General features: G+C 65.9%; 50 protein-coding genes and 2 tRNA genes (2 of these 52 only partly in view). 32 read left to right on the forward strand and 20 right to left on the reverse strand.

The window, feature by feature from the left end; translation table 11 throughout:
* Positions 1-149, reverse strand: partial view of a DUF1993 family protein gene (locus tag LQV39_RS16525; RefSeq protein WP_230027224.1) — the 5' end (the start) only. It extends 361 nt beyond the left edge of the window; 149 of the gene's 510 nt are visible here — the first part of the coding sequence; its start codon is at positions 147-149; its stop codon lies off the left edge, out of view.
* A 203-nt stretch (positions 150-352) separates the two neighbouring features.
* On the opposite strand from LQV39_RS16525, the gene LQV39_RS16530 reads away from it, so the two are divergent.
* Both LQV39_RS16530 and LQV39_RS16535 read left to right on the forward strand, forming a co-directional pair.
* Entirely contained in the window at positions 353-3,529 is a 3,177-nt protein-coding gene (locus tag LQV39_RS16530) for an EAL domain-containing protein (protein ID WP_230027225.1), read from the forward strand.
* Positions 3,492-5,816 (forward strand): molybdopterin cofactor-binding domain-containing protein, encoded by a 2,325-nt coding sequence (locus tag LQV39_RS16535; protein WP_230027226.1) that lies wholly within the window; start codon positions 3,492-3,494, stop codon positions 5,814-5,816. The genes LQV39_RS16530 and LQV39_RS16535 overlap by 38 nt, the downstream gene beginning before the upstream one ends.
* Here the strand turns inward: LQV39_RS16535 and LQV39_RS16540 are convergent, their stop codons facing one another.
* The gene (locus LQV39_RS16540) at positions 5,817-6,242 is read right to left on the reverse strand and encodes a thioredoxin family protein (RefSeq protein ID WP_230027227.1); all 426 of its coding nucleotides are present in this window, start codon (positions 6,240-6,242) and stop codon (positions 5,817-5,819) included.
* A 52-nt stretch (positions 6,243-6,294) separates the two neighbouring features.
* On the opposite strand from LQV39_RS16540, the gene tsaB reads away from it, so the two are divergent.
* Genes tsaB through LQV39_RS16560 form a run of 4 tightly spaced genes read left to right on the forward strand, consistent with a single transcriptional unit; the run spans position 6,295 to position 9,384 of the window.
* Positions 6,295-7,017 (forward strand): tRNA (adenosine(37)-N6)-threonylcarbamoyltransferase complex dimerization subunit type 1 TsaB, encoded by a 723-nt coding sequence (gene tsaB / locus LQV39_RS16545; protein WP_230027228.1) that lies wholly within the window; start codon positions 6,295-6,297, stop codon positions 7,015-7,017.
* The gene (gene rimI / locus LQV39_RS16550) at positions 7,018-7,491 is read left to right on the forward strand and encodes a ribosomal protein S18-alanine N-acetyltransferase (RefSeq protein ID WP_230027229.1); all 474 of its coding nucleotides are present in this window, start codon (positions 7,018-7,020) and stop codon (positions 7,489-7,491) included.
* On the forward strand, positions 7,488-8,444 hold the full coding sequence (locus LQV39_RS16555) for a uracil-DNA glycosylase (RefSeq protein ID WP_230027230.1): 957 nt from the start codon (positions 7,488-7,490) through the stop codon (positions 8,442-8,444). The genes rimI and LQV39_RS16555 overlap by 4 nt, the downstream gene beginning before the upstream one ends.
* Positions 8,425-9,384, forward strand: a complete 960-nt coding sequence (locus tag LQV39_RS16560; RefSeq protein WP_230027231.1) for a DUF1853 family protein — start codon at positions 8,425-8,427, stop codon at positions 9,382-9,384. The genes LQV39_RS16555 and LQV39_RS16560 overlap by 20 nt, the downstream gene beginning before the upstream one ends.
* A gap of 237 nt (positions 9,385-9,621) precedes the next feature.
* Here the strand turns inward: LQV39_RS16560 and lplT are convergent, their stop codons facing one another.
* Positions 9,622-10,884, reverse strand: a complete 1,263-nt coding sequence (lplT, locus tag LQV39_RS16565; protein ID WP_230027232.1) for a lysophospholipid transporter LplT — start codon at positions 10,882-10,884, stop codon at positions 9,622-9,624.
* A gap of 160 nt (positions 10,885-11,044) precedes the next feature.
* Between lplT and alr the strand changes: the two genes are divergently transcribed.
* The 16 genes from alr (at position 11,045) to LQV39_RS16645 (ending at position 28,415) form a co-directional block, all read left to right on the forward strand.
* The gene (gene alr, locus LQV39_RS16570; RefSeq protein ID WP_230027233.1) at positions 11,045-12,151 is read left to right on the forward strand and encodes an alanine racemase; all 1,107 of its coding nucleotides are present in this window, start codon (positions 11,045-11,047) and stop codon (positions 12,149-12,151) included.
* 16 nt (positions 12,152-12,167) lie between these two features.
* A complete protein-coding gene (gene radA, locus LQV39_RS16575) occupies positions 12,168-13,547 on the forward strand; it encodes a DNA repair protein RadA (protein WP_230027234.1) in 1,380 nt (459 codons plus the stop codon).
* A 157-nt stretch (positions 13,548-13,704) separates the two neighbouring features.
* Entirely contained in the window at positions 13,705-14,022 is a 318-nt protein-coding gene (locus tag LQV39_RS16580) for a PilZ domain-containing protein (RefSeq protein WP_290368595.1), read from the forward strand.
* Between the two features lie 475 nt (positions 14,023-14,497).
* A complete protein-coding gene (gene pstS / locus LQV39_RS16585) occupies positions 14,498-15,538 on the forward strand; it encodes a phosphate ABC transporter substrate-binding protein PstS (RefSeq protein ID WP_230027235.1) in 1,041 nt (346 codons plus the stop codon).
* A gap of 193 nt (positions 15,539-15,731) precedes the next feature.
* Entirely contained in the window at positions 15,732-16,664 is a 933-nt protein-coding gene (gene pstC, locus LQV39_RS16590) for a phosphate ABC transporter permease subunit PstC (RefSeq protein ID WP_230027288.1), read from the forward strand.
* The gene (pstA, locus tag LQV39_RS16595) at positions 16,664-17,518 is read left to right on the forward strand and encodes a phosphate ABC transporter permease PstA (protein WP_230027236.1); all 855 of its coding nucleotides are present in this window, start codon (positions 16,664-16,666) and stop codon (positions 17,516-17,518) included. The genes pstC and pstA overlap by 1 nt, the downstream gene beginning before the upstream one ends.
* On the forward strand, positions 17,515-18,276 hold the full coding sequence (gene pstB, locus LQV39_RS16600; RefSeq protein ID WP_230027237.1) for a phosphate ABC transporter ATP-binding protein PstB: 762 nt from the start codon (positions 17,515-17,517) through the stop codon (positions 18,274-18,276). Before pstA ends, pstB begins: the two co-directional genes overlap by 4 nt.
* A gap of 173 nt (positions 18,277-18,449) precedes the next feature.
* Positions 18,450-19,154 carry a phosphate signaling complex protein PhoU gene (gene phoU, locus LQV39_RS16605; RefSeq protein ID WP_230027238.1) on the forward strand — a complete coding sequence of 235 codons (705 nt, stop codon included), beginning with the start codon at positions 18,450-18,452 and terminating at the stop codon, positions 19,152-19,154.
* Between the two features lie 4 nt (positions 19,155-19,158).
* On the forward strand, positions 19,159-19,851 hold the full coding sequence (locus tag LQV39_RS16610) for a response regulator (protein WP_230027239.1): 693 nt from the start codon (positions 19,159-19,161) through the stop codon (positions 19,849-19,851).
* Positions 19,852-19,929: 78 nt separating this feature from the next.
* On the forward strand, positions 19,930-21,222 hold the full coding sequence (gene phoR, locus LQV39_RS16615; protein ID WP_230027289.1) for a phosphate regulon sensor histidine kinase PhoR: 1,293 nt from the start codon (positions 19,930-19,932) through the stop codon (positions 21,220-21,222).
* Between the two features lie 183 nt (positions 21,223-21,405).
* A complete protein-coding gene (locus LQV39_RS16620) occupies positions 21,406-22,335 on the forward strand; it encodes a patatin-like phospholipase family protein (protein ID WP_230027240.1) in 930 nt (309 codons plus the stop codon).
* 26 nt (positions 22,336-22,361) lie between these two features.
* On the forward strand, positions 22,362-22,769 hold the full coding sequence (locus tag LQV39_RS16625; RefSeq protein ID WP_230027241.1) for a heme-binding protein: 408 nt from the start codon (positions 22,362-22,364) through the stop codon (positions 22,767-22,769).
* Positions 22,770-22,992: 223 nt separating this feature from the next.
* Positions 22,993-24,156 (forward strand): glutamine-hydrolyzing carbamoyl-phosphate synthase small subunit, encoded by a 1,164-nt coding sequence (carA, locus tag LQV39_RS16630; RefSeq protein ID WP_230027242.1) that lies wholly within the window; start codon positions 22,993-22,995, stop codon positions 24,154-24,156.
* Entirely contained in the window at positions 24,157-27,387 is a 3,231-nt protein-coding gene (gene carB, locus LQV39_RS16635) for a carbamoyl-phosphate synthase large subunit (RefSeq protein ID WP_230027243.1), read from the forward strand.
* A gap of 105 nt (positions 27,388-27,492) precedes the next feature.
* Entirely contained in the window at positions 27,493-27,966 is a 474-nt protein-coding gene (gene greA, locus LQV39_RS16640) for a transcription elongation factor GreA (RefSeq protein ID WP_230027244.1), read from the forward strand.
* A gap of 8 nt (positions 27,967-27,974) precedes the next feature.
* Positions 27,975-28,415, forward strand: a complete 441-nt coding sequence (locus LQV39_RS16645; protein ID WP_230027245.1) for a DUF4149 domain-containing protein — start codon at positions 27,975-27,977, stop codon at positions 28,413-28,415.
* An 85-nt stretch (positions 28,416-28,500) separates the two neighbouring features.
* Here the strand turns inward: LQV39_RS16645 and yhbY are convergent, their stop codons facing one another.
* Complete coding sequence (gene yhbY / locus LQV39_RS16650; protein ID WP_230027246.1) at positions 28,501-28,971, reverse strand: ribosome assembly RNA-binding protein YhbY; 471 nt, start codon at positions 28,969-28,971, stop codon at positions 28,501-28,503.
* Positions 28,972-29,017: 46 nt separating this feature from the next.
* Between yhbY and LQV39_RS16655 the strand changes: the two genes are divergently transcribed.
* The 7 genes from LQV39_RS16655 (at position 29,018) to LQV39_RS16685 (ending at position 35,425) form a co-directional block, all read left to right on the forward strand.
* Positions 29,018-29,662 carry an RlmE family RNA methyltransferase gene (locus LQV39_RS16655; RefSeq protein WP_230027247.1) on the forward strand — a complete coding sequence of 215 codons (645 nt, stop codon included), beginning with the start codon at positions 29,018-29,020 and terminating at the stop codon, positions 29,660-29,662.
* Positions 29,663-29,892: 230 nt separating this feature from the next.
* The gene (gene ftsH, locus LQV39_RS16660; protein WP_230027248.1) at positions 29,893-31,776 is read left to right on the forward strand and encodes an ATP-dependent zinc metalloprotease FtsH; all 1,884 of its coding nucleotides are present in this window, start codon (positions 29,893-29,895) and stop codon (positions 31,774-31,776) included.
* Between the two features lie 72 nt (positions 31,777-31,848).
* Positions 31,849-32,688, forward strand: coding sequence for a dihydropteroate synthase (gene folP, locus LQV39_RS16665; protein WP_230027249.1), 840 nt, complete (start codon positions 31,849-31,851; stop codon positions 32,686-32,688).
* 26 nt (positions 32,689-32,714) lie between these two features.
* The gene (gene glmM, locus LQV39_RS16670; protein ID WP_230027250.1) at positions 32,715-34,055 is read left to right on the forward strand and encodes a phosphoglucosamine mutase; all 1,341 of its coding nucleotides are present in this window, start codon (positions 32,715-32,717) and stop codon (positions 34,053-34,055) included.
* A gap of 66 nt (positions 34,056-34,121) precedes the next feature.
* Positions 34,122-34,198 (forward strand) — tRNA-Pro (locus LQV39_RS16675).
* A gap of 69 nt (positions 34,199-34,267) precedes the next feature.
* Positions 34,268-34,344: transfer RNA gene (locus LQV39_RS16680), tRNA-Arg, on the forward strand.
* A gap of 157 nt (positions 34,345-34,501) precedes the next feature.
* On the forward strand, positions 34,502-35,425 hold the full coding sequence (locus LQV39_RS16685) for an MBL fold metallo-hydrolase (RefSeq protein WP_230027251.1): 924 nt from the start codon (positions 34,502-34,504) through the stop codon (positions 35,423-35,425).
* Here the strand turns inward: LQV39_RS16685 and LQV39_RS16690 are convergent, their stop codons facing one another.
* Positions 35,426-36,790: a family 1 glycosylhydrolase gene (locus LQV39_RS16690; RefSeq protein WP_230027252.1), complete on the reverse strand. Its 1,365-nt coding sequence runs from the start codon at positions 36,788-36,790 to the stop codon at positions 35,426-35,428.
* A 143-nt stretch (positions 36,791-36,933) separates the two neighbouring features.
* On the opposite strand from LQV39_RS16690, the gene LQV39_RS16695 reads away from it, so the two are divergent.
* The 3 genes from LQV39_RS16695 to LQV39_RS16705 all read left to right on the forward strand — a co-directional run bounded on the left by LQV39_RS16695 (position 36,934) and on the right by LQV39_RS16705 (position 42,521).
* Complete coding sequence (locus LQV39_RS16695) at positions 36,934-38,952, forward strand: TonB C-terminal domain-containing protein (RefSeq protein ID WP_230027253.1); 2,019 nt, start codon at positions 36,934-36,936, stop codon at positions 38,950-38,952.
* Positions 38,953-39,088: 136 nt separating this feature from the next.
* A complete protein-coding gene (locus LQV39_RS16700; protein ID WP_230027254.1) occupies positions 39,089-40,213 on the forward strand; it encodes a polysaccharide biosynthesis/export family protein in 1,125 nt (374 codons plus the stop codon).
* 19 nt (positions 40,214-40,232) lie between these two features.
* Positions 40,233-42,521: a polysaccharide biosynthesis tyrosine autokinase gene (locus tag LQV39_RS16705; protein ID WP_230027255.1), complete on the forward strand. Its 2,289-nt coding sequence runs from the start codon at positions 40,233-40,235 to the stop codon at positions 42,519-42,521.
* A gap of 204 nt (positions 42,522-42,725) precedes the next feature.
* Here the strand turns inward: LQV39_RS16705 and LQV39_RS16710 are convergent, their stop codons facing one another.
* The 15 genes in view from LQV39_RS16710 to LQV39_RS16780 are tightly spaced (at most 34 nt apart) and all read right to left on the reverse strand, a layout consistent with a single transcriptional unit that may run on beyond the window.
* A complete protein-coding gene (locus LQV39_RS16710; RefSeq protein ID WP_230027256.1) occupies positions 42,726-43,922 on the reverse strand; it encodes an acyltransferase in 1,197 nt (398 codons plus the stop codon).
* A gap of 34 nt (positions 43,923-43,956) precedes the next feature.
* Positions 43,957-44,559 (reverse strand): hypothetical protein, encoded by a 603-nt coding sequence (locus LQV39_RS16715; RefSeq protein WP_230027257.1) that lies wholly within the window; start codon positions 44,557-44,559, stop codon positions 43,957-43,959.
* 7 nt (positions 44,560-44,566) lie between these two features.
* A complete protein-coding gene (locus LQV39_RS16720; protein ID WP_230027290.1) occupies positions 44,567-45,157 on the reverse strand; it encodes a sugar transferase in 591 nt (196 codons plus the stop codon).
* Between the two features lie 8 nt (positions 45,158-45,165).
* Positions 45,166-46,389 carry a DegT/DnrJ/EryC1/StrS aminotransferase family protein gene (locus LQV39_RS16725; protein WP_230027258.1) on the reverse strand — a complete coding sequence of 408 codons (1,224 nt, stop codon included), beginning with the start codon at positions 46,387-46,389 and terminating at the stop codon, positions 45,166-45,168.
* Complete coding sequence (locus LQV39_RS16730; protein ID WP_230027291.1) at positions 46,382-47,629, reverse strand: glycosyltransferase family 4 protein; 1,248 nt, start codon at positions 47,627-47,629, stop codon at positions 46,382-46,384. Before LQV39_RS16730 ends, LQV39_RS16725 begins: the two co-directional genes overlap by 8 nt.
* Positions 47,626-48,408 carry a hypothetical protein gene (locus LQV39_RS16735; RefSeq protein WP_230027259.1) on the reverse strand — a complete coding sequence of 261 codons (783 nt, stop codon included), beginning with the start codon at positions 48,406-48,408 and terminating at the stop codon, positions 47,626-47,628. The genes LQV39_RS16730 and LQV39_RS16735 overlap by 4 nt, the downstream gene beginning before the upstream one ends.
* Positions 48,405-49,109, reverse strand: coding sequence for a hypothetical protein (locus LQV39_RS16740; RefSeq protein WP_230027260.1), 705 nt, complete (start codon positions 49,107-49,109; stop codon positions 48,405-48,407). Before LQV39_RS16740 ends, LQV39_RS16735 begins: the two co-directional genes overlap by 4 nt.
* A 2-nt stretch (positions 49,110-49,111) precedes the next feature.
* On the reverse strand, positions 49,112-50,236 hold the full coding sequence (locus tag LQV39_RS16745; protein WP_230027261.1) for a glycosyltransferase family 4 protein: 1,125 nt from the start codon (positions 50,234-50,236) through the stop codon (positions 49,112-49,114).
* Positions 50,142-51,416 carry a hypothetical protein gene (locus LQV39_RS16750; RefSeq protein WP_230027262.1) on the reverse strand — a complete coding sequence of 425 codons (1,275 nt, stop codon included), beginning with the start codon at positions 51,414-51,416 and terminating at the stop codon, positions 50,142-50,144. Before LQV39_RS16750 ends, LQV39_RS16745 begins: the two co-directional genes overlap by 95 nt.
* A 16-nt stretch (positions 51,417-51,432) precedes the next feature.
* Positions 51,433-52,677, reverse strand: a complete 1,245-nt coding sequence (locus tag LQV39_RS16755; RefSeq protein ID WP_230027263.1) for a lipopolysaccharide biosynthesis protein — start codon at positions 52,675-52,677, stop codon at positions 51,433-51,435.
* Positions 52,674-53,807 carry a DegT/DnrJ/EryC1/StrS aminotransferase family protein gene (locus tag LQV39_RS16760; protein WP_230027264.1) on the reverse strand — a complete coding sequence of 378 codons (1,134 nt, stop codon included), beginning with the start codon at positions 53,805-53,807 and terminating at the stop codon, positions 52,674-52,676. The genes LQV39_RS16755 and LQV39_RS16760 overlap by 4 nt, the downstream gene beginning before the upstream one ends.
* Positions 53,808-53,825: 18 nt before the next feature.
* Complete coding sequence (locus tag LQV39_RS16765) at positions 53,826-54,434, reverse strand: acyltransferase (RefSeq protein WP_230027265.1); 609 nt, start codon at positions 54,432-54,434, stop codon at positions 53,826-53,828.
* Between the two features lie 2 nt (positions 54,435-54,436).
* Entirely contained in the window at positions 54,437-55,498 is a 1,062-nt protein-coding gene (locus LQV39_RS16770) for a Gfo/Idh/MocA family protein (RefSeq protein WP_230027266.1), read from the reverse strand.
* A gap of 11 nt (positions 55,499-55,509) precedes the next feature.
* Positions 55,510-56,838 (reverse strand): nucleotide sugar dehydrogenase, encoded by a 1,329-nt coding sequence (locus LQV39_RS16775; RefSeq protein ID WP_230027267.1) that lies wholly within the window; start codon positions 56,836-56,838, stop codon positions 55,510-55,512.
* 19 nt (positions 56,839-56,857) lie between these two features.
* Positions 56,858-57,348 carry the end of a nucleoside-diphosphate sugar epimerase/dehydratase gene (locus LQV39_RS16780; RefSeq protein ID WP_307727856.1) on the reverse strand. Its footprint extends 1,480 nt past the window's final position, so only the last 491 of its 1,971 coding nucleotides appear in the window; the start codon falls outside the window, past its right edge; the stop codon is at positions 56,858-56,860.

A 57,348-nucleotide genomic window follows, 5' to 3' on the forward strand; every position in this document is an offset into this window, starting at 1 on the left:
ATGTCCGGGAACAGGCGCGCCTTCAGCAGGGCGTCCGGTTCGATCTTCTTCAGGTCGGCGTGGGATTCGGCCTTGTCCAGGATCGCGGAAAGGCTGCCCAGGATCTGCCGGAAGACCGGCACCGAAGCGGTGTACATCGACAAGCTCATCGTTCCTTACTCCCATCCATATAATAGAGACACCCATCATAACAACACTGAAACGTGGCTGCACGGTCACGCTTCGCGTCCATGCGCTTGCCGGCGGCGACTAATTGCTGACTTGCGGCAACTTTGTGTGCATAATCTGGCAACACACGCTAACCAATATTCACAAAAAAGCTAGCGCCTGCCGGTGCTTCGCCCTGCCTGCCATGTTTGCTCCAAGCTTCCTGTCCAGCCTTGCCAAGCGCGTGCTCCCGATGCGCCTGCTGCGCTTCTACGGGCGCTCGCTGTATGGGGCGCTGCTGCTGGTGGTGTTCGGCGGCCTGGTGGTGCCGGCGCTGGTGGGCAGTTATTTCCTGATGGGCGTGCAGGAGCGCCAGGCCGCGCGCACGGTGCTGGACGAGACCCTGCAGCGCGACGCCGACATTCTCGCCCTCGGCATGCAGGAATCCCTGTGGAACATGAACGCCGACGCCGCCCGCTCGCTGGTCGAATCGGTGATGCGCGACCCGGCCGTGCTGCGCGTGCAGGTGCGCGCCCAGGCCGACGGCGACTTCATCGACCGCCACGCCGCCGCCGCGCCCGAAGGCCGCGTGTTCCGCGCCGAGCGCACCGTGGTCGTGCATGGCCAGCCGATCGGCCGCGTGCTGGTCGAGATGGACGACAGCCGCAGCCAGCACGAGCTGCGCGCCAAGCAGTGGCGCTACGCCGGCGTGCTGGCGGTGCAGCTGGCCGTGTCGCTGCTGCTGATCGCGCTGCTGATCAAGCGCCGCCTGCTGGCGCCGCTGAGCGGCCTGACCGGCTTTTCCGACCGCCTCTCGCGCGGCGACTTCGATACCCCGCTGGTGCTGTCCTCGAAGGACGAACTGGGGCGCCTGGGCGCGCAGATGGACAGCATGCGGGTCGCGATCCGCGAGCTGTTCGACGACATCGGCCGGCGCGAGGAGCGCTTCCGCACCATCGTGACCCAGGTCCCGGGCGCCGTGTTCCGCGCCCGCCCCGGCGGCAGCATCGATTTCGTCAGCGACGCCATCGAGGGCATCTGCGGCTACCCGGCGCGCATGTTCATGAGCACCACCACCGACCGCTGGGCCGACATCATCGATCCCGAGGACCGCCGCATGCGTCGCCGGCTGGCGAAGGAAGCGCTGCAGGCCGCGCGCGCCTACGAGATCGAGTACCGCATCGTCGATGCCGACGGCGTCGAGCGCTGGGTGCTGGAAAGCGGCCAGCCGGTGGCGCAGAGCGGCGATGCCGCCTTCTGGGTCGACGGCATCATCTCCGACATCAGCGAGCGCAAGCACAACGAAATGCGCATCGAGGCGCTGCTGGCCGAGCAGGGCGCGGTGCTGGACAACGTGGTGTTCGGCATCGCCCAGGAACGCGAGCTGCGCATCGTCTCGAGCAACCGCCGCTTCGATGAACTGTTCGGCTATGCGGAAGGGGAGCTGGTCGGCGAGTCGATCGCGGCGCTGTTCCCGACCTGGGAGGCCTACGAGCAGGGTATCGCGGCCAGCGGCCCGCTCCTGCTGAGCGGCGCCGATTACAGCACCGAGCGCCCTTACCGCCGCCGCGACGGCAGCCTGTTCATGTGCCAGGTGAGCGGCCGCCTGCTCGACCCCGAACGGCCGGAGGCCGGCAGCATCTGGGTGTATGCCGACGTGACGGAGCGCCGCCAGGCCGAGGAAAAACTGCGCCTGTCCGCCACGGTGCTGGAGCATATCGCCGACGGCGTGATGGTGATCGACGTGCACGGCCGCATCGTCGCCACCAATCCGGCCTATACCCAGATCACCGGCTGGACCGAGATCGAGGCGATCGGCACCGCATCGAACCTGACCCGCGGCGCCAGCCAGGATCATGAGTTACTCGATACGATGTGGCGCGACCTCGCCGAAACCGGCTTCTGGCGCGGGGAGATCTGGAGCACCCGCAAGAACGGCGAGGGCTATCTCGAGTGGCTGACGGTGTCCGCGGTGCGCGACGACGCCGACACGGTCACGCACTACGTCTGCGTGTTCGGCGACATCACCAAGCTGAAGGAATCGCAGGAAAAGCTCGACCACATGGCGCACCACGATCCGCTTACCGGCCTGCCGAACCGCCTGCTGTTCCACGACCGCCTGCAGCACGCGATGGTACGCGCGGCGCGCGCCGGCGAGCAGCTGGCCGTGATCTTCATCGACCTGGACCGCTTCAAGAACGTCAACGACACCCTCGGCCACCACGTCGGCGACGAGCTGCTCAAGCAGGTCGCGACCTCGCTGTCCGGCTGCCTGCGCGACGGCGACACCCTGGCGCGCCTGGGCGGCGACGAATTCATCGTGCTGCTCGAAGACGTCGACGGCGAGCGCGGTGCGCGCCTGGTGGCGGAAAAGCTGATGCGCCTGTTCGAGCAGCCGGCGCTGGTGTCCGGCTACGAGCTGTTCGTCACCGGCAGCGTCGGCATCAGCCTGTTCCCGCAGGATGCCAGCGACCTGAATGTCCTGGTCCGCAACGCCGACGTCGCCATGTACCAGGCCAAGGCGCGCGGCCGCAACGGCTATGCCTTCTACGCACCCTCGATGGACGGCGAGGGCGTCGAGCGCCTGCGCCTGGAAGCGCTGCTGCGGCGCGCGATCGAGAAGAACGAGATCTGGCTGGCCTACCAGCCGCAGGTCGAAATCGACAGCGGGCTGCTGATCGGGGTCGAGGCCCTGGTGCGCTGGAACAGCCCGGAACTGGGCGCGGTCGGGCCGGACCGCTTCATCCCGCTAGCCGAGGACATCGGCTTCATCAACCAGCTGGGCGGCTGGGTGCTGGAGGAAGCCTGCCGCCAGATGAAGTGCTGGGACCTGGCCGGCCTGTATGTGCCGAAGATCGCGGTCAACCTGTCGGCGCGCCAGTTCGACCGCGGCGGCCTGGCCGCGACGGTGGAACGGGTGCTGCGCGAGACCAATCTGCCGGCGCACCGCCTGCAGCTCGAGGTGACTGAATCGGTGATCATGAATACCGGCGATGCGATGCAGTATATTAACGATTTGCACGCGATCGGCGTCGAACTGGCGATCGACGATTTCGGCACCGGTTATTCCTCGCTGGCCTACTTGAAGCAGCTGCCGGTGCAGACCCTGAAGATCGACCGCAGCTTCATCAAGGACATCTCGACCGACGCCAACGACGAGGCGATCGCCATCGCCATCATCCAGCTCGGCAAGAGCATGAACCTGGCGGTGATCGCGGAGGGCGTCGAGACGGTGGAGCAGGCGGCCTTCCTGCTGCGGCACGGCTGCCGTCGCGCGCAAGGATACTTATATGCCCGGCCTTTGCCGCCGGAGCAGGTGCTGGCACAGTGGGGACACAACAATAATGCGCGACTCGAATATTCAGGCGCCGGAAAAGGCTAGTAAACAACCGGCGCGCGGACGGCGCCGCTTCCTGCTGGGCGGCCTGGCCGCGAGCGGGGTGCTGGTGGTCGGCTGGGGCCTCGCGCCGCCGCGCCAGCGCCTGCGCGGCGCCAGCCCGCTGGCCGTGGAAGCGGGCGCCGTCGCCCTGAATGGCTGGGTGGCGATCGCGCGCGACGGCACCGTGTCCGTCGTGGTCCCGCGCAGCGAGATGGGGCAGGGCGTGAACACCGCGCTGCCGATGCTGCTGGCCGAGGAGCTCGACGCGCCGCTTTCCAATGTGCGCATCTCGCAGGCGCCGATCGACAAAATCTTCGGCAACCTGACGGTGCTGCGCGAGAACCTGCCTTTCCACCCCGACGACCGCGGCAGCATCAAGCAGGGCGTGCAATGGGTGATGGCCAAGGTCGGGCGCGAGCTCGGGCTGATGTTTACCGGCGGTTCGACCAGCGTGAAGGATGCCTGGGTGCCGATGCGCGAGGCGGGCGCGGTGGCGCGCGCGATGCTGGTGCGCGCGGCGGCCGAACAGTGGAAGACTGACGCCTCGCGCCTGTCCACCCGCGACGGTTTCGTGCTGCATCCTGACGGGCGGCGCCTCCCCTACGGCGAACTGGCCGAGCGCGCGGCGGTGGTCGGCGCCGATATCGAGCCGGGCGACGTGCACCTGAAATCGCCTTCCGAATTCCGCCTGATCGGCCAGCCGGTGCCGCGCCGCGACAGCCCGGCCAAGGTGAACGGCAGCGCGCTGTTCGGCATCGATGCGCGCGTGCCCGGAATGCTGTATGCGGCCGTGCGCATGGCGCCCGTGGTGGGGGCGGGCGTTGCCTCCTTCGATGCGTCCAGGGTCATGGCGATGCCGGGCGTGCTCAAGGTGGTCGAAGTGTCCGCGCTGCCCCGGTATTCGGGGGCGGGCGCCGGCGTGGCGGTGGTGGCGAAGTCCTGGTGGCAGGCGAAGCAGGCCGCGGCCGCGCTGCCGGTGAGCTGGAGCGCCAGCCCGCACGCTGGACTGTCCAGTGAGGCGATCTTCGCCGATTTCGCGAAGCTGCTCGACAGCGAATCGGGATTCACCTATTTCGAGAGCGGCAGCCAGGATGTGCAGGGTGCGCGTTCGATCACCGCCGAATACCGGGCGCCCTTCCTGGCCCACGCCACCATGGAGCCGATCAACTGCACCGCCCAGCTCAAGGACGGCAAGCTGAAACTGTGGACTTCGACTCAGGTGCCGAGCGTGGCGGTGGAAGTCGCGGCCAAGGTCGCCGGCGTCGATCGCAGTGAGGTCTCGCTGGACGTGATGCTGCTGGGCGGCGGCTTCGGGCGGCGCCTGGAAACCGACATGGTGGCGCAGGCGGTGGCGATCGCGAAAGCGCTCAGTGGCCCACTCAGCGGCCAGCCGGTGCAGCTGATCTGGACCCGCGAAGACGACATCCAGCATGACGCCTACCGCCCGCAGGCACTGGCGCGCTTCTCGGCAAAGCTGGATGCGAACGGCAAGGTGCTCGCCTGGGATAACAAATCGGTCAGCGGCGCCATCGGCCACCAGTATTTCCCGCGCAACCTGGGCCTGCCCGGCATCGGCCCGGACAAGACCACGGCCGAAGGCGAGTACGACATGCAGTACGCGATCCCGAACCGCCGCATCGCCCACGTGATCGCGGACAGCCCGGTGGCGATCGGCTACTGGCGCGCGGTCGGCCATTCGCACAATGCCTTCTTCAAGGAGGGCTTCCTGGACGAGGTCGCGCACGCGGCCGGCAAGGATGGCGTGGCCTTGCGCCGCGAACTGCTGCGCGACCATCCGCGCCACCTGGCGGTGCTGGAGGCCGCGCTGGCCCGGGCGGGATCGGCGCCGGAAGGGCGGGCGCACGGCGTCGCGGTGCACCAGTCCTTCGGCACCATCGTGGCGCAGGTGGCCGAGGTGTCGGTGGCGGGAGCAGGTAAAGATGCGCAGATCCGCGTGCACCGCGTGGTGTGCGCGGTCGATTGCGGCATCGTCGTGAACCCGAATATCGTGGCGCAGCAGGTGGAGTCGGCGGTGGTGTTCGGGCTGTCGGCGGCGCTGGGCGGCGAGATCACGCTGAAGGACGGGCAGGTCCAGCAGAGCAATTTCGGGGATTATCCGGTGCTGCGCATGCATGAGGCGCCGCTGGTCGAGACCATCATCATTCCGAGCATGGAGCCGCCGGAAGGGATGGGGGAGCCGGCCGTGCCGCCGGTGGCGCCGGCGGTGGCGTCTGCCGTGTTCAAGTTGACGGGGCAGCGACTGCGCAGCCTGCCGCTGCGGCTGGCCTGATTAGTCGGCGTTGGCCAACAACACCCGCAAATTCGCCTCCCGCTGCCAGCCGCGCCGCTCCTCGCTGGACGCAGCCAGGCGCGCCAGCTCTTCGTCGGCCAGCGCGGCCTGCGCCTGCACCAGGCGGTCGGCCAGCAGCGGATCCGGCAGCATGGTGCCGAAGAAGGCGACCTTGCCGCGCCGCTGCAGCAGCAGGGTAGGGAAGTTCTCGACGTCGAGGTCGCCGACCACGTCGGCCTGGTCTTCGATGTCGATCCAGACGAAGGTCTTGTCCGGATGGCGCGCGGCCAGTCCTTCGAAGGCGGCGCGGTAGGACGAGCAAGTGCCGCACCAGGCGGCGCACAGGCAGGCGACGACCCATCCTTCGCCATCCAGGGCGGCGGCGAGCTGGTCGCGGTTGTCGGACTCGAGTAACAAGCTGGGCATGGGGCGGATTTTACGGCTTTTGGCCGGCAGGCGCCACGGGTTAAAATACGGCATGCCTATCATCCTTGCCATCGAAACCTCGTCCGAGCTGGCGTCTTGCGCGCTGTTCAATAGCGACACGACACCGGCCGCTGTCAATTCCCGCCAAACCGCCGGCGTGCGCACCCATTCGCAATCCGTGCTGCCGATGGTGCAGGAACTGCTGCGCGAGGCCGGCGTCAAGCTGGCCGATTGCGATGCGGTCGCCTTCGGCGCCGGTCCCGGTTCCTTCACTGGCGTGCGCACCGCCTGCGGCGTGGCCCAGGGCCTGGCCTTCGGCGCCGGGCTGCCGGTGTTGCCCATGGTGACCCTGGAAGCGCTGGCCGAAGCCTGCCGCGCACGCAGCGGCGCCACCGAGGTGCTGGCCGTGCTGGATGCGCGCATGAACGAAGTCTATTGGGCGCAATACCGTTACGCGGACGGCGCCTGGACGGCGGTCCGCGAGCCGGCCCTGAGCGCGCCGCAGGACGTGTCGCCGCAGCTCGTTCCCGGCCTGGCCGCTTGCGGCAACGGCTTCGCGGCCTATCCGGAAGCGTTTGCCGGCAAGGACTTCGCCGTGCACGCCATTGGCGACATGCTGCCGCACGCGCGCGACATGGCCGTGCTGGGCGTGGCCGCACTGGCCGCCGGCCTTGCGGTCCCGGCCGACCAGGCCCAGCCCCTCTACCTGCGCAACAAGGTCGCCTACACGAGCGCCGAGCGCCAGGCCATCAACGCGGCCAAGGCGGGCGGCTGAATGGCGACATCGCTGGAACAGGTGGGGCTGGCGCTGCGAACTATGGTGGTTGCCGACATCGACGAGGTCTACGCGCTCGAGCAGAGCGTGTTCCCGCATCCGTGGAGCCGCGCCAATTTCGTCGATTCGCTGGCCAGCGGCTACGACGCCTGGGTGCTGCGCGAGCCCGGCGAGGGCGCGCTGGCCGGCTACTTCCTGCTCATGCATGCGGTCGACGAGACGCACCTGCTGGACGTCGCCGTCAGCGGCGCGCGCCAGGGCAGCGGGCTGGGACGCTTCCTGCTGGACCGCATCGCGGCGCGTTCGAGGGCGATGGGCATGGAGTCGATCCTGCTGGAGGTGCGGCCGTCGAACGAACGCGCGCTGCAGGTCTACGAGCGCTATGGTTACACGCAGATCGGGCGCCGCAAGGGGTATTATCCAGCCCATGAGGGCAAGCGCGAGGATGCGATCGTGATGAGGTATGTACTATGAACGGATTCGCCGAACGCGATGCCGTCTTCCTGGCGGAGATGGGGATTACGCCGCTGTGGACTTTGCGGGATGCGCCGGCTGTGGGTTCCGCTCCGGTGCCGGCTTTGGCAGAAGTGGTTGAGGATGTCGCGGAGGTGCCGGCGTTTGCCGTGACCGGGGATGCCTTCGCCGAGGCTGCGGTGCCGGCACCGCCAGCGCCCGCACCCGCACCCGCACTCGCCGCCCCGGGCCCGCGCCCGCTGCAGCGGGTCGCCCAGTCGGTATCGGCCCTTGCGCCGGTCCCGCCCGAAGACCTGGCCTGGGACGACGCCGCGCTTCCGCTTGATGCCACGCCGGAAGAGATCGCGCAGATGGACTGGGACCAGCTGGGCCTGGCCATCGCCGCCTGCCGCCGCTGCAGCGCCTGCCGCGACGGCCGCGCGCCGGTGCCGGGCACGGGATCGAAGACCGCGCGCTGGCTGGTGGCGGCCGGCGCCTCGACCGCCGCCGACGAGAAGGTCCGCATCCCGCTGGCCGGCGATTCCGGCAAGCTGCTGGACAACATGCTGGCCGCGGTGGAGCTGTCGCGCGAGCGCGATGTCTACATCACCAACCTGATCAAGTGCCGTCCGACCACGCCGGCCGGCGGCGAACGCGCGCCGACGGCGGCGGAAGCGGCGGCCTGCCGCCCCTATCTCGAACGCGAGCTGGCGCTGACCGGGGCCGGCACCGTGCTGACCCTGGGCCAGATCGCCGCCAACACCCTGCTGGGACGCCCGCTGGCGGAGCCGCTGGCCAGCGTGCGCGGCAAGGCTTATCCGCTGCAAAGCGCCCCGGCGACGCTGGTCGCGACCCTGCATCCGGGCGAACTGCTGCGGCGCGGCGCTGACAAAGCGCTGGCCTGGGCCGACTTGTGCCGGGCCCGCGCAGCGGGCGGATCCGCAGCTGGAACGCATGGTGCGGGACGCGGCTGACAACTACCAGGCTTGCTTCGAGCGCCGCTGGGGCCACCTGCGGCGCGCCCGGGTGCGGGCCCTGGCCTGGCTGCTGGACGCGCCCGACCTGCTCGACATCCACGATCCGCATTGGGAAGGACGCATCGCCACGCTGGGGCCGATGAGGCCCGAGACCGAGCGCTGGCTGGCGGCGCTGGACCAGGATCCGTCCGCGCTCGACGCTGCACTGGGCGCCAAGGTGACTACGCGTCTCGGCCTGTATGCCGAAAAGCTGATGGCCTTTTATTTCGCCGAGCAGGGCAGGCTGGTCGCCCATGGCCTGCAGGTGCGGGCCGCGCGCGACGACACCATCGGCGAATTCGACTTCCTGCTCGATGCCGGCCAGGAGGGGCTCGAGCACATCGAGTTCGCGACCAAGTTCTATCTGCTGCAGGGCGAAGTTCATGGCGACATCGCAGCCAGCTTCGATCAGTTCGTCGGCCCCAACCTGGCCGACAGCCTGGGCCGCAAGATGCGCAAGGTGTTCGAGCGCCAGCTGAAGCTCGGCTCGCATCCGGCCGCCCAGGCGGTGCTGCCGCGGCCCGTCACGGTCGCCCGCGCCCTGGTGAAAGGCTGGCTGTTCTACCCGGCCGGGACCTATTTTGCGATGGACGGCATCACGGCCGGCCACTGCCGCGGCTTCTGGTGCACGCTGTCCGAGCTCGCGCAGATGGAGGAAGACCGCTTCCTGATCCTGCCGCGCCTGCAATGGCTGCCGCCTTTCCGCGCCTCCTCCGCCACCTGGATGCTGGACCGCGCCCAGTTGCTGGCCGAGCTGGACGACCACTTCGCCGCCTCGAGCACGCCAGTCCTGATCGCGGTCGTACGCGAAGAGCCCGGCAGCATCGTCGAAACCGAGCGCGGCTTCATCGTCCCCGACGACTGGCGCGAACGCGCCGACGCCCGCCTGCACCCCTGAATTCGGGGTCAGAGCACTTTTTCCCGATAATTCGGGGTCAGACCACTTTTTGAAGAAATAGCCGCGCAGTAGAGACCGCGCGGTCGTAGCTACGCGTTCTGACAGATTCTGTCAAAACGATGCAGAAAATGAAATAAAATTTCGAGAGTTGTCGAGCGAGCACTTCACCGGGCAATTGCCCAGAAAAGTGCTCTGACCCCGAATTTAAGCGGAAATGTGCTCTGACCCCGAATTAAGTCAGTGCTTGTGCTCGCCAATCAGCGCCAGCGAGTCGTGCTCGCGCTGGTTGGCGGCGTGGCGGCGGCCGATCAGGTACATCAGGCCGGCGAGAGCGAAGCCGAACAGGATGATGATGACGTTCATGTCCAGGTGCAGGGTGAGCATGATGGCGTACACGGCCATCATGGTCAGGATCGACAGGTTCTCGTTGAAATTCTGCACAGCGATCGAGTGGCCGGCGCTCATCAGCACGTGGCCGCGGTGCTGGAGCAGGGCATTCATCGGCACCACGAAGAAGCCCGACAGCAGGCCGATGAGCAGCAGCAGCGGCGTGGCGATGGTCACCGAATACACCAGGGTCATGCTCATCACGACGATGCCCATGATGATGCCGAGCGGGATCACGGTCAGCGATTTCCTCAGCGGGATCATCTTGGCGGCCATCGCGGCGCCCACCGCCACGCCCACCGCCAGCACGCCGATCAGGGTGGTGGCTTTGTCGAGCGGCATGTGCAGCGAGCGCTTGGCCCACTCCAGCAAGATGAGTTGCAGCGACGCGCCGGCGCCCCAGAACAGGGTCGTTACCGCCAGCGAGATCTGGCCCAGCTTGTCCTTCCACAGCGTGGCCGAACACTCGGCAAAGTCGGCGATCAGCTTGACCGGATTGCGTTCCTGGTGCTCGTAGCGGGCGCCGGTGTCCGGAATGCGCAGGTTGAACACGGCGGCCACCGCATACACGGCAATCAGCACCGCCAGCGAAGCCTTGACCGGGGTGTCGATGCCGGTCTCCAGGACCGGGAAGTCGAGCGTCATCAGCCAGGCGCCGCCATGGACGCTGACCAGGGCGCCGCCCATCACGGTGCCGAGGATGATGGACATGACGGTCAGGCCCTCGATCCAGCCGTTGGCCGCCACCAGCTTCTCGGCCGGCAGCAGTTCGGTGAGGATGCCGTATTTGGCCGGCGAATACACGGCCGCGCCGAAGCCGACCACGGCGCAGGCGATCAGCGGGTGCACGCCAAAGAAGATGAGCGAGCAGCCGAACACCTTGATCAGGTTGGCGATGAACATCACGCGGCCCTTCGGCATCGAATCGGCGAACGCGCCGACGAAAGCAGCCAGCAGGACGTAGAACAGCACGAACGACAGCTTCAGCAGGGGCGTCAGGGAGGGCGGGGCTTTCATCGCCGTCAGCAGACCGATCGCCACAAAAATCAGTGCGTTATCTGCAAGCGACGAGAAAAACTGCGCCGCCATGATGGTATAAAAACCACGATTCATTCGAGACGTTCTAAAAACAGTGTGGGTTGCTTTATACCATGAAAGGCCGCCAGTCCAAAGAAATCGACAATGCCCCGTTTCAACAGCGGACGCCAAGTTGGCGCTAACTTGGCGCTAAAATAGCACTTCTGTTCGACAGTCGCGCCCCCATCTTACTCCCATGCCACGTCCCCTCCACGCCATCATCCATCTCGACGCCATGCAGCACAACCTGGCACGGGCGCGCGCCTGCGCGCCGACAGCCAGGGCCTGGGCGGTGGTCAAGGCGAATGCCTACGGCCACGGCCTGGAACGCGGCATGCGCGGCTTCGCGCAGGCCGATGGCCTGGCCCTGATCGAGACCGAGAACGCCCTGCGCCTGCGCGAACTGGGCTGGGTCAAGCCGATCCTCTTATTAGAGGGAATCTTCGACGCGGCCGACGTGCCGCTGCTGGCCGAGCACGATATCAACAGCACCGTGCACTGCATCGAGCAGATCAAGATCCTGGAATACACCCAGCTCTACCGCCCGATCGACGTCCACCTCAAAATGAACACGGGCATGAACCGGCTCGGCTTCCGCCCGGACGAGTACGCGGCCGCCTACAAGCGCCTGCGCGCGATCCCGGGCATCCGCAACATCACCCTGATGACGCACTTCGCCAATGCTGACGAGCTCCAGAACCCGCGCCTGTCGATCGCCGAGCAGGTGCGCCGCTTCCGCGAGGGCGCCGAGGGCCTGGAAGGGCAGCGCAGCCTGTCGAATTCGGGCGGGGTGCTGCACCAGGCAGCACTGTCCAAGGAACTGCACAACGACTGGGTGCGTCCCGGCGTGATGCTGTACGGCGGCACCCCGGGCGGCGGCGTCACGGCGCGCGAATACGGCCTGTTGCCAACCATGACCCTGAAATCCGAGATCATCGGCATCCAGCAGTTGCAAAAGGGCGATACGGTCGGCTATGGCAGCCGCTTCGAGGCGCCGGGCCCGATGACGGTGGGCGTGGTGGCCTGCGGCTATGCCGACGGCTACCCGCGCCACGCCGAGCACGGTACCCCGGTGCTGGTCGACGGCGTGAAGACCCGCCTGGTCGGCCGCGTCTCGATGGACATGATGACCGTCGACCTGACGCCCATCGCCAACGCCCGCGTGGGCAGCAAGGTCACCCTGTGGGGCGACGGGCTGCCGATCGACGAGGTGGCGAACAGCGCCGGCACGATCGGCTATGAATTGATGTGCGCCCTGGCGCCGCGCGTCCGCGTGGCAGAGGGCCGCGTAGGCACCGACTAAACCATATATATAAGCAATGGCAAAATCCCGAACCAGTTTCGTCTGTAACGATTGCGGCAGCGTGGCCAGCCGCTGGACCGGCCAGTGCGGCGACTGCAAGGCATGGAACACCATGACCGAGCAGGTCGAGACCGCCGGCCTGAACCGGATGTCGCAGACGCCCGGCATGCACAAGAGCCTGGCGCAGACCGCGCCGGTGCTGTCGCTCGCCGACATCGAAGCGATCGACGTGCCGCGTTTCGGCACCGGCATCGAGGAATTCGACCGCGTGCTGGGCGGCGGCCTGGTCGCCGGCGGCGTGGTGCTGATCGGCGGCGACCCCGGCATCGGCAAATCGACCCTGCTGCTGCAGGCGCTGGCGAATCTCGCCACCACCCGCAATACCTTGTATGTGTCGGGCGAGGAATCCGGCGCCCAGATCGCGCTGCGCGCGCGCCGCCTGCAGGTCGAGGCGAAGGACCTCAAGCTCCAGGCCGAGATCCAGCTGGAGAAGATCCTGGGCACCATCGCCGACGTCAAGCCCGACGTGTGCGTGATCGACTCGATCCAGACCCTGTATTCGGATGCGCTGACCTCGGCGCCCGGTTCGGTCTCCCAGGTGCGCGAATGCGCGGCCCAGCTGACCCGCGTCGCCAAGCAGACCGGCGTGACCATCATCCTGGTCGGCCACGTGACCAAGGAGGGTTCGCTGGCCGGCCCGCGCGTGCTCGAGCACATCGTCGATACCGTGCTGTATTTCGAAGGCGATACGCAATCCAGCTTCCGCCTTGTACGGGCGATCAAGAACCGCTTCGGCGCCGTCAACGAGCTGGGCGTATTCGCGATGACGGAAAAGGGTTTGAAGGGCGTGTCGAACCCGTCGGCCTTGTTCTTGTCGCAACACGACAGCCAGGTACCGGGTTCCTGCGTGATGGTGACCCAGGAGGGCACGCGCCCGCTGCTGGTCGAAATCCAGGCGCTGGTCGACACCAGCCACCTGCCGAATGCGCGCCGCCTGTCCGTCGGCCTGGAACAGAACCGCCTGGCCATGCTGCTGGCGGTGCTGCACCGCCATGCCGGCATTGCCGCCTTCGACCAGGACGTGTTCATCAACGCGGTCGGCGGCGTCAAGATCACCGAGCCGGCCGCCGACCTTGCGGTCCTGCTTGCGATTAATTCTTCGATGCGCAGCAAGCCGCTGCCGCGCGGCCTGGTGGTATTCGGCGAAGTCGGCCTGGCCGGCGAGATCCGCCCGGCGCCGCGCGGCCAGGAACGCCTGCGCGAAGCCGCCAAGCTGGGCTTCTCGATGGCAGTCATCCCGAAATCGAATGTGCCGAAGCAGCCGATCGAGGGCATGACCATCGTTGCCGTCGAACGCATCGACGAAGCCTTCAACAAGCTGCGGGAACTCGACTGAGAGAGCGCCTGAAAAAGCCTCAGGGCAAGGCGCATCGTCGAAGACAGTACATAAGTACGGCGAGACGATGCAACGCCGCCATGAGGCTTTTATCAGGCGCTCTCAGGCTTTATAATTTGTGGTTTGTTCCATATTAGCACCACAAGGTTAAAGCGTAATGACAGATCAAAGGCAATCGGCTCGCAAGATTGTGAAAGTGAAGGCGGTTCTTGCGATGGAGGGCCGGGCGCCCTTGCTCGCGAAAACCTCGGATGTGGGCGCCAACGGCGTCAGCGTAGCGGTGCAGCATCCCCTGCAGGTAGGGCAGACGGGGCAGGTGAGCTTCGATTTGCTGGTCGAGGGCAAGCTGACCCCGATTGCGGCGCGCGCCAGGGTGATCTACTGTATTTTCAGCGGCGGCGAATTCAAGGTCGGGTTCCAGTTCCTGAATCTCGATCTCACGGCAATGACCCAGCTTTCACGCTTCCTGCGTTAATCAAGTTATCCGAATCGGAATCCGAAAACGAAAGCGGCGAGCGCCCTGAGGGCCTCGCCGCTTTTTCAATTTGGCCAATTGGCCATATACGCTATTCGTGATAGCGGTCGCGCAGTTTTCCCGAACAGCCCCGGCCTTCGCAAACGGCTTCGAAGAGCACGAGCCCGGCAATACCTGCAATCACACCTGTAACAATCAAAACAAACATCGACTTCAAACGCCGTTTGGCGAGTCCCCGATCGATTCCGCACGCTCTGCAAGCGCGGCATGCACACGCTGAATAAATCCTCCAATCCGCCTCCACATCTTCAAGCTAGCAGACGGGCCGGTATTTACAAGAGACTTTTTCCGGCGCCCCGTGACATGGGGTTTGGCTTCATGACAGGCATGTCATAAAGCCGTCATATTTGCTCACTACACTGCGCAGCATTAACACCGCGTCACCACCCTTAACCAAGCACAACAAGGACTTGATATGCGCATGAAGCAACTGCTGGCAACCCTGATCATCGGCATCTCGGCCGCCTTCGCAAGCAACGCGATGGCCGCGGACATCACCGGTGCGGGCGCGACCTTCCCGTACCCGATCTACGCCAAGTGGGCCGAGATGTACAAGAAGGCATCCGGCAACGGCCTCAACTACCAATCGGTCGGCTCGGGCGCCGGCATCAAGCAGATCAAGGCCAGGACGGTCGATTTCGGCGCATCCGACATGCCGCTGCCGGCTGACGAACTGAACCAGGCAGGCCTGTTCCAGTTCCCGGCCATCATGGGCGGCGTGGTCACCGTCGTCAACCTGGACGGCATCGCACCGGGCCAGCTGAAGCTGACCGGCGCCGTCGTCGCCGACATCTACCTGGGCAAGATCACCAAGTGGAACGACCAGGCGATCGTCGCCCTGAACCCGGGCGTCAAGCTGCCGGCCGAAGACATCACCGTCGTGCACCGCGCCGACAGCTCGGGCACCTCCTTCCTGTTCACCGACTACCTGTCGAAGACCAACCCGGAATTCAAGTCGAAGATCGGCGCCGGCACCGCGGTGAAGTGGGCCACCGGCGTGGGCGGCAAGGGCAATGACGGCGTCGCCGCCAACGTCCAGCGCATCAAGGGCTCGATCGGCTACGTCGAGTGGGCCTACGCCAAGAAGAACAAGATGAGCCACACCCAGCTGAAGAACCGCGACGGTGCTTTCCTGCAGCCGGACGACGACGCCTTCAAGGCCGCCGCCGCCAACGCCGACTGGGCCAAGACCCCGGGCTTCTCGGTGGTCCTGACCGACCAGCCGGGCAAGGCGGCATGGCCGATCACCGGCGCCTCCTACATCCTGGTCTACAAGCAGCAGGCGGACGCCGCCAAGGGCAAGGAAGTCCTGAAGTTCTTCGACTACGCCTTCAAGAGCGGCGATGCCGCCGCGGCCGAGCTGGACTACGTGCCGATGCCGGACAGCGTTGCCAAGCTGGTGCAGGACGCCTGGAAGGCGAACATGAAGGACGCTTCGGGCAAGGCGATCTGGTAAGAAGTGACTCGTCATTCCCGCGGAAGCGGGAATCCATGCTGAACCGGATATGGACGCTCAGTATGGGTTCCCGCCTTCGCGGGAACGACGTGCTAACGTGAATAAACAAATGAGCGCACAAGACGCCGCAGTTACCCAAGAGGCCAGCCAGGCCGCGCTGGACGACGCCAGCCACGCCCGGCTGCGCAACACCATGCGCACCCAGCGCATCCAGGATTTCTTCTTCCACAAGATCACGCTGCTGTTTGCCGCCTCCGTGCTGGTGGTGCTGCTCGGGATCATCGTCTCGCTGGCGATCGGCGCCGCGCCGGCCTTCAAGGAATTCGGCGCGCATTTCATCGCCAGGGCCGAGTGGGATCCCGTCAACGACCAGTTCGGCGCCCTGATCGCCATCACCGGCACCCTGGCGACCTCGCTGATCGCGCTGCTGGTGGCGGTGCCGATCAGCTTCGGCATCGCGCTGTTCCTGACCGAGATCTGCCCGGCCTGGCTGCGCCGCCCGATGGGCACCGCGGTCGAGCTGCTGGCCGGCGTCCCCTCCATCATCTACGGCATGTGGGGCCTGTTCGTGTTCGCGCCCATGTTCGGCGACCATGTCCAGCCGCTGCTGAAAAAGACGCTCGGCGCGCTGCCGCTCATCGGCCCGGTGTTCCAGGGGCCGACCATGGGCCTGGGCATCCTGACCGCCGGCCTGATCCTGGCCGTGATGATCATTCCCTTCATCGCTTCCGTGATGCGCGACGTGTTCGAGATCGTCCCCGCGGTGCTGAAGGAATCGGCCTATGGCCTCGGCTGCACCAAATGGGAAGTGGTGCGCAAGATCGTGCTGCCTTACACCCGCACCGGCGTGGTCGGCGGCGTCATGCTGGGCCTGGGGCGCGCGCTCGGCGAGACCATGGCCGTCACCTTCGTGATCGGCAACGCCAACGAGATCTCCTGGTCGCTGTTCGCCGCCGGTAATTCGATTTCCTCGACTTTGGCGAACGAGTTCGCCGAAGCCAGCTCGTCGCTGCACGTGTCCTCGCTGTTCGCGCTGGGCCTGATCCTGTTCGCGATCACCTTCATCGTGCTATCGGCCGCCAAACTGATGTTGCTGGGGATGTCCCGCAAAGAAGGAGCAAAATAATGGAAGGCGCCGTGAATTCCGTCTATCGCCGCCGCCTGCTGAGTCATCGCATCGGCATCGCATTGTCCGTGCTGGCGATGGCGATCGGCCTGGGCTTCCTGGCCTGGATCCTGTTCACCCTGCTGGTGCATGGCTTCGGCGCGCTCTCGCACACCCTGTTTTCGCTGGATACGCCGGCGCCGGGCAGCGAGGGCGGCATCCGCAACGCCATCGTCGGCAGCCTGCTGATGGTGGGCCTGTCGACCGCCGTGTCGACCCCGATCGGCATCCTGGCCGGCATGTACCTGGCCGAGTACGGCCAGAACAACAAGTTCGCCGCCGTCACGCGCTTCGTCACCGACATCATGCTGTCCGCGCCTTCGATCGTGGTCGGCCTGTTCGTCTACGCGCTGCTGGTGCCGCGCATGGGCCACTTCTCGGGCTATGCCGGCACGCTGGCGCTGTCGCTGATCGCGATCCCGGTGGTGGTGCGCACCACCGACAACATGCTGCACCTCGTTCCCAATAGCCTGCTCGAAGCCGCCTTCGCCCTCGGCGCGCCGCGCTGGAAAGTGGCGATGACGGTGCGCCTGCGCGCCGTGAAGGCAGGCGTCGTCACCGGCGTGCTGCTGGCGGTGGCCCGCATCTCGGGCGAGACCGCGCCGCTGCTGTTCACCGCCCTGAACAACCAGTTCTTCACCGCCGACATGAACCAGCCGATGGCCAACCTGCCGGTGGTGATCTACCGCTTCGCCATGAGCCCTTATGAAGACTGGCAGTCGCTCGCCTGGGGCGCCGCGCTGCTGGTGACCTTCAGCGTGCTGCTCCTGAATATCCTGTCGCGTACCCTGTTCCGCCAAAAGAATCCGCAATGACCACGACCAAAACCATCGAAGTGCAGGGCCTGAATTTCTTCTACGGGAAGACCCAGAGCCTGAAGAACGTGAACCTCGACATCCACGACAAGCAGGTCACGGCCTTCATCGGCCCCTCGGGCTGCGGCAAGTCGACCCTGCTGCGTACCCTGAACCGCATGTACGACCTGTATCCGGGCCAGCGCGCCGAGGGTTCCATCCTCTACCGCGGCCGCAATATCCTGGAGCAGGGCGTGGACGTCAACATGCTGCGCGCCAAGGTCGGCATGGTGTTCCAGAAGCCGACGCCGTTCCCGATGTCGGTCTACGACAACATCGCCTTCGGGGTGCGCCTGTACGAGAACCTGTCGAAGGGCGAGATGGACGAGCGTGTCGAATGGGCGCTCAAGAAAGCGGCCCTGTGGACCGAGGTCAAGGACAAGCTGAACAAGAGCGGGCTGTCGCTGTCGGGCGGCCAGCAGCAGCGCCTGTGCATCGCGCGCGGCGTCGCCGTCAAGCCGGACGTGCTGCTGCTGGACGAGCCGACTTCGGCGCTGGACCCGATCTCGACCGCCAAGATCGAAGAACTGATCAGCGAGCTGAAGCAGGACTACACCATCGCCATCGTGACCCACAACATGCAGCAGGCCGCGCGCTGCTCGGACTACACCGCCTACATGTACCTGGGCGAGCTGGTCGAGTTCGGCGAGACGGACCAGCTGTTCATGAACCCGGCCCGCAAGGAAACCCAGGACTACATCACCGGCCGCTTTGGGTAGGGGACTCGGCAACCTACTGCGCGGCCGCTGGGCCGGCCTGCGATGCTCGCCATACCGTAAGTATGGCTGCGCTTCTCGGCCACCCCAGCAGCCGCTCGCTACGGTTGTCGAGCCCCTCGTGGCGCTAGCGCCGTGCTAACACGTTAAAATACTGACATTCGACAGGAAAAATTATGGTAGGCGATCACTCTTCTAAACAGTACGACCAGGAGCTCGAGGCCATCCGCTCGAAGGTGCTGCTCATGGGCGGCATGGTGGAAACCCAGTTCGACGAGGCGCTGGATGCTTTCCGCGTCGGTAATGCCGACATGGCAGAGAAGGTGATGGCGGACGACCAGGCCGTCAACCAGCTCGAAGTCCAGCTGGACGACGCCTGCAGCCACCTGATCGTGCGCCGCCAGCCGGCCGCGAACGACCTGCGCACCGTGATGGCGACCATCAAGGTGATCACCGACCTCGAACGCATCGGCGACGAGGCCGCGAAGATCGCGCGCACCGCCAAGAGCCTGCACGAGCGCGGCATGGTCAGCTTCAATCACTACGACATCGTGCGCACCATCTCGCGCAACACCGCCGACATGCTGCACGACGCGCTGGACGCTTTCGCGCGCCTGGACGGCAAGACCGCGCTGCAGATCATCGCGCGCGACGACGAAGTCGACTTCGAATTCCGCACCATCCTGCGCAACATGATCACCTTCATGATGGAAGATCCGCGCACCATCTCGTCCGCGCTGGACACGCTGTGGGTGGCCAAGGCCATCGAGCGCATCGGCGACCACGCCAAGAACATCGCGGAATACGTGATCTACGTGGCCGAAGGCCGCGACATCCGCCACTCCAAGCCGGCGGCGCTGGCCGGCCAGGCGGAAGGCTGAGCCGATGGCGTCCAACACGAGCGTCCTGATCGTCGAAGATGAACCGGCCATCGTCGAACTGGTGAGCTATTCGCTGCGCGAGACCGGCTGGGAGATCCGCACCGCCGCCAACGTGGCCTCGGCCTGGGACTCGATCGTGAAAGCGCGGCCCGACCTGCTGCTGCTGGACTGGATGCTGCCCGACCAGAGCGGGCTGCGGCTGCTGTCGCGCCTGCGCGGCGACCGCGACTTCCAGGACATCCCGGTGATCATGCTGACCGCGAAGAGCATGGAAGAGGACAAGATCGCCGGCCTGAACACGGGCGCCGACGACTACGTCACCAAGCCTTTTTCGCCGAAGGAGCTGCTGGCGCGCGCCAAGGCCCTGTTGCGGCGCAAGAGTCCGCACCTGGCCGAGGCGCCGCTGAACGCCGGTCCGGTGGTGCTCGACCCAAGCAGCTGCACCGTCACCCTGGAAGGCCGCCAGCTCGACATGGGCAACGCCGAATACCGCCTGCTCAAATTCCTGATGGCCCACCGCGAGCGGGTGTTCTCGCGGAGTCAGTTGCTGGATAAAGTCTGGGGCGACGCCTCGGCGGTCGAGGAGCGCACCGTCGACGTCCACGTGCTGCGCCTGCGCAAAGCCCTGAAGGAAGCCGAGAAGCTGATCAAGACGGTGCGCAGCGTGGGCTACATGCTGACCGAGAAAGAGCTGTAAGTGCAAGCCGCTCCCGACGCCACGCCGGATTCCCCGCCAGAGCCGACGCCCGTTCCCGAAGCGCCGGTGCATGCGGGCATGCATCCGCGCCTGCTGTTCTGGGTGCCGGCGCTGCTGCGCCTGAGCCTCGTCTTCGCGGCCGCCGGCGTCGCCTGGTGGCTGTTCGGCCTGGTGGCCGGGCTGTCGCTGGCGCTGGCGATCACCGTGGCGCTGCTGGTGGTGCAGCTGTCCTACCTGCACCAGCTGGGCGAGTGGCTGCACCATCCGCACAGCAGCCGCCTGCCGGACGGCTGGGGTTCCTGGACCGACGTCTTCGCCCGTTTATACAGGCTGCGCCGCGACGACGAGCGCAACCAGGAAGAGCTGGCCGAATGGCTGGCGCGCTTCCGCCAGGCCATGCATCTGCTGCCGGAAGGCGTGGCGATCATGGACGACGTGCTCTTCCTCGAATGGTGCAACCCGACCGCCGAGCGCCACCTGGGCCTGACCCTGGACAAGGACAAGGGCCGCCGCGTCACGAACCTGATCCGCCACCCGGAATTCATCGACTACATCATCCTCGGCCGCTACGAGCAGCCGCTGACGCTGGCGATCCGCAACCGCAAGCTGGTGGTGCAGATCATCCCCTTCGAGAACCGGCGCCAGATCCTGGTGACGCATGACGCCACCGAGACCGAGCGCATCGAAGCCATGCGCCGCGACTTCATCGCCAACGCCTCGCACGAGCTGCGCACGCCGCTGACGGTGATCGTCGGCTTCCTCGAGATCGCGATGATGGACCCGGGCATGGACGAGCGCACCCGCGTCGCCCACCTGAAGCTGATGACGGAGCAGGGCGAGCGCATGCAGCGCCTGATCGAGGACATGCTGACCCTGTCGCGCCTGGAGTCCGACGAATATCCGCTCAAGCGCGAGCGGGTCGACATGCACGCGCTGGTCGAGCAGGTGACGCTGGATGCGCGCGCCCTGTCGAACGGCCGCCACGACATCGAGTTCTCCTTCGAGGGGCCGGACGTGATGGGCAGCTGGGACGAATTGCGCAGCGCTTTCGGCAACCTGGCGACCAATGCGGTGCGCTACACGCCCGAGGGCGGTCGCATCCTGCTGTCCTGGACGCGCGGTCCGAACGACCTGCGCTTCGCGGTGGCCGACACCGGCATCGGCATCGACGAGCAGCACATCTCGCGCCTGACCGAGCGCTTCTACCGCGTCGACAAGAGCCGCTCGCGCGAAACCCAGGGGACCGGGCTGGGACTGGCGATCGTCAAGCATGTGCTGCTGCGGCATGGGGGCAAGCTGGCGATCCGGTCGGAGGCGGGGAAGGGGAGTGTGTTTACGGCTTCTTTGCCGAATACGTCCTTGCCGGGTTAATTTTCCGGCTGTTCGGCGTGGGTATGGATTCCCGCTTTCGCGGGAATGACGGTGGTAGCCCGTCATTCCCGCGAAAGCGGGAATCCATACTGAGCACGCAGCCACGCAGCTTAAGCCTCCCCTATGCCAGCAGCCGGCGGACTCAGGTTACAATCGACCCTTTACCGACTGAACCCCGGATCCATGCCGTCCAGACGCTCCCTCCTGCTCGCCCCCGCCGCGGCCCTGCTGCTCGCCGCCTGCGGCTCCACGCCCACCCAGCCGCCCACCCAGATTCCCGCCGCCCCCGCTGTGGCGCCGCAGCCGCGCCACGTCAAGATCGGCCTCGCCCTCGGCGGCGGCGCCGCGCGCGGCTTCGCCCACATCGGCGTCATCAAGGCCTTGGAAGCCCAGGGCATCGTGCCCGACTTCGTGGTCGGCACCAGCGCCGGCTCGGTGGTGGGCGCCATGTACGCCTATGGCTACAACGGCTTCACGCTGCAGAAGATGGCGATGGAGATGGACGAGGCGTCGATTTCGGACTGGGCCCTGCCTTTCTTCAGCAAGTCCTCGGGCGTGCTGAAAGGGGAGGCGCTGCAGGCCTATGTCAACAAGGCCGTGCACAACCAGCCCATCGAAAAGCTCAAGATCCCCTTCGGCGCGGTGGCCACCGATTTGAAGACCGGCCAGCCGATCCTGTTCCGGCGCGGGAATACCGGCATGGCGGTGCGCGCCTCGTCCGCCGTGCCCAGCGTGTTCCAGCCCGTCAGCATCGCCGGCAAGACCTATGTCGACGGCGGCCTGGTGGCGCCGGTGCCGGTGCGCTTTGCGAAAGAGATGGGCGCCGAGTTCATCATCGCCGTCAACATCTCCAGCGCCACCGAGGCCCAGGCAACGGCCAGTTCGCTTGACGTCCTGATGCAGACCTTTACCATCATGGGACAGCGCCTCAACCAGCACGAGCTGAAGGATGCCGACGTCGTCATCACGCCGGCCCTGGGCGCCATGGGCAGCGCCGATTTCAACGGCCGCAACCTGGCGGTGCTGGCCGGCGAGCAGGCGGCGGCGTCCGTGATGTCGCAGCTGAAGGCCCAGCTCAAGGCCAAGCAGCTGAGCCCGGCGCCTACCCGATAACAACGACCACAACAAGGAAGAAGAAAATGCAAACCAAGCCCGTACTGACTCTCGAAGAGGTCAAGAAGATCGCCGCCGCCGCCGAAAACGAAGCGATGGCCAACCAGTGGAAGGTCGCGATCGCCATCGTCGACGACGGCGGCCACCTGCTGTGGCTGCAGCGCCTGGACGGCGTCGCCCCGATCTCGTCCCAGCTGGCGCCGGCCAAGGCCAGGACCGCCGCGCTGGGCCGCCGCGAATCGAAGATCTACGAAGACATGATCAACAACGGCCGCTACTCCTTCCTGCGCGCGCCGGAACTGGACGGCATGCTGGAAGGCGGCGTGCCCATCGTGGTCGATGGCCATACCGTCGGCGCGGTCGGCGTTTCCGGTGTGAAATCGGCTGAGGATGCGCAGATCGCCAAGGCCGGCATCGCCGCCCTCGGCCTGTAATTTCCGGGTGGAACGGCAGGGGAATGTAAGGACCATGGATTGCCGGATAGGCGGATTCGCGCTATAATTCGGAAGTTTATCCATCACTCACCTGCCGTAGCGCATACCCACTTACATCATCATTCTGTAGACCTCGCGCACACGGTAGAAAAGTATCGTCGCGGCGTACCCGAAGGTCAGTCTGACGTGGCGCAGCTACGGCAACCTTATTGGAGAGTTGCCCTTGCCGCCATTTTTTTCTGGCCCAGCCGTTCCAGCCATCCTGGCCCTCGCAGACGGAACCATTTTCAAAGGTTATTCGATTGGAGCCATCGGTCACACGACCGGTGAAGTGGTGTTCAACACCGCGATCACGGGCTACCAGGAAATCCTTACCGACCCCAGCTATTCGCGTCAGATCGTCACCCTGACGTACCCGCACATCGGCAACCAGGGCGTGAACCCGGCCGACGTGGAGGCATCGAAAGTGCATGCCGCCGGCCTCATCATCCGCGACCTGCCGCTGCTGGCGTCGAACTTCCGCTCGACCCAGTCGCTGTCGGACTACCTGAGGCAGGAAAACGTGGTTGCCATCGCCGGCATCGACACGCGCAAGCTGACCCGCATCCTGCGCGAGAAGGGCGCCCAGAACGGCGCGATCCTGACCGCCCAGCAGGGCGCAGAGCCGCTTGAGGCGCAGGCGCTGGAACTGGCGCGCTCCTTCCCGGGCCTGAACGGCATGGACCTGGCCAAGGTCGTGTCGGTCAAGGAACCCTACGAATTCAACGAGACCGAGTGGAAGCTGGGCCAGGGCTTCGGCAAGCAGGACAAGCCGCAATTCCACGTGGTCGCCTTCGACTACGGCGTCAAGCGCAACATCCTGCGCATGCTGGCCGAGCGCGGCTGCAGGATCACCGTGCTGCCGGCGCAAGCCACCGCCGCCGAGGCGCTGGCCCTGAACCCGGACGGCATCTTCCTGGCCAACGGTCCCGGCGACCCGGCCGCCTGTGACTACGCGATCGAAGCGACCAGGCAGGTGATCGATTCGGGCATCCCGACCTTCGGCATCTGCCTCGGCCACCAGATCATGGCCCTGGCTTCCGGCGCGAAGACCGTCAAGATGAAGTTCGGCCACCACGGCGCCAACCACCCGGTGCAGGACCTGGATTCGAAGAAGGTCCTGATCACTTCGCAGAACCACGGCTTCGCAGTGGATCAGGAAACCCTGCCGGCCAACTGCCGCGTCACCCACGTCTCCCTGTTCGACAACTCGCTGCAGGGTTTCGAGCGCACCGACAAGCCGGCGTTCTGCTTCCAGGGCCACCCGGAAGCCTCGCCCGGCCCGACCGACGTTTCGTATCTGTTCGACCGTTTCATCAGCCTCATGCAAGCTCAGGAGAAAAAATAAATGCCAAAGCGTTCCGACATTAAAAGTATCCTGATCATTGGCGCCGGTCCGATCGTGATCGGCCAGGCGGTGGAATTCGACTACTCGGGCGCCCAGGCCTGCAAGGCCCTGCGCGAAGAAGGCTACAAGGTCATCCTGGTTAACTCGAACCCGGCGACCATCATGACCGACCCGGAAACGGCGGACGTCACCTACATCGAGCCGATCACCTGGAAGGCGGTCGAGCGCATCATCGAGAAAGAGCGTCCGGATGCGATCCTGCCGACCATGGGCGGCCAGACCGCGCTGAACTGCGCGCTGGACCTGCACCGCAACGGCGTGCTGGACAAGTACAAGGTCGAGCTGATCGGCGCCTCGCCGGAAGCGATCGACAAGGCCGAGGACCGCGCCAAGTTCAAGGACGCGATGACCAAGATCGGCCTGGGCTCCGCCCGTTCCTACATCGCGCACTCGATGGACGAGTCGCGCGCGGCGCAGCGCGAGCTGGGCTTCCCGGTCATCATCCGTCCGTCCTTCACCATGGGCGGCTCGGGTGGCGGCATCGCCTACAACGAAGAAGAATTCGAAGCGATCTGCAAGCGCGGCCTGGAAGCCTCGCCGACCTCGGAACTGCTGATCGAGGAATCGCTGCTGGGCTGGAAAGAGTACGAGATGGAAGTGGTGCGCGACAAGGCGGACAACTGCATCATCGTCTGCTCGATCGAAAACCTGGATCCGATGGGCGTCCACACCGGCGACTCGATCACCGTCGCGCCGGCGCAGACGCTGACCGACAAGGAATACCAGATCATGCGCAACGCGTCGATCAACGTGCTGCGCGAGATCGGCGTCGACACCGGCGGTTCGAACGTGCAGTTCTCGATCAACCCGGCCGACGGCCGCATGATCGTCATCGAGATGAACCCGCGCGTGTCGCGTTCCTCGGCCCTGGCCTCGAAGGCGACCGGCTTCCCGATCGCGAAGATCGCGGCGAAGTTGGCGGTCGGCTTTACGCTGGATGAGCTGCGCAACGACATCACCGGCGGCGCAACCCCGGCGTCCTTCGAGCCTTCGATCGACTACGTGGTCACCAAGATCCCGCGCTTCACCTTCGAAAAATTCCCGGCCGCGGACAAGCACCTGACCACCCAGATGAAATCGGTGGGCGAGGTGATGGCAATCGGCCGCACCTTCCAGGAATCCTTCCAGAAGGCCCTGCGCGGCCTGGAAGTGGGCGTGGACGGCCTGAACGAAAAGACGCGCGACCGCGAGAAGATCGAGGAGGAGCTGGGCGAGCCGGGTCCTGAACGCATCTGGTACGTGGGCGACGCTTTCGCCCAGGGCTTCACGCTGGAAGAAGTGCATGCGCTGACCAAGATCGATCCGTGGTTCCTTATCCAGATCAAGGAAATCGTCGACATCGAGCTGTGGCTGGATCACCAGAAGCTGGAAAGCCTGGACAAGAACGTGTTGTACAAGCTGAAGCAGAAGGGCTTCTCGGACCGTCGCCTGGCCTTCCTGATGCATGTGACGCCGGAAGAGATCCGCAAGCGCCGCCACGAGATGGGCATCCGCCCGGTCTACAAGCGCGTCGATACCTGCGCCGGCGAGTTCGCGACCAACACCGCCTACATGTACTCGACCTATGACGAGGAGTGCGAGTCCGCGCCGACCGACAAGAAGAAGATCATGGTGCTGGGCGGTGGCCCGAACCGCATCGGCCAGGGCATCGAGTTCGACTACTGCTGCGTGCACGCGGCCCTCGCCATGCGCGAAGACGGCTACGAGACCATCATGGTCAACTGCAATCCGGAGACCGTGTCGACCGACTACGATACCTCGGACCGCCTGTACTTCGAATCGCTGACCCTGGAAGACGTGCTGGAAATCGTCGACCTCGAGAAGCCGGAAGGCGTCATCGTCCAGTACGGCGGCCAGACCCCGCTGAAGCTGGCGCTGGACCTGGAAGCCAACGGCGTGCCCATCATCGGCACCTCGCCGGACATGATCGACGCCGCCGAAGACCGCGAGCGCTTCCAGCAGCTGCTGCAGAAGCTGGGCCTGCGCCAGCCGCCGAACCGCACCGCGCGCACCGAAGAAGAAGCGCTAAAGCTGGCCACCGAGATCGGCTACCCGCTGGTGGTGCGCCCGTCCTATGTGCTGGGCGGCCGCGCGATGGAAATCGTCCACGAGCAGCGCGACCTCGAGCGCTACATGCGCGAAGCGGTCAAGGTCTCGAACGATTCGCCGGTGCTGCTGGACCGCTTCCTGAACGACGCCATCGAGTGCGACGTCGACTGCATCTCGGACGGCGAAACCACCTTCATCGGCGGCGTGATGGAGCACATCGAACAGGCCGGCGTGCACTCGGGCGACTCGGCCTGCTCGCTGCCGCCTTACTCGCTGTCGCAGGAGACCATCGATGAGCTGAAGCGCCAGACCTCGCTGATGGCGAAGGCCCTGAACGTGGTCGGCCTGATGAACGTGCAGTTCGCGATCCAGCGCGCGGAAGTGGACGGCAAGGTCCAGGACACCGTGTATGTGCTGGAAGTGAACCCGCGCGCCTCGCGCACCGTGCCGTTCGTGTCGAAGGCGACCGGCCTGCAGCTGGCCAAGATCGCGGCGCGCTGCATGGTCGGCCAGACCCTGGCCCAGCAGGGCATCACCAAAGAGATCGTCCCGCCGTTCTACAGCGTCAAGGAAGCCGTGTTCCCGTTCGTGAAATTCCCGGGCGTGGACACCATCCTCGGCCCGGAAATGAAATCGACCGGCGAAGTGATGGGCGTGGGCATGACCTTCGGCGAAGCCTTCGTCAAGTCGCAGCTGGCGGCCAGCGTCAACCTGCCGACTTCGGGCCGCGTGTTCCTGTCGGTGAAGGGTTCCGACAAGCCGCGCACCGTGCAGGTGGCGCGCGACCTGGTGAACCTGGGCTTCTCGCTGGTGGCGACCAAGGGCACCGCGGCGGTGATCTCCGCCGCCGGCATCCCGGTCGCGCCGGTCAACAAGGTGCTGGAAGGCCGTCCGCACATCGTCGACATGATCAAGAACCACGAGATCGCGATGGTGGTGAACACGGTCGAGGAAAAGCGCAGCGCGATCAACGACTCGCGCACCATCCGTACGTCGGCCCTGCAGTCGCGCGTCGTGACCTACACGACCATCGCCGGCGCCGAAGCGGCGGTGCAGGGCATGCGCCACCTGGACGAGTTGCGGGTCTATGATTTACAAGGCCTTCATAAAACACTAAACTAAGCGTCAGAAGCAGTACAGTAGCAAGCATTACAGACCACACAGCTCGCGCGGCGCGCCGCGAGGACTGTGTGGTTTTACTTTTAGATAGCGACTATAGCGACGACCATGAACACACCTTTGACCAAACACGGCGCCGAACTCCTCAAGGAAGAGCTGCACCAGCTCAAGACCAAGGAGCGCCGCAACGTGATCGATGCGATCGCCGAAGCGCGTTCGCATGGTGACCTGTCCGAAAACGCCGAATACGACGCCGCCAAGGAGCGCCAGGCCTTCGTCGAAGGCCGCATCGCGGAACTGGAATCCAAGCTGTCGACGGCCCAGGTCATCGATCCGAGCACCCTCGACGCCGAAGGCCGCGTGGTGTTCGCCTCCACCGTCGACCTCGAAGACCTGGAAAGCGGCCAGAAAGTGACCTACCAGATCGTCGGCATCGACGAAGCGGACCTGAAGCTGAACAAGGTGTCCGTCACCTCGCCGATCGCGCGCGCCCTGATCGGCAAATACGCCGGCGACGTGGTCGAAGTGCAGGCCCCGTCCGGCCCGCGCGAATACGAGATCCTCGAAGTCCGCTACATCTGAGGCGGGCGATGATCGCCACGCTGCGACTGCTGCTGGCAAGCCTGTGGGCGGGCAGCGTCTGGGCGGTCAGCTACCTGGCCGCGCCGAGCGCCTTCGCGGTGCTCGACAGTACGCAGGCAGGGAACGTGGTCGGCGTCATGCTGACGCGCCTGGCCTGGCTGTCGACCGCGCTGGCGCCGCTGGTGCTGCTGCTGGTGTGGCGCTCGGGCGATCTGGATGCTCGCAGGCGGCGCTGGCTGGTGTGGCTGGCGTGCGGGATGCTGGCCTGCAGCCTGGCCGTCTACCTGGGCCTGCAGCCGATGATGGCGGCGATCCGCGAAGCCGCCGGCCCGGCCGGGGTGAGGGCTTCGCCGCAGTGGGGGACGTTCGCGGCGCTGCACGGGGTGTCGCAGGTGCTGTATCTGGTGGAGTCCGTGCTGGGCGCGATCCTGGTCGTCAAATCTCGGTGATGTTTGGCGTGGGCTCCCGTGCCCACGTGCGACGGTCGAAAAAAAACCGGAGCAAGCCCCGGTTGATTTTTGAAGCAGCGCAGAATTACTTGTTCAGCGCATTTTTCTTGGTGCTGGCCTGGCGCGTTTTGGCGCGCTTGATGTTGCCGCCCTGGGTCACGCGTTCGTTCCCCTTCAGCAAGACCTTGGTGACGCTCGGCTTCTTGGTGCCGCTCGGGCTCGGCTTGACGATGGTGACTTCGCGCATGCCCTTGCCGGCCTTGGCCGTACGTTCCTTGACCGCATCCTTCTTCGGGCGATACAGGACAAGCAGTTTGCCGATATGCTGTACCGGCGCGGCTTCCAGTTCTTCGCAGACCTGTTCGTAGATGGCGATGCGCGCTTCGCGGTCGTCGCCGAACACACGTACCTTGATCAGGCCGTGTGCGTCCAGGCTGGACGCGATTTCTTTTTTGACGGACTCGGTCAGGCCGGCTTCGCCGATCATGACGACGGGGTTGAGCCCGTGAGCTTCCGCACGGAGGGCCGCGCGCTCGGCCGGTGTAAGTTTGATCATAATGGTTCTTTTTTGATGTACCTAATAAAAGCAGTATTTTACGCGAATGGCCAAGAACAAATTCAATAAAAACTGGATACACGACCACATTAACGACCCGTATGTCAAATTGGCACAGAAAGAGGGTTACCGTGCGCGTGCAGCCTACAAGCTGAAAGAGATCGACGAGGCCGAGAAGCTGATCAAGCCGGGCCAGGTCATCGTCGACCTCGGCTGCACCCCGGGCAGCTGGGGCCAGTACACGCGCCGCAAGCTGTCGGGCGGCGAGGAGGGCGGCATCAAGGGCACCATGATCGGCCTCGACATCCTGCCAATGGAGCCGATCGCCGACATGCACTTCATCCAGGGCGACTTCCGCGAGGACGCGGTGCTGGACCAGCTGGCCGACATCCTGGGCGAGCGCCAGGCCGACCTGGTGCTGTCCGACATGGCGCCGAACCTGTCCGGCATTCCGACGGCGGACGCGGCCCGTATGGAGCATTTGATCGAAATCGCTATTGAGTTTTCTCAAGCGCACCTCAAGCCGTCCGGCGCATTGTTAGTAAAATGCTTTAAGGACATGGGGTTTACGCAAATCGTCGAGCTCTTCCGCAAGGAATTCAAGGTGGTCAAGCAGATCAAGCCGAAGGCTAGCCGCGACAAGTCTTCCGAAATTTTCCTGCTGGGCCGCGGTCTCAAGAATCCTGCATAGAGAAAAATGCGGATTATTCACGATCTCGCCCTTGATATTCGGCCGTATAACCGCACATCGCCCAATGGATGGTGTGCATGGGAGTTTATTCGTGCGCGCCGGAAATAAAAAACCGTTATAGTGACGGGACAAAGCTTCACGAGCGGGCGTGCGTGGCACCGCCTGCTTATTGCGGTAAAATCCGCGTTTGAAACAATGGGAAAAGATGCGTCCGCATCAGAGGAGTTTTCGTGAATAATATGTTTTCCAAATCCGCCATCTGGGTGGTCGTTGCGCTGCTGTTGTTCATGCTGTTCAAGCAGTTCGACAACCACAACGTTGCGGGCGGCAGCAAGACGATTGCTTATTCCGAGCTGCTCGATGACGTTCAGGCGAAACGCATCAAGGATGTCGTGATCGAGGGCTCCAACATCACCGCGGTCCGCAACGACGACAGCAAGGTCCGCGCCACCGCGACCATGCTCGACCGTGGCCTGATCAAGGACCTGCGCGACAACAACGTGCGCTTCGACGTCAAGCCGCCGGAAGAACCTTCCTTCCTGCAGCAAGTCTTCATTTCCTGGTTCCCGATGCTGCTGCTGATCGGGGTCTGGGTGTTCTTCATGCGCCAGATGCAAGGCGGCGGCAAGGGCGGGGCTTTCTCGTTCGGCAAGTCGAAGGCGCGCATGATGGACGAAACCAATAACACCGTCACCTTCGCCGATGTCGCCGGCTGCGACGAAGCCAAGGAAGAAGTCGCCGAGATCGTCGACTTCCTGAAGGACCCGACCAAGTTCCAGAAACTGGGCGGCCGTATCCCGCGCGGCGTGCTGATGGTCGGTCCTCCGGGTACCGGTAAGACCCTGCTGGCGCGCGCCATCGCCGGCGAAGCGAAAGTGCCGTTCTTCTCGATCTCCGGTTCCGACTTCGTCGAGATGTTCGTCGGCGTGGGCGCCTCCCGTGTCCGCGACATGTTCGAGAACGCGAAGAAGCATTCGCCCTGCATCATCTTCATCGACGAGATCGACGCCGTCGGCCGCCACCGTGGCGCCGGCATGGGCGGCGGCAACGACGAGCGCGAACAGACCCTGAACCAGTTGCTGGTCGAGATGGACGGCTTCGAAGCCTCCTCGGGCGTGATCGTGATCGCCGCCACCAACCGCGCCGACGTGCTCGATAAAGCGCTGCTGCGCCCGGGCCGTTTCGACCGCCAGGTGATGGTGGGCCTGCCGGACATCCGCGGCCGCGAACAGATCCTGAATGTGCACATGCGCAAAGTGCCGATCGGCACCGACGTGAAGGCCGACATCCTGGCCCGCGGCACCCCGGGCTTCTCCGGCGCCGACCTGGCCAACCTGGTCAACGAAGCCGCCCTGTTCGCCGCGCGCCGCAGCAAGCGCCTGGTCGAAATGAGCGACTTCGAGGACGCCAAGGACAAGATCTTCATGGGCCCGGAACGCAAGTCCATGGTCATGCGCGAGGAAGAGCGCCGCAACACGGCTTACCACGAGTCGGGCCACGCGGTGATCGCCAAGCTGCTGCCGAAGGCCGATCCGGTGCACAAGGTCACGATCATGCCGCGCGGCTATGCGCTGGGCCTGACCTGGCAGCTGCCGGAACATGACAGCCTGTCCGGTTACAAGGACAAGATGCTGGAAGAGATCTCGATCCTGTTCGGCGGCCGCATCGCCGAGGAGATCTTCGTCGGCCAGATGTCGACCGGCGCCTCGAACGACTTCGCCCGCGCCACCAAGCTGGCCCGTTCGATGGTGACCCGCTTCGGCATGTCCGAGAGCATGGGCGTGATGGTCTATGAAGACGATCCGAACGAAGGTTTCTTCGGCGGTTCCGTGAAGACTATCTCCGAGGCGACCCAGCAGAAGGTGGACGCCGAGATCCGCACCATCCTCGACTCGCAGTACGCGCTGGCGCGCCGCCTGCTGGAAGAGAACCGCGACAAGGTCGAAATGATGACCAAGGCCCTGCTCGAGTGGGAAACCATCGACGCCGAGCAGATCAACGACATCATGGCCGGCCGCGAGCCGACCCCGCCGAAGTCGGTCCAGCTGACCAAGCGTCCGTCGAGCGGCGGCGATTCGGGCGGCGTGGCGACCAACGCCCCGGCCCCGGCCTGATCGACGGCTGAGCCCCTATAAAAGACACCCTGCGGGGTGTCTTTTTTTCTTTTTCAAATTACCTTTTTTATCATGCGCCAGTATTTGCAATGCGGCCGCTTCGGCTTTAACCTCGCCCAGCGCCCGCTGGTGATGGGCATCCTCAACGTCACCCCCGATTCCTTCTCCGACGGCGGCCGCTACCAGGCCCTCGAGTTTGCCATGGAGCGGGCCGAGCAGATGATCAAGGATGGCGTCGACATCATCGACATCGGCGGCGAATCGACCCGTCCCGGCTCGCCCAGCGTGCCGGTGCAGGAAGAACTCGACCGGGTCATGCCCGTCATCTACGCTCTGCGCGAGCTCGGCCATGCGCTGTCGATCGACACCTGCAAACCCGAAGTGATGCGCGAAGCCATCATCGCCGGGGCCGACATGATCAATGACATCAATGGTTTTTGCGCGCCGGGGGCGGTCGAGGCGGTGGCCGGCAGCGACGTCGGCCTGTGCATCATGCACATGCAGGGCACGCCCCAAGACATGCAGGCCCAGCCGGTCTATGGCGACGTGCTGGGGGAGGTGACGGCCTTCCTGCGCGTGCGCGCGGATGCCTTGCAGGCTGCCGGTGTTGCGCAGGAGCGCATCACGATTGATCCGGGATTTGGCTTTGGCAAGACTGTCGAGCATAATGTCGCATTGCTTCGTGGTATCAACCAGATGCAGCATGAACTGGGCCTGCCGGTTTTGGCCGGCCTGTCGCGCAAGTCGATGATCGGCGCCTTGACCGGGCGCCCCGTCGACCAGCGCCTGGCGGGCAGCCTCGGCGGCGCGTTGGCTGCGGTAGCACAGGGCGCCCGCATCGTGCGGGTCCATGATGTGGCGGAGACGGTGGACGCGCTGAAGGTGTGGAACGCCGCATCCTCCGGCGCGTGAAGAACAACTGAACATAAGAGAACGATATGGCACGCAAATATTTTGGTACGGACGGCGTACGTGGCCTGGTGGGCGTGGCCCCCATCACCCCTGATTTCGTGATGCGCCTTGGCTATGCCGCCGGCAAGGTGCTGGCCAAGGGCAGCACCGGCGCCAGCGGCCGTCCCACCGTGCTGATCGGTAAAGATACCCGCATCTCCGGCTACCTGCTGGAAGCATCGCTCGAGGCCGGTTTCTCGGCCGCCGGCGTCGACGTCATGCTGGCCGGCCCGATGCCGACCCCGGCCATCGCCTACCTGGTCCGCGCGCTGCGCCTGCAGGCCGGCGTGGTGATCTCGGCCTCGCACAACCCCTTCCAGGACAACGGCATCAAGTTCTTCTCCGAGCACGGCACCAAGCTGCCGGACGCGGTGGAACTGGAGATCGAAGAAGCGATCGACCAGCCGATGGGCTGCGTCTCGTCCGAGAAACTGGGCCGCGCGACCCGCCTGCGCGACGCCCAGGGCCGCTACATCGAATTCTGCAAGAGCACCTTCCCGAACGAGCTGGACCTGCGCGGCATGAAGATCGTGGTCGACTGCGCCCACGGCGCCGCCTATGCCATCGCCCCGCACGTGTTCCACGAACTGGGCGCGGAAGTGATCGAGCTGGGCACCAAGCCGGACGGCTTCAACATCAACGACGGCATCGGCGCCACCGCGCCCAAGGCCATGGCCCAGGCCGTAGTCGAGCACCAGGCCGACCTCGGCATCGCGCTGGACGGCGACGCCGACCGCCTGATCATGTGCGACGCCAACGGCCGCCTGTACAACGGCGACGAGCTGCTCTACGTGATGGTGCGCGCGCGCATGGCCACCGGCAAGGTGGAAGGCGCTGTCGGCACCCTGATGACCAACATGGCCCTCGAAGTCGCGTTCAAGGAAATGGGCGTGGGCTTCGCGCGCGCCAAGGTCGGCGACCGCTACGTGCTGGAAATGATGCAGGAGAAGGGCTGGCTGTTCGGCGGCGAAGGCTCGGGCCACCTGCTGGCCCTGGACAAGCATTCGACCGGCGACGGCATTGTCTCTGCCCTGCAGGTGCTGTCGGCGCTCCGCCGCAGCAACCAGGGCCTGGCCGAGTGCTGCAAGGAACTGGTGCTGTTCCCACAGACCCTGATCAACCTGCGCGTGAAGCCGGGCTTCGACTGGACCAGGAATGAAGCCGTGGTGGCCGAGAAGGAGCTTGTCGAGCGCGAGCTGGGCGAGCGCGGCCGCGTGCTGATCCGCGCATCGGGCACCGAACCGCTGGTGCGCGTCATGGTCGAGGCCAAGGAAGCGGAACTGGCGGAGAGCATGGCCAAGCGCATCGCCGCGCGCTTCGAGCTTTGATGCCGCTTCGCCGGCTGGCGGGCGTTCATTGACGCTTGCGGGCCGGCGGGGTATGATCGTTTCTATCGGAGTGTAGCGCAGCCCGGTAGCGCACCTGGTTTGGGACCAGGGGGTCCAAGGTTCGAATCCTTGTACTCCGACCATTATCTTTGAACGCGGGCTGTCCTCGACGGCCCGTTTTCATTTCCTCTCGACAGCATCGCTGTCGTCTTCTGCCCATAGCTCAGTTGGATAGAGCATCAGCCTTCTAAGCTGAGGGTCGCTGGTTCGAACCCAGCTGGGCAGGCCATCCGCATTCATTTCCTCTTTGCTAGCGAACGCCGTCGCCAAGGCGGGCATGTTACTGTCCATTCCGACAACATCGTCGGATTTGGAGGAAGAATATGCCGTTTTGCCGATTGACACGGTCCGCCGCTGCGGGGAATGCCATTGTGACGCTGGCCGCCTTGACCATCTTGCTCGCTGCGCCCGTCCATGCCCAGCAGCCGGCCACGTCCACATCGACGCCAAATGGCGAGGTGTTCGCGCTCAAGCTGCCAGCCGCCACCACGCCGGCGGCAAACGAGGCCAACGGCACCGTCCAGTTCATCGGCACCGCCACCGTCCTGATCCGCTACCAGGGCTTCACCATCCTCACCGACCCCAACTTCCTGCACAAGGGAGACCACGTGCACCTGGGCTATGGCATCACCGCCGAGCGCCTGACCAATCCGGCGATCGAGCTCGACAAGCTGCCACCGATCGACTTCGTGGTGCTGTCGCACATGCACGAAGACCACTTCGACAAGCTGGTGCAGGAAAAGCTGCCGAAGGACACGCCCATCGTCACCACCAAGGAAGCCGCGGCCTCGCTCGAGAAGCTGGGCTTCACGCGCGGCATCGGGCTGGGGAAATGGGACCAGGTGGAGGTCGAGAAGGGCGAGTCGCGCATGCGCCTCACGGCCGTGCCCGGGCGCCATGGCAAGGCCGGCATGCAGGCGCTGCTGCCCAGCGTGATGGGCTCGGTGCTGGACTTCGGCCCGAACAAGGCGGCGCCGACCTACCGCATGTACATCAGCGGCGATACCCTTGTCTATGACGACCTGAAGAATATCCCACAGCGCTTCCCCGGCATCGACCTGGCCCTGCTGCACCTGGGCGGCACCCGCATCCTGGGCGTGTTCAAGGTCACGATGGACGGCAAGGACGGCGTGCAGCTGCTGCAGATCATCCGCCCGCAGCATGCGATCCCGATCCACTACAACGACTACGACGTGTTCAAGTCGCCGCTGGCGGATTTTGCGCGCGAAGTGAAGGCGGCCGGGCTGGAAGAGCAGGTGAGCTATCTCGCGCACGGCGAGACCTACACCTTCAAGCCCAGAACGCGCTGATCATTCCTGCTCTTCGGTGCGCGGCGCGAGCGTCGCGTCCTTTTCGCCGTGCGGGGGCGGCGGGGCCTTCGCCGGGGCGCGCGTCGCGGCCGGTGCGGCGTCCTCGTCGAAGGGCCAGCCGGTATACGGCGCCACCTCGCGCTGGAATTCGTGCGGCATCACGATCGGCACCTGCAGGCACACGCTCTGGGTCGGCAGGACCTCCATCCAGTCGCGCACCAGTTCCTTGTAGGCGATGCCGACCGGGCGGATCTTGCGGTCCAGGTCGAACAGGCCGAGGGCGTTGACGTTGCCGTTGTTCTCGCGCAGGGCGGTGTCCCAGTCGACCTGGTCGGTGAGCGAATACCAGGTGAAACCGACCAAGGGCACGCCGTTATTGCGCACGCGCAGCACGTTGGCCCATTCCTTGCGCAGCCATTGCACCGCTTCGTCGCCGCGCGGACCCTGGACCAGGTTGGTCTCCGTATGCATCACAGGCAGGCGATAGCGGTTGTAGTACTGGTGGGTGATGACCGCGTAGCCGAAGATCTCGCCGGCCGAGCGCGTCAGGCCGTCGGCCGAGACGTAGTGCTCGTTGGTCTGGTAATAATCGTTGCCCATGATGCAGTGGTGCTTCAGATTATTGTTCAGGAAGAAGTGGTACTCGTCGCGCGTCATGCCGTTGTCCAGCATGTACTCGTACATCTCGGAATCGACGCGCCGGCCGTAGTTGAGGTCGAGCGAGAGGAAGCGCCGCGCATTGTAGAGTTCGGCCGGGCCGATGGCCGCCGGGCTTTCGGCGTGGAAGTATTCGGTCGACTCGCTCTGGATGAACAGGGCATCCGGGCGCACCTGCAGGATCGCGTGCATGGCCAGGATATTCGCCTTGACCAGATGCTTCATCGCGGTGACGAAGGCCCGGTCGGTCGTCATCTGTTCGTTCCACCAGCCGTACAGGGCCGAGAACAGCGCGCAGATCGACATCTCGTTGATCGGCGTGTACAACTGCAGCCAGGGATAGCGCCGTGCGAAGGTGCCGGCATAGTCCGCGAACAGCTCGGGGAAGTCCGGGTTCTGGAAATTGCCGATCCAGTCCGGCACGCCGAAGTGGCAGAGGTCGACGATGGATGCGATATTGCGCTTGCGCAGATCGTTGAACACCATGTCGGCAAATTCCCAGTCGTAGCGCTTGGGGCCGAGCCAGGTCTTGTGCAGTGGCGGACCGTAGCGCAGCACCTTCAGGCCGAGCTCCTCGACCAGGTCGAAGTCGGTCTTCCAGTGCTTGTAGTGGCCGCACTTTTCCAGTTCGTCCATGCGGACGCGCCCATGCTCGATGGTCGGGTTGCTGTTTTCGATACCAGTGGCAAAGATAAATCCGGGCGACATTCACCCTCCTTTCATCTTGAACGCGTCCTTTTCATTGTAGCCCGGTTAAGATTTTCCGTTCCGAACCGTGCGCGCGTCCTTACTGCCGAGTGATAAGCTATGTAACACTTAGACAATATTTCCCACCGCCACCTAATCTCAGCATGTCCACGCTCATCGCGATCCCGACCGCCGGTCCGCGCGCGCCCGCCACGCTTGCGCCTGCCAACCGCCGGCTTGCCTGGGGCCTGCTGGTCTCGCTGTTGCTGCATGCACTGCTTTTGTTGCTGCAGTTTGGCGTTCCCGGATTGCGGGCAGGGGCGGGCGGGCCTTTGACGGTGGTGCTGGCGCCGCCGATGCAGACGCCGCCGGCGCCGGTTTTGCCGCCTGTGCCTTCGCCCGCGCCGCCGCCGCCATTGGTCGCCTCGCCGGCGCCGCCTTTGCCTGGTGTTGCGGTACCGCCGCCCCTACCGGGCAGGGCGGAGCCGGCCGAGGCCGCACCCGCGCCGCCTGTGCCGGTGCTGCACCGCGGTTTTACCCTGCGCGATCCAGTGCCGGCCATGCCGGCGCCACCGGCGCCCAGGCCTGCGCCGCCGACGCGCCGCGTCTTGCGGCGGCGCACCCGCCCGCGGCCCCAGCCGCCAAAGGAAACCCTGCACACCGAAGTGATCGCGCGGCAGATGAGCGAGGATCCCAGCTTCGTGCTGCCGCCGCCCGAACTCCCGGCCCTTGCGGAGATCCCGGAATCGGCTGAAGAGAAGGCCGATCCCGCGCCGCAGCTGGCCCGGCAGGCGGAAGAAGAGGAAGCCGCACGGGCAAGCGCCGAAGCCGAACGCGTGCTGGCGCAGCGGCTTGCGGACGAGGAAGCGAAACGCCTTGTCGAGCAGCAGCGCACCGAAGAGCTTGCGCGCCAACAAATGGCGGCGCAGGCTTTGGCCGAGCAGCAGCGAACTGAGGAACTGGCGCGGCAGCAGCTGGTCGAACAGCAGCGTGCCCAGCAATTGGCCGAGCAGCGCCGTTCGGAAGAGCTAGCCCGTCAGCAGTTTGCCGAACAGGAGCGTGCTCGACAATTGGCAGAGCAGCGCCGTGCGGAAGAGAGCGCGCGCCAGCAATTGGCTGAACAAAGCCGTTCGGAGGAGCTTGCCCGTCAGCAGCTGGCCGAACAGCAGCGTGCCCAAGCTGCCGCTGCGGCGGCGGCCGAGCAGCGCCGCATCGAGGAACAGGCACGCCAGCAGCTGGCCGAGCAGCAGCGTGCGCAGCAGTTGGCCGAGCAACGCCGCGTCGAGGAACAGGCCCGTCAGCAGCTGGCCGAGCAGCAGCGCGCGCAGCAGTTGGCCGAGCAACGCCGCGCCGAAGAGCAGGCCCGGCAGCAACTGGCAGAGCAGCAGCGAGCGCAGCAGCTCGCCGAGCAGCGCCGCGCTGAAGAGCAGGCCCGCCAGCAAATGGCCGAGCAACAGCGGGCCCAACAGCTCGCCGAGCAGCGCCAGGCCGACGAGCGCGCCCGGCAGGCCGCTGCACGCCAGCGCGCCGAGGAACTGGCGCGCCAGCAGGCGGCAGAGGCAGAAGCGGCGCGCCGCCTGGCCCGCCAGGAGGCGGCGCCGGGCTTGCCGGCCGCGGATGGTGGCGGCAGCCTCGCGCGTGCCGACCGCGCAGCGGGATCGGGCGCCGGCCTCGACCTGGGGGGCGGGCAGGGCGCCGGCGCCGGTGCGCGCGGCTTGCCCGGCAAGGATTTCGGTTCGCGCGCGCGCGAGCTGCTGCGCGGCATCGACGTCGCCAGGGCCGTACCGCCGGCCATGCGCGCCGCCGAGCAGGCCCGGCAGGCGGTGCGGCGCGCGCTGGCGGACGCCGCGCGCCGCGACGTCCCGCTGCGCCTCTATCTCGACAGCGTGCGCCAGAAGATCGAGCGTAACGCCATCGTGAGCCAGGCCCAGCTGTCCAGCGGGGCGGTGCATACCGACCCCGTGGTCAGCATCGCCATCCGCAGCGACGGCAGCATCGAGGACGTGACCATACTGCGCTCCAGCGGGCGTCCGGACATCGACGACGTCGTGCGCCGGATTGTCAACCTGAATGCGCGCTACTCGGCCTTCCCGGCCAACGTGGCCGCCAACTACGACGTGATCGAACTGCGCCGCGTCTGGACCTTCGCCGAGGTCCTTCGCCTGGTCGAAGAAGTGCGCTGAGTGCCTGTTGGAAAGCTACCGGGCGCTCACTGCTGACCTGAGCCTGCCGTTTGACGTGCGCCAAAGCCATTCCGGGTAGGGGGCTTACCCTGACTCTGATCGCCAGAGGCTGGCAGCACATTTCGACGGGCAACACATGAACGCTTCCAATACGCAATTTCTGGCACGCGCCTACCGCGCCGTGCTGGCGGCGGGCTTCGCATTTGCACTTGCGGGCTGCGCGTCCTCCATCCATTTCCGCTCGCAGGACGGGGCCGGTACGGACGATCCGCCGCCGCCCACGGAAATGATCACCGAAAAGCTGATCGCGGCCGAGCGCCAGCAGCACCGGGAACAGGCGAACGTGGAACTGGAAAAGCTGCTGGTGCCGAATCCGCCGCCTTATGCCATCGGCAGCGGCGACGTGCTCTCCATCGTGGTGTGGGACCACCCCGAACTGGCCGGCAACGCCATGAACACGGGCTCGCTCGCGCCCGACCCCAGCGGCGCCAATACCGCGCCGCCCGGCTTCGTGGTCGATCACCTGGGGCGCATCCAGTTTCCATTGATCGGCATGGTCAGCGTCGACGGCAAGACCGAGGAGCAGGCGCGCGCGCTGCTGACGACCAGGCTGGCGAAGTACCTGGCCAATCCCAACGTCACCCTGCGCGTGCAGTCCTACCGCAGCAAGCGCGTGTACATCGACGGCGAGGTCAAGTCGCCCGGCCTGCAGGCCATCAACGACATCCCGATGACCCTGGTCGAGGCGATCAACCGTTCCGGCGGACTGCTGCCCAGCGCCGACCAGAGCCGCATCGTGCTCGAACGCGGCCAGCAGCGTTATCTGCTGAGCCTGCGCGACCTGGTACAGAAGGGCATCAACCCCGGCCTCGTGATGCTGGCCCCCGGCGACGTGGTCCGCGTGCATTCGCGCGACGAGAGCAAGGTCTTCGTCTCCGGCGAAGTCCTGACTCCCAAGGCTCTGACCATGCACGACGGCCGCCTGACCCTGAACGAGGCGCTCGGCGAAAGCGGCGGCATCAGCCCCCTGAGCGGCGATGCACGCCAGGTCTACGTGGTGCGCAAGACGCCCGAACGCACGCGCGTGTTCCAGCTCGACGCCCGCGTCGCGGGTTCGCTGGCGATGGCCGAGTCCTTCGAACTGCTGCCCAAGGACATCGTCTACGTGGCCGCATCGCCGCTGGCCAACTGGAACCGCAACCTGAGCCTGCTGATCCCCGGCGCGCTGACCTCGGCGGTGACCGCAACCAACAGGCCGTGAAGTAAACAGGAGCACGAACATGAGTACCCCCGGTGAGCCGCACCCCCTGACCCCTGTCGTCCGTACCCCGCCCATCGTCAGCGTGCCTTTCGATCCGCGCGCAGTCGGCGGGCAGTCCGAAGAACCCGTCTTCGACCTCAAGGGCTATCTCCACACCCTGTTCGACAACCGCTGGCTGATCGGCGGCATCACGGCCTTCATCACCCTGGTGGCGGTGCTCTACGCCCTGGTCGCCATGCCCGTGTTCGAGGCCAACCTGATGATCCACGTCGAGGAGGAGAGCCCGAACGCGTCGAAGAACATCCTCAGCGAGGCGTCCTCGCTGTTCGAGACCAAGAAGGCGGCGATCGCGGAGATGGAGCTGCTTCGTTCGCGCATGGTGGTCTCGCGCGCGGTCGACAACCTGCAGCTCTACATCGACGTCCAGCCCAAGTACTTCCCGATTGCCGGCTTCTGGTTCGCCAACCAGAACGGCAATGCGCTGTCCGAGCCGGGCCTGTTCGGCTACGGCGGCTACGTCTGGGGTGCCGAGAAGGCCGAGGTCTCGGTGTTCGAGGTGCCCGAGGCCTGGCTGGGGCGCGAATTCGCGCTCACCGCGCTCGGCAACGGACGCTACCGCTTTTCCGGCGGCGGCCAGCGCATCGTCTTCGACGGCAACGTCGGCCTGCGCTACCGCGTGCCGACGCCGGACGGCGTGATCGAGCTGAAGGTCGACCGCATGGTGGCGAACGCCGGCGCGCGCTTCCGCCTGCGCCGCATCTCGCGGGTGGCGATGATCCAGGCGATCCAGACGGCGCTCGTCATCACCGAGCAGGGCAAGCAGTCGGGCGTGATCGAGGTCAAGCTGCAGGGCGAAAACGCGCGCCGCACCCACACGCTGCTGAGCGAGATCGGCCGCGAATACATGCGCCAGAACCTGGCCCGCAAGACCGAGGAGGCGGAGAAGTCGCTGGCCTTCCTGAACCAGCAGCTGCCGATCCTGAAGCGCCAGCTCGAGCAGGCCGAGGACCGCTACAACCAGTTCCGTAACGAGCATGGCACCGTGGACCTGCAGGAAGAGGCTCGCATGAGCCTGGCGCAGGCGGCGGCGGCCCGCGCCCGCCGCATCGATCTGGTCCAGAAGAAGACGGAGCTGATGGCGCGCTTTACCGAAGACCACCCGATCGTGCAGGCCATCAACCGCCAGCGCAAGGAGGTCGAGGCCGAGATCGACGAGGTCAACGCCCGCATCAAGTCCCTGCCGGTGCTGGAACAGGACGAGGCGCGCCTGACCCGCGACATCAAGGTCAACACCGACCTCTACACGGCGCTGTCGAACACCGCCCAGCAGCTGCGCCTGATTTCCGTGGGCCGCGTCAGCAATGTGCGCATGGTCGACGCCCCGGTGCCGCCGGAGAAGCCGCTCAAGCCGAACCGGCCGCTGATCGTCGCGCTGGCTGTCGTCACCGGCCTCTTCCTCGGCACCCTGATCGCCTTCGCGCGCAAGGCCATGATGGGCGGGATCGACGATCCGCAGAAGATCGAGCGCCTGCTGCACGCCCGCGTGGTCTACGCCACCATCCCACACAGCAGCAACCAGGACAAGCTGATGCGCAAGGCCAAGGGCGACGGCGGCGCGCTGCCGCTGCTGGCCCGCATCATTCCCGAGGACGCGGCGGTCGAGAGCCTGCGCAGCTTCCGCGCCGCCCTGCAGTTCGCGATGCCGCACTTCCGCAACAATATCGTGATGTTCGCCGGGCCGACCCACGGCCTCGGCAAGTCCTTCGTCTCGGCCAACTTCGCGGCCGTGATGGCGGCCAGCGGCAAGCGCGTCCTGCTGATCGACGCCGACATGCGCAACGGCCAGCTGCACCGCTATTTCAGCGTAAAGCGCGAGCGCGGCCTGTCGGACGCCATCCTGGGCAAGAAGCGCGTCGACGAAGTCATCCGCCACGACGTGGTCGAGAACCTGGACTTCGTGCCGACCGGCGAGCTGCCGGCGAACCGCTCGGAATTCCTGCTGCACCTGAACTTCGGCAGCATGCTCGAGCAGGTCAGCGCCCACTACGACCTGGTGCTGATCGATCCGCCGCCGCTGCTGGTCGTGGCCGATGCCCTGATCATCGGTGCGCATGCCGGCGCCGTCTTCATCGTCGCGCGCTCCGGCCAGACCAACGAGTCGCAAATCCACGAGTCGATCAAGCGCCTTAACCACGCCGGCATTTCGCCGCAGGGCGTGCTGTTCAACGACATGGCGCCGCGGCTCGGCACTTATGGCGCCTACAACCGCTTCGGCGCGGCGGGGCAGATCGGATTCTCGGCAAGCTGAGTTTCCAGCGCAGCAGCGCAGAAGAGAGCCGGCCTGATGTCAGGCCGGCTTTTTACGTCCTGTCGCGACACCCAGAGCAGGGCGCCAAGGGAGGATGCAACGAAAAGGGGCCAGGGGAAAGGCGACTGCACGCCGAGAAGGGGCCGGAAACGAAGCGGCGCGCCCGACCGATGGTGGGGCGCGCCGATAAAGAGTAAAACCGTTTTATTCAGCCGAGGCGGAAACAATGGCTGGACGAACACGCTGCGGCTGCACGGCATTCTTGATCGCGCGGCGCAGGCGGAAGGTATGGGACTCGAACAGCCGGTAGGAGACCCAGGCGGTGCCGAGCAGGGCCAGCAGCATGCCGAAGTAGATCGCGTAGTCCAGCGGCGCGTCGACGGCCAGCTTGCTGCGTCCGAATTCCTGCAGGCCCAGGTAGCGCAGCAGCTTGATGGTGGGGATATGGATCACGTACAGGGTGAAGGAGAACTCGGACAGCAGGTGCACGACCTTCGCCAGCCCCTGGTTGAACGCGGAGCGCAGGATCAGCGGGCGCTGCAGCGAGGCCAGGATGAAGAGCAGCGGCAGGCTGTAGACGAGGTCCTGCAGGAAGGAATCGAAGGTGAGATCGTCGTTGCTGCCGTGGATGCGGAACCAGACCGAGCACCCCAGGCCGACCGCCACCAGGGCCAGCCGCAGGCCGTTGCCGCACTCGATGCGCACGCGCGAGAACAGGGCGCCCACCAGCCACAGGGCGAAGTAGAGGGTGATGGCCTGCGGCAGGGCGCCGGCGATCAGCACCAGGGCGGTGGCGGCGGCCACCTGGCCCACGCGGCTGCGGCTCATGAAGACGAACAGCAGCAGCGGGAACTGGATGTAGTACCAGGTTTCGTTGGCCAGGCTCCACAGCGCGTAATTGCCGCCGAAGTTCCTGACCAGCACGGTTTGCAGGCCCAGCAGGTTGCCGAAGAAGGCTGTGGCCGAGTACTCGTTCGCGGTGGCGAAGTCAGCGCGGCCCGGGTCGGCGTCGGTGATGAAGATGCCCACCGCCAGCATGAAGCACATGGCCGGCACCAGTACCGTCCACAGGCGGGTGGCGCGGTCGATTGCATACGAGAGCAGGGCGCCGGGCTGGCCGATGCGGTTGAGCAGGCTGCCGCCGACCAGCCAGCCGCTGATCAGGAAGAACACGACCACGGCCTGGTGGGCGAATCCGGTGGCGAAGGCCAGCAGCTGGTAATACAGGGGCGGGTCGACCATCCCTTTCAGGCCGGGAAACATCTCGGAGCGCAGGTGGGCGGCTGCGACCTGGAGCGCGGCCAGGCCGCGCATCAGCGAGATCAGCAGGGAGTGGACGGAGTTGCTGTCCAGCTGACTCTGTCGCTGCCAATGGATCTTGGGAAGGATGGTGCTGCTCATAATGTCTCCCGTCGTGAAGGAGTTAAGAAAGGGGCTAGCCGCAGTGGTCCCACGGCGTTGGATAATGATTGCCGGACAGGGCCAGCGCCACCTTGATCATCCAGTAGCCGACCGAGGCCGAGCGGAGAATCCAGGTGACGGCGATCCAGGCGGCGAGGCAGCAGACCAGGGCCCGGCGTGGCGGTGGTGCGGGCACGTCGCCGGTCAGGTGGATCGCGCACACCGAGGCGCCGGCGCCGATGAGCCAGCCGCCGATCGCCTCGGCCGCCGTGTGCTCGCCAGCATGGACCAGGGCGGCAGCCACCATCGCCCCCAGCGCCAGGGCGGCGGCGGTGGCGGTCAGGCGCAGCATCGTGCCTTTGGCGCGCAGCAGCAGGAAGGTCAGCACGGGAAACACCGTGGTGAAGCTGGCGGCATGGCCGCTGATGGCCTTGTAGTCGAGGGCGGGCAGACCGGTCGCCCAGCCGAGGAAGGCGATCTTGGTCGCCGCCACCAGCGCCAGGGCGAGCGCGAACACCAGGCTCCAGCCGAAGGCCGCGCGCCAGGCTTTGGCGGCCAGCAGCCAGGCCGCGATGGCGGCGCCCGCCGGCAGGGTCAGCGACAGGTCGCCCAGGTGCAGGAGCTGGGACCAGGCCATGGTGTCCTCATCGCAGGATCGCCGCCAGGGTGCGGAAGATGATCCGCAGGTCGAGCCAGAACGAGCGCTCGCGCACGTAGCGCTGGTAGTACTCGAGCTTGACCGGCAGGATGGTGTCGACATAGGCGCGCTCGGGATCCTGCGCCTGGCCGAGGATCGCGCTCTCGTCCCTGTACAGAATGGCCGCGAGGTCGGTGACGCCCGGCCTGACCGAGAGCACGGCCTTGCGTACCGCTGGCGGATAGCACTCGACGTAGCGCGGCACTTCCGGGCGCGGGCCGACCAGGCTCATGCTCCCCTCGAGCACGTTCAGCAGCTGCGGCAGCTCGTCGAGCTTGTAATGGCGCAGGAAGCGGCCGGCGCGGGTCACGCGCGGATCCTGCCCGACCGTCAGTTGCCGCCCGCCGTCGGGCCGATCGGCCATGGTGCGGAATTTGTAGATGTCGAAGGGCACGCCGTGGCGCCCGATCCGGACCTGGCGGAACAGCACCGGACCCTTTGAATCGAGCTTCACCCACAGCGCCACCGCCAGCAGCAGCGGCGCCAGCACCAGCAGCCCGGCGCCGGCGGCCAGCAGGTCGAAGGATCGCTTGATCAGTCCGCCCATCATGCGAGCAGCTCGCGCAGGGTGGCGATCACGCGGTCCTGGTCGGCGTCGCTCATCTTGGTGTACAGGGGCAGGCTCAGGATCCGCTCGTAGCAGGCTTCGGCGATCGGGAATTGCGAGGCCGACAGTTCGCAGGAATTGCGCCATACCGGCTGGCGGTGCAGCGGAATGAAGTGGACGCTGGTGCCGATGCCGCGCTGCGACAGCTTCAGGATCAGCTCGTCGCGCCCCATGCCTGCTTCCGGCGCCAGGCGCACCACGTACAGATGCCAGGCGTGGGTGCTGCCGTTCGCCGTATCGGCCAGCGGCGGCAACTGCAGAGGCAGCCCGGCCAGGGCTTCGTGGTAGCGCCGCGCCAGGTGTTCGCGGCGCTGCCAGAAGCGGTCGATCTTGCGCAGCTGCTGGATGCCGATGCTGGAGGCGATGTCGGTCAGGTTGTACTTGAAGCCGGCGGCCACCACCTCGTAATACCAGGCCGGGGTGCGCGAGACATAGCGGTTGAAGGCGTCCTGGCTGATGCCATGCAGGCGCATCAGGCGGATGCGGCGCGCCAGTTCGGCGTCGCGCGTGACCACCATGCCGCCTTCGCCAGTGGTCATGGTCTTGTTCGCGTAGAAGCTGAAGACGGTGATGTCGCTCTCCAGGGTGCCGACCAGACGGCCCTTGTAGCGGGTCGGGAAGGCGTGCGCCGCGTCCTCGACCACGCGCAGGCCGTGGCGCCGGGCCAGGGCCAGCAGGGCGTCCATGTCGCAGGCCAGGCCGGCGTAGTGGACCGGCAGCACGGCGCGGGTGCGCGGCGTGATGGCGGCCTCGACGGCTTCGATGGACAGGTTCATCCGTTCCGGTTCGACGTCGACGAAGACCGGCCTGGCGCCGAGATAGCGCACCACCTCGGCGGTGGCGGTGAAGGTGAGGGTGGGCACGATCACCTCGTCGCCGGGGCCGATGCCTAGGCTCTCCAGGGCCAGGTGCAGGCCGGCGGTGGCGGAATTCACCGAGATCGTCTCGACCTCGCCGCCCAGGTAGGTCTTGAAATCCTGTTCGAACTGGCGCGTGGCCGGTCCCGTCGTCACCCAGCCCGAGCGCAGGCAGGCGACCACGGCCTCGATCTCGGCCTCGTCGATATCCGGCAGGGCGAAGGGCAGGAAGGACGCGGGCTCGGTGACGGCGGCAGCGGCAGCGGCGGCGACAGTTGCGGCTTCGGACTCGTGATGTTCAGCCATGGCTAGGTTCTCCAGCAAATGCGTTCAGGAAGCGGCGTCCGAGGACGGGATAGGTGTGGTTGGCAAGGGCGAAGCGGCGGCCGCGCTGGCCGAGCACGGCGCGGCACTCGGCGCCCATCGCCAGCAGGTTGAGGATGCCGTCGGCCACCGCCTGCGGGTGTTCCGGCGGCACCGTCAGGCCGCAGCCGGCTTCCGCCACCGGGTCGTTGCCGGCCTCGACCGCATGCAGGATGGGACGGGCCGCCATCATGTAGTCGATCAGCTTGTTGGGCGAAATGCCGAAGCGGTACAGGGGCTGGCGCCGCCAGCCGATGTAGGCGAGGTCGAAGCGCGCCAGCAGGGCCGGCACCTGGGCTTTCGGCACCGGGTTGAAGAAATGCACGTTCTCCAGGCCAAGCTCGATTGCCTGCCGCAGCAGGGCCGGCTTGTCGGGGCCGCCGCCGACCAGCACGAAGGCCACCGGCTGGCCGCGCAGCCTGGCCGCCGCGTCGAGCAAGGTTTCGAGGGCATTCGAGATCCCATGGGTGCCGGCATAGCCGACCACGAATTTGCCTTGGCGGTGCAACTCGTCCAGGGTGTCGGCCAGGGCTACCGGCAGCGCCGCCGGGGCGCCTTCCCATTCGGCCGGATCGACGCCGTTCGGCACCAGATGCAGTTTCGAAGGCGCCATGCCGTGCGCTTCCAGGTGCTCGCGCACGCGCGGCAGGATGGACACGATGGCATCCGCGCGGCGGCAGGCGAAATTCTCGGCGGCCTGCAGCAGCATGATGAAGGGGTGCCAGCGCGAGTAGCCGCCCAGCTCCATCGGCGAGAGCGGCCACAGGTCGTGCAGCTCGAACAGCAGGCGCGCGCCGGCCAGGCGGGCGATGCGGTGCGCCGGCCAGATGTCGAGCGGATAGGTGCTGGAGGCGATCACGGCGTCCGGCTTCAGCCTGGCCGCCAGCGCCGCGCCTTCCCGCCGCAGGCGCATGACGAAGGCCGCCATGTTGCGCACCCGGGCCAGGCCGTTGCCGCGGTAGGGCGGCGTCGCCAGCCACAGGTAGTCGATGCCGTCGATTGTTTCCGTCAGCTGCGCGGCGCCGCCCATGCCCGGCGCCAGCGTGCGTACGTGCGACTCGGAGGAGGCGACGATGGTCACTTTATGACCTTGCCGCACCCATTCGCGCGCCAGGTAATAGGGCCGGTACTCCATCCCGTGACGCACGGAGCCGGCGTAATGGTTGATCAGCAGGATGTTCATCGGTGCCACGCCACTTCCTCGGCCAGCCGCTGCAGGTTGCAGCGGGTGCTTTCCAGCCAGTTGGTTTCCCATTGCACGGGGTGGGTCAGGAAGCAGATGCGCTCGTGCTGGCCCAGCGCCGCGAAGGGCGAAATCGGGTAGTAATAGACCGGGTAGGGGCGGTCGCTGATGTAGAGGTCGAAGTGGCGCAGCAGCTCGGTGTCGTAGGACTCGCATTCGATGCCGCAGCGCCGGCGCAATTGTTCGTCCCGCAGCAGCTCGTGGTTGATGACCTTCAGCCGGCGGTTGGCGAAGTCGCCGTGGCTGGCCACGGTCGCCATCTGCATGCCCAGCTGCTCGCGGATGCGGGTGAAATTGCGCACGAACATTTCGCGGATTTCCGGGAAGCGCTCGCGCACCGAGTCGCCGCAGCGCAGGCGATGCCGCTTGGCATAGGTAGCGACTTCCTCGTAGTGGTAGCTGGCCTCGCCCCCGGCCGCCTCGATCTCGCGCATGAAGCCGTAGTCGAGGGTGCTGAGGCGGAAGTAGTAACTGGCCTGGACTCCATGCTTCACTTCCAGGTCGAACATCTTGCGGGCGGTGCGCAGGTCGCTGTCGATGTCGTGGCGGTGCACCAGCACCTTGCCCGGGTCCTCGCCGGCGTGGACCTCGCGGTAGAAGGAGCGCACCGACAGCTGCCGGTAGCCCGCCTGCGCCGCCTTGAGCAGCAGCGCTTCGTATTCCGCCATCCGTGACGGCATCAGGTAGTCCGCGTACAAGCGGTTGAGCAGCTTCTTCATTGCAGGCTGTACTTCACACGATAGGGTTGGTAACCGAGGATGCGTTTGAACTGCTGCAGGCCGGGCTGGGCGCCGAAAAAGGTGTCGTACATGACGTAGCGCACCCGCTTTTCCTCCAGCAGGCGGCTGACGATGTCGACCATCAGCAAATGCATGATGCCGTCGTTGTTGCGAATCCCGATCAGCTGGGAAAAGGCGCTGAAATTGCCGTAGTGGCCGATGTTGGCGTAGGCCACCAGCCTGCCCTCAAGGTCCAGCACGCCGTAGTAGCTGAAGTGGGGCTGGCGCTCGAAGCGCATGACCTTCTCGCGGTACTTGTCGTCCATCGGCCGGCCCTGGCGCTCTTCCAGCGAGGTGTTGATCGCGTGGATGGCGTCGACGTACTCGTTGCGCTCGATCTCGGTGCAGACATAGCCGCGCGATCGGGCCCGCTTGGCGTGCCAGGCGCCCCGGTTCTTGCCCTGGATCTCCTCCAGATAGGCCGGCGGCCCGGTAAAGCGGCCAAGGTCGATCAGGGCCGCGCCCATGGTCTTGTTGCCGATGAGCTTGTAGCGCGGATGCCGCCGCGTGTAGTAGCGGTAGGTCTTCGCGATGTCCTCGGGCTCGATGCGGGAATCGAACTGCAGGCGCGCCACGGGCATGCGCAGCAGCTCGCGCAGGGTGGCGCTCAGGGTGTCGTATCGTCGCAGGAAGGTGTTCATGGTCAGGCGGTACGGGTGGGTGAAAGGGCGAGGCCGTCGTGGAAGGCCAGCAGCTTGTCGGCCTCCCCGCGCCAGTTGTAGCGGGCGTGGACGGCGCGGCGGCCGTTTTCGCCCATCAGGCGGGCCTTTTGCGGGTGGCGGCAGAAATCGTCGATGGCCGCCGCGATCGCGGCCGGATCGAGCGGATCGACGCAGACGCCGCAGCCGTTGCCTTCGACGATCTCCTGCCACAGCGGGAAGCGCGAGGCGATCACCGGCAGTCCGGCCGCCATGTACTCGAACATCTTGACCGGCAGCGCATCCAGGTAATTCACCACCGGATGCAGGGTGACGAGGCCGGCCATGGCGCGGCCCATCGCGCGCTGCACCCCAGCGCGGTCCAGGTGACCGTGGGGGTCGACCCGCTCCCAGCCGGGATAGCCCATGACCTCGCGCTCCAGCGCCGCCTCCGAAAAGCTGCCCACCAGCGACAGGCGCGCGGGCGTGCGCAGCAGTTCGCAGGCGCGCACCAGCTCGCGGATGCCGCGGATCTCGGAGATGCTGCCGACGTAGCAGACTTCCATCGCCTTGTGGTCCCAGTCCGGGGCCGCGTCGAATTCCTGCAGCACCGGATAGTTGTTGACGTCCACCGTGTTCGGATTGATGCCGGCCAGGCGTTCGCGGATGAAGGGCGTGGCCGCGATCAGGCCGTCGAAGCGGCGGCAGGCGCGGCGTTCATAGGCGGCGAAGACGCTCGAGAGCAGGTGCCGCGAGAAGCGGTTCAGGTAGGGCTTGGCCAGCAGCTGGGTTGGCACGTCCTCGTGCGAGTCGAACACGACCTGGCGGCCGCGCCGCTTCAGGCGCAGTCCGGCCGGGATCAGCTCCGGGTCGTGCAGCTGGTAGACGTCGGCGTCGAGGCTGAGCGCGGCGCGCAGCACCCGGCCGGTGGTGCGCAGCACGCGGTGCAGGCGCCCGCCGGGGCGGCCGACGTCGAGGATGCGCACGCCGTCGGCCCGCTCCTCGCCCAGGCCGTCCGCCACGACCAGGGTGACCTCATGCCCGCGAGCTGCCAGGCTGCGGCATTGCTTGACGAAGATCCTCGTGTCGTAGCGGGGATGGGCTGAGGTGAGGTGGACGATATTTGCCATATTTTCTCTCGAACCGGTATTGCGAGTAAGCGCCGAGCGTTGCTCCGATGAGCATGTCGGTGAAGAAGTGCGAAGAAATCAAGAGCAGGACGGTGACGCAGGCCATGGAAAAGCCGAGGATGAATTCCGGGCGCCGGCGGCCCGCCAGGTACTCCTTGAAGAACATCGGGATTGCGGGAACGATGGTGATGGCCAGCACGTAGACGAAGCCGAACAGTCCCAGGTCGACCCAGGCCGACAGCACGTTGTGCGAGTAATAGCCGGGCGCATAGCTGGCGTAGTCACCGAGGATGGGATGGGCGGCGATGGTCTGGCGCGCGTACACGGTCAGGTGGTGGCGCTTGTTGGCCGAGGTCGAATGCGACAGGTCCACCAGTTCGAGGATGCGGCTTTCCGGCAGGGGGGCGATGATGTCGTCGAGGTGGACGTAGATGGCCATGCCGATCACCACCGCCAGGCCGAGGAAGACCAGCTTGTGGCGCGAAAAATAGAATTCGATGATGGGGATCGCGAACAGCAGGGCCGCGAACTCGCTGCGCGCGGTATTCACGAACAGGGTCGCCGCGCCGACCGCGTACAGGGCCAGGCGCAGCGGCATCGAGCGGGTGTAGGCGACCACCGGCAGGAAGGTCATCAGGTAGGAGCGCGCGAAGCCCTGGTAGGTGGCCAGGCTTTCGGCGTCCCGTGCGATGCCGAGGGCGCCCAGGTAGAACACGCCGTTGACGGAAAAGCTGAAGGCGATGGCGGACATCCCGGCCAGGCTGGCGAGGGCCATCAGGCGGAACTGGCGGTGCTCGAAATCGATGAAGGTGAACATGATGAAGGTGTTCACCATGAACAGGATGCAGACCAGGTGGTTGGCGATGATGGCGCGGTTGGCGCCCGCCGCGGCGTTGACGATGATGACGGCCACGAAGTAGGCGTTGAACAGGCCGTAGTGCAGGTCGACCGCGGAGCGGCGCCGGGCGTCCAGCCGCATGCGCCGGTAGTACACGAAGAACAGCGGCAGCATGTAGGCGATCGAGATCGGCGAGAAGTAGCCGCCCAGGAAGGCCCCGGTGGTGCCCGTGCCCAGCAGCGTGTGGTAATAGAAGAAGCCTGGGAACAGCAGAAAGAACGCCGAGTTCAGCAGCAGCTGTTCGCGCGTGTTCGTGCCGGGCCTGTGGGTGCTCGTTTTCATCGTGCTGTCCATCGCTTCATGCCGGCGCCAGCCTGTTCCCGGAGCATTCGTAGGACATGCGCAGGTAGACCAGGTAGAGCATCGAATAGCCGATCGTGTACCACAGCACGTTCTGGCGCAGCGTTCCCGGGGCCAGGAAGGCGCACAGGGTCATCAGGAACAGGGCGACCTGCCACAACAGGTCGACTTTCTGCCGGCCGGTCACGAAGAACACATAGCTGAGCGGGCTGGCGATGAAGTTCAGGAAGCACAGTGGCGCCAGGATCTGCGCCAGCTCGCCGGCCGGGCGCCAGTTGGCGCCGAAGGCAAAGGCGAACAGCTGGGGCGAGAACAGCAGCAGCACCACGGCCGGACCGAGGCCCAGCAGCGACAGGGCCTTGAAGGTGTAGCGGTAGGCGCGGCGGCAGTTGCCGACGGTTTCGAATTCCTGGACGGATTCGCGCTTGAACACTTCCAGTACCGAGGCGGCCAGCAGCGAAACCGGGGCGGCCAGCACGCGGTTGGTCAGGGCGTACAGGCCGGCGGCCAGGGCGCCATGGCGCATGCCGATCAGGAACAGCGGCATCTGGCTGACCAGGGCGTTGAGCAGGTTCGAGGGCAGCGAGAAGCGCCAGAACTTCTGGTGCCGCAGCAGATAGGCCGTCGCCGAATGGTCCAGGCGCAGCGTGAGGCGCGGCGAAGGTGGGCGCAGCAGCAGGTTGGCGGCGAACAGCCCGGCCGTCAGGCCGATCAACTGCCCGGCGAGCAGGCCGAACTCGCCGGCGCCGAAGTACAGCAGGACCAGCTGGCTGAGCGCGATCGTGGCCGCGCCCCAGACCTTGGCGCGGGCGGCCTTGCCGAAAGCCTTGTGCGAGGTGGCGTAGGCCAGCGTGGTCTGGGTGTAGGCGGTCAGCCAGGTACCCAGGCCGATCACCGCCAGCGCCAGCCAGGACTGCTCGCGCAGCGCGGGCAGCCCGAAGGCGTGGGCGCCCATCGCAGCCAGCGACACCAGCACCGCGGTGATCGAGGCCGTGTAGAGCACCACGCTGAAGCAGACCCGCTGCTGCTCCTTCTCGTGGTCGAGGATCATCGCCGTTTCCAGCCGCAGGGTGGCCGCGATGGCGGAGACGGCGACGACCCCGAGCCAGACCGAGAAGGCGCCCATTTCGCTGGGCGTGCACATGCGAGTGATCAGGGGCGCGGCCAGCAGGGGCATGGCCTGGGCCCCGAGCGCACCGCCCAGTACGGTGCCGACATGTTTCCAGAAGCCCGGCAGGCTCATACGCTCAAGACCGCAGCGGTGGCCGCGCCGGTTTCCTGTGCGGCGCGCAGCAGCGTATCGCACACGGTGCGGATCTCGGCGTCCGACAGGTAGGGCCCCATCGGCAGGCTCATCACCTTGCCGGCCAGGGCGTCCGACGCCGGGCAGGCGGCCGCTGGGTCCAGGTGGGCATAGGCCGGCTGGCGGTGGATGGGCACAGGATAGTGCACGGCGGTCGGGATCTTCGCCGCCGCCAGCGCCGCCTGCAGCTCGGCGCGCTGTTCCAGCACCACCGTGTACTGCGCATACACGCTGGTGCGGTCCTCGCGCCGCAGGATGGGGCGTACGCCGGCTTCATTGCCGAGCAGCAGGGCGTCGTAGGTGGCGGCGGCGCGCTGGCGCTGCTGCAGTTCCCAGTCGAACAGTTCGAGCTTGGCCAGCACCACGGCGCACTGCAGGGTGTCCATGCGGCCGCCGACGCCGATGCGGGTGTGCACGTAGCGCTTGGACTGCCCGTGCACGCGGATCTCGCGCATGGCCCTGGCCAGTTCGTCGTCGCTGGTGAACAGGGCGCCGCCGTCGCCGTAGCAGCCCAGCGGCTTGCTGGGGAAGAAGCTGGTGCAGGCGATGCCGGACAGGTTGCAGCTCTGGCGGCCGCGGTAGCTGGCGCCGAAGCTCTGGGCGGCGTCCTCGATGACGGCCAGGCCGTGGCGTTCGGCGATGGCATTGATCTCGTCCATGTCGGCCGGCTGGCCGTACAGCGACACCGGGATGATGGCCCGCGTCCTGGGCGTGATCTTTTCCTCGATCAGGGCCGGGTCGATGTTGCAGGTGAGGGGATCGATGTCGACGAAGACCGGGGTCGCCCCGAGCAGCACGATGGCCTCGGCGGTGGCGATGAAGGTGAACGGCGTCGTGATCACTTCGTCCCCGCGTCCCACGCCCAGGGCCATCAGCGCGACCAGCAGGGCTTCGGTGCCCGAGGCCACGGTGATGCAGTGGCGCGCGCCGGTGTACTCGGCCAGGCGCGCTTCGAGCTCGCCGACTTCGGGGCCCATGATGTACTGGCCATGGTCGAGGACCGCCTGGATGCGGCCGTTGATCAGCTCGCGCGATGCCTGGTATTGGGACTTGAGGTCGATGAATTCCATGATGTCTTGTCGCTCCGGTCAGAGTTGGGAGTGCGAGGGAAGCAGGCTGCAGACGCCGTTGACCAGCTGGTAGACCTCGCCGGTATGCGGGCAGGTGGCCTCGCCGTTGCCGCTGAGGCGCAGCGGCAGGCGTTCGCCGAAGCGGCTGATCCAGCCGACCTGGCGCGCCGGCACGCCGGCCATCAGGGCGAAGTCCGGCACGTCCTGCTTGACCACCGCGCCGGCGCCGATGAAGGCATAGGCGCCGACGGTTACGCCGCAGACGATGGTGGCGTTGGCGCCGATGCTGGCGCCGTGCCGCACCAGGGTGCGCCGGTATTGATCCTTCCTCACGATGCCGGAGCGCGGGTTGTAGACGTTGGTGAACACCATGCTGGGCCCGCAGAACACTTCGTCCTCGAGGGTGACGGCGTCGTAGACCGAGACGTTGTTCTGGATCTTGACCCGGTCGCCGATCACGACGTCGTTGCCGACGAAGACGTTCTGGCCGAGCGAGCAGCCGGCGCCGATGCGCGCGCCGCCGCAGACGTGGGAAAAATGCCAGACCCGGGTGCCGGGGCCGAGCACCGCGCCCTCGTCGACGATGGCGCTGGCGTGCACGGCATGGGATTCGAGAGGCGCGTTCACGATCAGTACTCCAGCGGCAGGGCCACGCGCTTGCCGTCGCGCGCCGATTTATAGGCGGCGATCAGCACCTCGAGCGACTTCAGCCCCTCGCGGCCATCGGTTTCCGGCTCGGCCTCGCCGCGCAGGACCTTGATCACGTTGTCGTAGTAGAGCGGGTGGCCGAAGCCGTAGACCGAGGTGGTCTCGTAGCTGGCGTCGCTCACCTTCTCGTCGTCGGGGTCGGGGGTGGCGAACTCCCATTGCTGGATCTCGTTCACCGCCACGCCGCCGATGCGCACGGTGCCATGCTCGCCCAGGATGGTGATCGAGCCTTCCAGGTTGCGCGGGTAGGTGAGCATGGTGACGTTCATCGAACCCAGCGCGCCATTGCGCCAGCGCAGGCTCAGGACGCCGGTATCCTCGACCTCGATGTCGCGCGCCAGGGTGGCGGTATAAGCCTGCAGGCTCTCGACCGGGCCGACGATCCAGTCGATCAGGTCGACGTAGTGGCTGGCCTGGTTCATGAAGGCCCCGCCGTCGAATTCCCAGGTGCCGCGCCATTTGGCGCTGCGGTAGTACTCCTGCGGGCGGGTCCAGAACACGTTGAGGTTGACCATATAGATGCGGCCGAAGCGCTTCTTGTCGACCGCGTTCTTGAGCAGCTGCAGGGTGGCGTTGCGGCGGTTCTGCTTGACCACGAACAGGCGCACCCCGGCGGCGTCGGCGGCAGCCACCATGCGCTTGCCGTCCTCCCAGCGGGTCGCCATCGGCTTTTCCGTCATCACGTGGCGGCCGCTGTGGGCGATCTGGATGGCCTGCTCGGGATGCAGGCCGGACGGCGTGGTGACCACGACGATGTCGGCATCGATTTCGCGCAGCATCTGCTCCAGGTTGCCGTAGCCTTCGGCGCCGGTCAGGCCGACGGCGCGGTCGAGAGCGCGCGGATCGACGTCGCAGACGCCGACCAGCTCGGCGCGGTCCTGTTGCTTGCGCAGCGCCTCGAAGTGATTGTTGGCGATGCGGCCGCAGCCGACCAAGGCGAAGCGGATCTTGCGGTCCTGGATGGGGGCGGGATAGTGGCGCATGATGGCGGTCCTCAGGCTTTCACGACGTTCGGCAGCGAAGTCGGATAGACCCCGCGGGTATCGACGACCAGGGCGGCGTACTGCCGGATCAGTTCGTAGTCGAAGCCGCTGTGGGCGGTCGCCAGCAGCACCACGTCGTAGGAGGCGATGGACTGCGGATCCAATTCCACGCTCTTGAGGTCGAAGTAATGCTCGCGCATGCGCGGGAAGCTCGGCACATGCGGGTCGGCATAGTCGACCACCGCGCCTTTCTCGCGCAGGATCTCCATCATCTCGACCGAGGGCGATTCGCGCATGTCCTCGACGTCCTTCTTGTAGGCGATGCCCAGCACCAGCACGCGGCTGCCCATCACCGACTTGCCGCGCCGGTTCAGGGCGTCGGTGACCTTGCCGATCACCCAGTGCGGCATGTCGCTGTTGATCTCGCCGGCCAGTTCGATGAAGCGGGTATGCAGGCCGTATTCGCGCGCCTTCCAGGTCAGGTAGAACGGGTCGATCGGGATGCAGTGGCCGCCCAGGCCCGGGCCCGGATAGTAGGGGGTGAAGCCGAAGGGCTTGGTGGCGGCCGCGCGGATCACCTCGTGGATGTCGATGTCCATGCGGTCGGCGATGATCTTCATCTCGTTCACCAGGCCGATGTTGACGGCGCGGTGGATGTTCTCCAGCAGCTTGGTCAGCTCGGCGGCGCGGGTCGAGCTGACCGGCACCACCTTGTCGATCGCCGGGCTGTAGAGGGCGATGCCGGCCTCCAGGCAGGCCGGGGTGACGCCACCGCAGACCTTGGGGATGGTGCGGGTGTGGAAGTTCGGATTGCCCGGGTCTTCGCGTTCGGGCGAGAACACCAGGAACACGTCGCGTCCGATCAGGAAGCCGCGCGATTCCAGGCGCGGCTTGAGTTCCTCGTCGGTGGTGCCGGGATAGGTGGTGCTTTCCAGCGACAGCACCTGGCCCGGCCGCATGAAGGGCAGCAGGGCGTCGGCGGTGTCGAGCACGAAGGACAGGTCCGGCTCGCGGTAGGCGTTCAGCGGGGTCGGCACGCAGATGATCAGGGCGTCCGGCTCGCCGGCGCGGGTGAAGTCGCTGGTGGCTTCGAAGCCGCGTTCGCGGGCGCGGGCGATGTCGGCCGCCTTGATGTGGTTGATATAGCTTTCCCCGCGGTTCAGGCGCTCGATCTTGGCGCCGTCGATGTCGATGCCGAGGACGCGGAAGCCCGCCTCGGAATAACGCAGGGTCAGCGGCAGGCCGACATAGCCAAGTCCGATGATGCCGATCACGGCCGTACGTTTGTCCAGCCGCTCGGTCAGCTGTTCGAGATATGCCGGTTTGCTTTCGTCACGCATGAGTGTCCTCGTCAAAAAGTTAAATACGGAACGGCACGAATTTTCTTATCAGGCCCAGCCGTGGTGCTGCCGCCACCGGCACCGGCGCGGGCGCATTCGGGACCTGCTGCGGGGTGTATTCGGTGACGATGGCCTTGACCATCGACTCGATCATGGCGCGCTCGTGGGTCTCGCAGGCCATCATCAGGCAGGTGATGAAGGTCTCCAGCACGCTGGGATGGAGGGCGTTTTCCTTCATGCGCATGATGCGCGGATGGTCGCTGGGGAAGACCACGCCGTCGGTCAGCAGCTCCTCGTGCAGCTTCTCGCCGGGGAACAGGCCGACGTAGCGGATCTCGATGTCGCCAGCCGGGTTCTGGGTGTTCTTCTCGGTCAGGCCGTGCAGGGCGATCATGGTGCGCGCCAGGTCGACGATGCGCACCGGCTCGCCCATGTCGAGCACGAACACGTCGCCGCCCTTGGCCATGGCGCCGGCCTGGATCACCAGCTGCGCGGCCTCGGGAATCAGCA

The sequence above is a fragment of the Massilia sp. Bi118 genome, assembly GCF_918697865.1.
In the GTDB taxonomy this organism is placed as follows: domain Bacteria; phylum Pseudomonadota; class Gammaproteobacteria; order Burkholderiales; family Burkholderiaceae_D; genus Telluria.

Excerpts from the sequence above, each read along its gene's own strand:
- LQV39_RS16610 (WP_230027239.1), top strand. The coding sequence starts at position 19,159 with ATGGCGTCCAACACGAGCGTCCTGATCGTCGAAGATGAACCGGCCATC.
- LQV39_RS16530 (WP_230027225.1), top strand. The coding sequence starts at position 353 with ATGTTTGCTCCAAGCTTCCTGTCCAGCCTTGCCAAGCGCGTGCTCCCG.
- LQV39_RS16755 (WP_230027263.1), bottom strand. The coding sequence starts at position 52,677 with ATGAGCCTGCCGGGCTTCTGGAAACATGTCGGCACCGTACTGGGCGGT.
- yhbY (WP_230027246.1), bottom strand. The coding sequence starts at position 28,971 with ATGATCAAACTTACACCGGCCGAGCGCGCGGCCCTCCGTGCGGAAGCT.
- LQV39_RS16705 (WP_230027255.1), top strand. The coding sequence starts at position 40,233 with ATGAGTACCCCCGGTGAGCCGCACCCCCTGACCCCTGTCGTCCGTACC.
- LQV39_RS16625 (WP_230027241.1), top strand. The coding sequence starts at position 22,362 with ATGCAAACCAAGCCCGTACTGACTCTCGAAGAGGTCAAGAAGATCGCC.
- LQV39_RS16560 (WP_230027231.1), top strand. The coding sequence starts at position 8,425 with ATGGTGCGGGACGCGGCTGACAACTACCAGGCTTGCTTCGAGCGCCGC.
- pstA (WP_230027236.1), top strand. The coding sequence starts at position 16,664 with ATGGAAGGCGCCGTGAATTCCGTCTATCGCCGCCGCCTGCTGAGTCAT.
- carB (WP_230027243.1), top strand. The coding sequence starts at position 24,157 with ATGCCAAAGCGTTCCGACATTAAAAGTATCCTGATCATTGGCGCCGGT.
- LQV39_RS16540 (WP_230027227.1), bottom strand. The coding sequence starts at position 6,242 with ATGCCCAGCTTGTTACTCGAGTCCGACAACCGCGACCAGCTCGCCGCC.
- LQV39_RS16730 (WP_230027291.1), bottom strand. The coding sequence starts at position 47,629 with ATGAACATCCTGCTGATCAACCATTACGCCGGCTCCGTGCGTCACGGG.
- rimI (WP_230027229.1), top strand. The coding sequence starts at position 7,018 with ATGGCGACATCGCTGGAACAGGTGGGGCTGGCGCTGCGAACTATGGTG.
- LQV39_RS16775 (WP_230027267.1), bottom strand. The coding sequence starts at position 56,838 with ATGCGTGACGAAAGCAAACCGGCATATCTCGAACAGCTGACCGAGCGG.
- LQV39_RS16695 (WP_230027253.1), top strand. The coding sequence starts at position 36,934 with ATGTCCACGCTCATCGCGATCCCGACCGCCGGTCCGCGCGCGCCCGCC.
- lplT (WP_230027232.1), bottom strand. The coding sequence starts at position 10,884 with ATGAATCGTGGTTTTTATACCATCATGGCGGCGCAGTTTTTCTCGTCG.
- LQV39_RS16740 (WP_230027260.1), bottom strand. The coding sequence starts at position 49,109 with ATGAACACCTTCCTGCGACGATACGACACCCTGAGCGCCACCCTGCGC.
- LQV39_RS16555 (WP_230027230.1), top strand. The coding sequence starts at position 7,488 with ATGAACGGATTCGCCGAACGCGATGCCGTCTTCCTGGCGGAGATGGGG.
- glmM (WP_230027250.1), top strand. The coding sequence starts at position 32,715 with ATGGCACGCAAATATTTTGGTACGGACGGCGTACGTGGCCTGGTGGGC.
- LQV39_RS16700 (WP_230027254.1), top strand. The coding sequence starts at position 39,089 with ATGAACGCTTCCAATACGCAATTTCTGGCACGCGCCTACCGCGCCGTG.
- LQV39_RS16735 (WP_230027259.1), bottom strand. The coding sequence starts at position 48,408 with ATGAAGAAGCTGCTCAACCGCTTGTACGCGGACTACCTGATGCCGTCA.
- greA (WP_230027244.1), top strand. The coding sequence starts at position 27,493 with ATGAACACACCTTTGACCAAACACGGCGCCGAACTCCTCAAGGAAGAG.
- LQV39_RS16645 (WP_230027245.1), top strand. The coding sequence starts at position 27,975 with ATGATCGCCACGCTGCGACTGCTGCTGGCAAGCCTGTGGGCGGGCAGC.
- pstB (WP_230027237.1), top strand. The coding sequence starts at position 17,515 with ATGACCACGACCAAAACCATCGAAGTGCAGGGCCTGAATTTCTTCTAC.
- LQV39_RS16690 (WP_230027252.1), bottom strand. The coding sequence starts at position 36,790 with ATGTCGCCCGGATTTATCTTTGCCACTGGTATCGAAAACAGCAACCCG.
- LQV39_RS16760 (WP_230027264.1), bottom strand. The coding sequence starts at position 53,807 with ATGGAATTCATCGACCTCAAGTCCCAATACCAGGCATCGCGCGAGCTG.
- LQV39_RS16745 (WP_230027261.1), bottom strand. The coding sequence starts at position 50,236 with ATGGCAAATATCGTCCACCTCACCTCAGCCCATCCCCGCTACGACACG.
- LQV39_RS16655 (WP_230027247.1), top strand. The coding sequence starts at position 29,018 with ATGGCCAAGAACAAATTCAATAAAAACTGGATACACGACCACATTAAC.
- pstC (WP_230027288.1), top strand. The coding sequence starts at position 15,732 with ATGCGCACCCAGCGCATCCAGGATTTCTTCTTCCACAAGATCACGCTG.
- pstS (WP_230027235.1), top strand. The coding sequence starts at position 14,498 with ATGCGCATGAAGCAACTGCTGGCAACCCTGATCATCGGCATCTCGGCC.
- tsaB (WP_230027228.1), top strand. The coding sequence starts at position 6,295 with ATGCCTATCATCCTTGCCATCGAAACCTCGTCCGAGCTGGCGTCTTGC.
- LQV39_RS16535 (WP_230027226.1), top strand. The coding sequence starts at position 3,492 with ATGCGCGACTCGAATATTCAGGCGCCGGAAAAGGCTAGTAAACAACCG.
- radA (WP_230027234.1), top strand. The coding sequence starts at position 12,168 with ATGGCAAAATCCCGAACCAGTTTCGTCTGTAACGATTGCGGCAGCGTG.
- LQV39_RS16710 (WP_230027256.1), bottom strand. The coding sequence starts at position 43,922 with ATGAGCAGCACCATCCTTCCCAAGATCCATTGGCAGCGACAGAGTCAG.
- phoR (WP_230027289.1), top strand. The coding sequence starts at position 19,930 with ATGCATCCGCGCCTGCTGTTCTGGGTGCCGGCGCTGCTGCGCCTGAGC.
- LQV39_RS16620 (WP_230027240.1), top strand. The coding sequence starts at position 21,406 with ATGCCGTCCAGACGCTCCCTCCTGCTCGCCCCCGCCGCGGCCCTGCTG.
- folP (WP_230027249.1), top strand. The coding sequence starts at position 31,849 with ATGCGCCAGTATTTGCAATGCGGCCGCTTCGGCTTTAACCTCGCCCAG.
- alr (WP_230027233.1), top strand. The coding sequence starts at position 11,045 with ATGCCACGTCCCCTCCACGCCATCATCCATCTCGACGCCATGCAGCAC.
- LQV39_RS16580 (WP_290368595.1), top strand. The coding sequence starts at position 13,705 with ATGACAGATCAAAGGCAATCGGCTCGCAAGATTGTGAAAGTGAAGGCG.
- phoU (WP_230027238.1), top strand. The coding sequence starts at position 18,450 with ATGGTAGGCGATCACTCTTCTAAACAGTACGACCAGGAGCTCGAGGCC.
- LQV39_RS16715 (WP_230027257.1), bottom strand. The coding sequence starts at position 44,559 with ATGGCCTGGTCCCAGCTCCTGCACCTGGGCGACCTGTCGCTGACCCTG.
- LQV39_RS16770 (WP_230027266.1), bottom strand. The coding sequence starts at position 55,498 with ATGCGCCACTATCCCGCCCCCATCCAGGACCGCAAGATCCGCTTCGCC.
- LQV39_RS16750 (WP_230027262.1), bottom strand. The coding sequence starts at position 51,416 with ATGAAAACGAGCACCCACAGGCCCGGCACGAACACGCGCGAACAGCTG.
- LQV39_RS16725 (WP_230027258.1), bottom strand. The coding sequence starts at position 46,389 with ATGGCTGAACATCACGAGTCCGAAGCCGCAACTGTCGCCGCCGCTGCC.